The sequence below is a fragment of the Ruminococcus sp. 5_1_39BFAA genome, from assembly GCF_964240875.1.
In the GTDB taxonomy this organism is placed as follows: Bacteria; Bacillota; Clostridia; order Lachnospirales; family Lachnospiraceae; genus Blautia_A.
The window spans coordinates 230,686-288,356 of record NZ_CAXSVO010000003.1; the positions used below are offsets into that span (position 1 = coordinate 230,686).

At 47.1% G+C, this 57,671-nt stretch carries 52 protein-coding genes and 1 riboswitch (2 of these 53 only partly in view); of the genes, 5 read left to right on the top strand and 47 right to left on the bottom strand.

What is annotated here, in order from left to right:
- From ACESZH_RS06060 to ACESZH_RS06105, 10 genes are all read right to left on the bottom strand, one after another.
- Window positions 1–336, bottom strand: partial view of a LacI family DNA-binding transcriptional regulator gene (locus ACESZH_RS06060; protein ID WP_373213178.1) — the 5' end (the start) only. It extends 678 nt beyond the left edge of the window; the window shows 336 of its 1,014 coding nt (coding positions 1–336); it begins with the start codon at window positions 334–336; its stop codon lies off the left edge, out of view.
- 28 nt (window positions 337–364) lie between these two features.
- Window positions 365–1,768 carry an alanine/glycine:cation symporter family protein gene (locus ACESZH_RS06065; RefSeq protein ID WP_373213174.1) on the bottom strand — a complete coding sequence of 468 codons (1,404 nt, stop codon included), beginning with the start codon at window positions 1,766–1,768 and terminating at the stop codon, window positions 365–367.
- A gap of 76 nt (window positions 1,769–1,844) precedes the next feature.
- Complete coding sequence (gene deoC, locus ACESZH_RS06070; RefSeq protein WP_373213171.1) at window positions 1,845–2,480, bottom strand: deoxyribose-phosphate aldolase; 636 nt, start codon at window positions 2,478–2,480, stop codon at window positions 1,845–1,847.
- Window positions 2,481–2,516: 36 nt separating this feature from the next.
- The gene (locus tag ACESZH_RS06075) at window positions 2,517–2,936 is read right to left on the bottom strand and encodes a cytidine deaminase (protein ID WP_373213168.1); all 420 of its coding nucleotides are present in this window, start codon (window positions 2,934–2,936) and stop codon (window positions 2,517–2,519) included.
- A complete protein-coding gene (gene udp / locus ACESZH_RS06080) occupies window positions 2,933–3,718 on the bottom strand; it encodes a uridine phosphorylase (RefSeq protein ID WP_373213165.1) in 786 nt (261 codons plus the stop codon). The genes ACESZH_RS06075 and udp overlap by 4 nt, the downstream gene beginning before the upstream one ends.
- A gap of 201 nt (window positions 3,719–3,919) precedes the next feature.
- The gene (locus tag ACESZH_RS06085; RefSeq protein ID WP_373213162.1) at window positions 3,920–4,114 is read right to left on the bottom strand and encodes a small, acid-soluble spore protein, alpha/beta type; all 195 of its coding nucleotides are present in this window, start codon (window positions 4,112–4,114) and stop codon (window positions 3,920–3,922) included.
- Window positions 4,115–4,251: 137 nt separating this feature from the next.
- Window positions 4,252–4,437 (bottom strand): PspC domain-containing protein, encoded by a 186-nt coding sequence (locus tag ACESZH_RS06090; protein ID WP_373213160.1) that lies wholly within the window; start codon window positions 4,435–4,437, stop codon window positions 4,252–4,254.
- 67 nt (window positions 4,438–4,504) lie between these two features.
- Window positions 4,505–5,365: a GIN domain-containing protein gene (locus ACESZH_RS06095; RefSeq protein ID WP_373213157.1), complete on the bottom strand. Its 861-nt coding sequence runs from the start codon at window positions 5,363–5,365 to the stop codon at window positions 4,505–4,507.
- Window positions 5,362–6,276: a hypothetical protein gene (locus ACESZH_RS06100; RefSeq protein WP_373213155.1), complete on the bottom strand. Its 915-nt coding sequence runs from the start codon at window positions 6,274–6,276 to the stop codon at window positions 5,362–5,364. The genes ACESZH_RS06095 and ACESZH_RS06100 overlap by 4 nt, the downstream gene beginning before the upstream one ends.
- 2 nt (window positions 6,277–6,278) lie before the next feature.
- A complete protein-coding gene (locus ACESZH_RS06105; RefSeq protein WP_373213154.1) occupies window positions 6,279–6,596 on the bottom strand; it encodes a PadR family transcriptional regulator in 318 nt (105 codons plus the stop codon).
- A gap of 208 nt (window positions 6,597–6,804) precedes the next feature.
- Here ACESZH_RS06105 and ACESZH_RS06110 point away from each other — a divergent pair, with 208 nt between their 5' ends.
- The gene (locus ACESZH_RS06110) at window positions 6,805–8,211 is read left to right on the top strand and encodes an RsmF rRNA methyltransferase first C-terminal domain-containing protein (RefSeq protein WP_373213152.1); all 1,407 of its coding nucleotides are present in this window, start codon (window positions 6,805–6,807) and stop codon (window positions 8,209–8,211) included.
- A gap of 28 nt (window positions 8,212–8,239) precedes the next feature.
- Here ACESZH_RS06110 and addA read toward each other — a convergent pair whose 3' ends face one another.
- Both addA and addB read right to left on the bottom strand, forming a co-directional pair.
- Window positions 8,240–11,950: a helicase-exonuclease AddAB subunit AddA gene (gene addA / locus ACESZH_RS06115; protein WP_373213149.1), complete on the bottom strand. Its 3,711-nt coding sequence runs from the start codon at window positions 11,948–11,950 to the stop codon at window positions 8,240–8,242.
- Window positions 11,951–15,277, bottom strand: coding sequence for a helicase-exonuclease AddAB subunit AddB (gene addB, locus ACESZH_RS06120; protein ID WP_373213147.1), 3,327 nt, complete (start codon window positions 15,275–15,277; stop codon window positions 11,951–11,953). It lies immediately after the preceding gene.
- A 523-nt stretch (window positions 15,278–15,800) separates the two neighbouring features.
- On the opposite strand from addB, the gene ACESZH_RS06125 reads away from it, so the two are divergent.
- The 3 genes from ACESZH_RS06125 to ACESZH_RS06135 all read left to right on the top strand — a co-directional run bounded on the left by ACESZH_RS06125 (window position 15,801) and on the right by ACESZH_RS06135 (window position 17,301).
- On the top strand, window positions 15,801–16,238 hold the full coding sequence (locus ACESZH_RS06125) for a hypothetical protein (RefSeq protein WP_373213144.1): 438 nt from the start codon (window positions 15,801–15,803) through the stop codon (window positions 16,236–16,238).
- Between the two features lie 226 nt (window positions 16,239–16,464).
- A complete protein-coding gene (locus ACESZH_RS06130) occupies window positions 16,465–16,728 on the top strand; it encodes a hypothetical protein (protein WP_373213142.1) in 264 nt (87 codons plus the stop codon).
- 135 nt (window positions 16,729–16,863) lie between these two features.
- Window positions 16,864–17,301: a hypothetical protein gene (locus ACESZH_RS06135; protein ID WP_373213141.1), complete on the top strand. Its 438-nt coding sequence runs from the start codon at window positions 16,864–16,866 to the stop codon at window positions 17,299–17,301.
- Between the two features lie 34 nt (window positions 17,302–17,335).
- Here the strand turns inward: ACESZH_RS06135 and ACESZH_RS06140 are convergent, their stop codons facing one another.
- The 24 genes from ACESZH_RS06140 to ACESZH_RS06255 form a co-directional block, all read right to left on the bottom strand.
- Window positions 17,336–19,249, bottom strand: coding sequence for an NAD(+) synthase (locus ACESZH_RS06140; RefSeq protein WP_373213138.1), 1,914 nt, complete (start codon window positions 19,247–19,249; stop codon window positions 17,336–17,338).
- Window positions 19,250–19,260: 11 nt separating this feature from the next.
- A complete protein-coding gene (hslO, locus tag ACESZH_RS06145; RefSeq protein ID WP_373213135.1) occupies window positions 19,261–20,139 on the bottom strand; it encodes an Hsp33 family molecular chaperone HslO in 879 nt (292 codons plus the stop codon).
- 2 nt (window positions 20,140–20,141) lie between these two features.
- The gene (locus tag ACESZH_RS06150) at window positions 20,142–20,912 is read right to left on the bottom strand and encodes a class I SAM-dependent methyltransferase (protein ID WP_373213680.1); all 771 of its coding nucleotides are present in this window, start codon (window positions 20,910–20,912) and stop codon (window positions 20,142–20,144) included.
- Window positions 20,913–21,081: 169 nt separating this feature from the next.
- On the bottom strand, window positions 21,082–22,122 hold the full coding sequence (locus ACESZH_RS06155; protein WP_373213132.1) for a hypothetical protein: 1,041 nt from the start codon (window positions 22,120–22,122) through the stop codon (window positions 21,082–21,084).
- Between the two features lie 239 nt (window positions 22,123–22,361).
- A complete protein-coding gene (locus ACESZH_RS06160) occupies window positions 22,362–24,446 on the bottom strand; it encodes a UvrD-helicase domain-containing protein (RefSeq protein ID WP_373213129.1) in 2,085 nt (694 codons plus the stop codon).
- A gap of 214 nt (window positions 24,447–24,660) precedes the next feature.
- Window positions 24,661–24,834, bottom strand: a complete 174-nt coding sequence (locus ACESZH_RS06165) for a hypothetical protein (protein WP_373213127.1) — start codon at window positions 24,832–24,834, stop codon at window positions 24,661–24,663.
- Between the two features lie 20 nt (window positions 24,835–24,854).
- The gene (locus ACESZH_RS06170) at window positions 24,855–25,217 is read right to left on the bottom strand and encodes a hypothetical protein (RefSeq protein WP_373213125.1); all 363 of its coding nucleotides are present in this window, start codon (window positions 25,215–25,217) and stop codon (window positions 24,855–24,857) included.
- A 279-nt stretch (window positions 25,218–25,496) separates the two neighbouring features.
- Window positions 25,497–27,902, bottom strand: coding sequence for a transglutaminase domain-containing protein (locus ACESZH_RS06175; protein WP_373213123.1), 2,406 nt, complete (start codon window positions 27,900–27,902; stop codon window positions 25,497–25,499).
- 155 nt (window positions 27,903–28,057) lie between these two features.
- The gene (locus ACESZH_RS06180) at window positions 28,058–29,896 is read right to left on the bottom strand and encodes an ABC transporter ATP-binding protein (protein ID WP_373213122.1); all 1,839 of its coding nucleotides are present in this window, start codon (window positions 29,894–29,896) and stop codon (window positions 28,058–28,060) included.
- Window positions 29,893–32,055, bottom strand: a complete 2,163-nt coding sequence (locus ACESZH_RS06185) for an ABC transporter ATP-binding protein (protein WP_373213120.1) — start codon at window positions 32,053–32,055, stop codon at window positions 29,893–29,895. The genes ACESZH_RS06180 and ACESZH_RS06185 overlap by 4 nt, the downstream gene beginning before the upstream one ends.
- Window positions 32,056–32,141: 86 nt before the next feature.
- On the bottom strand, window positions 32,142–32,591 hold the full coding sequence (locus ACESZH_RS06190) for a MarR family winged helix-turn-helix transcriptional regulator (protein WP_373213118.1): 450 nt from the start codon (window positions 32,589–32,591) through the stop codon (window positions 32,142–32,144).
- A 259-nt stretch (window positions 32,592–32,850) separates the two neighbouring features.
- Window positions 32,851–33,024 (bottom strand): DUF4250 domain-containing protein, encoded by a 174-nt coding sequence (locus tag ACESZH_RS06195; protein ID WP_373213116.1) that lies wholly within the window; start codon window positions 33,022–33,024, stop codon window positions 32,851–32,853.
- Complete coding sequence (clpB, locus tag ACESZH_RS06200; protein WP_373213113.1) at window positions 33,021–35,612, bottom strand: ATP-dependent chaperone ClpB; 2,592 nt, start codon at window positions 35,610–35,612, stop codon at window positions 33,021–33,023. Before clpB ends, ACESZH_RS06195 begins: the two co-directional genes overlap by 4 nt.
- A gap of 159 nt (window positions 35,613–35,771) precedes the next feature.
- Window positions 35,772–36,170 carry a PH domain-containing protein gene (locus ACESZH_RS06205; RefSeq protein WP_373213111.1) on the bottom strand — a complete coding sequence of 133 codons (399 nt, stop codon included), beginning with the start codon at window positions 36,168–36,170 and terminating at the stop codon, window positions 35,772–35,774.
- A gap of 139 nt (window positions 36,171–36,309) precedes the next feature.
- Window positions 36,310–37,089, bottom strand: coding sequence for an ABC transporter ATP-binding protein (locus ACESZH_RS06210; RefSeq protein ID WP_373213108.1), 780 nt, complete (start codon window positions 37,087–37,089; stop codon window positions 36,310–36,312).
- Window positions 37,086–37,817 (bottom strand): FecCD family ABC transporter permease, encoded by a 732-nt coding sequence (locus ACESZH_RS06215; protein WP_373219867.1) that lies wholly within the window; start codon window positions 37,815–37,817, stop codon window positions 37,086–37,088. The genes ACESZH_RS06210 and ACESZH_RS06215 overlap by 4 nt, the downstream gene beginning before the upstream one ends.
- Window positions 37,703–37,942 (bottom strand): hypothetical protein, encoded by a 240-nt coding sequence (locus tag ACESZH_RS06220; RefSeq protein WP_373213105.1) that lies wholly within the window; start codon window positions 37,940–37,942, stop codon window positions 37,703–37,705. Before ACESZH_RS06220 ends, ACESZH_RS06215 begins: the two co-directional genes overlap by 115 nt.
- Before the next feature lie 13 nt (window positions 37,943–37,955).
- Complete coding sequence (locus ACESZH_RS06225; RefSeq protein WP_373213102.1) at window positions 37,956–39,098, bottom strand: ABC transporter substrate-binding protein; 1,143 nt, start codon at window positions 39,096–39,098, stop codon at window positions 37,956–37,958.
- 2 nt (window positions 39,099–39,100) lie between these two features.
- Window positions 39,101–40,267: a nitrogenase component 1 gene (locus ACESZH_RS06230; RefSeq protein ID WP_373213099.1), complete on the bottom strand. Its 1,167-nt coding sequence runs from the start codon at window positions 40,265–40,267 to the stop codon at window positions 39,101–39,103.
- A complete protein-coding gene (locus ACESZH_RS06235; protein WP_373213097.1) occupies window positions 40,264–40,746 on the bottom strand; it encodes a hypothetical protein in 483 nt (160 codons plus the stop codon). The genes ACESZH_RS06230 and ACESZH_RS06235 overlap by 4 nt, the downstream gene beginning before the upstream one ends.
- A 10-nt stretch (window positions 40,747–40,756) precedes the next feature.
- A complete protein-coding gene (locus ACESZH_RS06240) occupies window positions 40,757–41,572 on the bottom strand; it encodes a nitrogenase iron protein NifH (protein WP_373213095.1) in 816 nt (271 codons plus the stop codon).
- Between the two features lie 158 nt (window positions 41,573–41,730).
- A complete protein-coding gene (locus ACESZH_RS06245) occupies window positions 41,731–42,666 on the bottom strand; it encodes a LysR family transcriptional regulator (RefSeq protein WP_373213093.1) in 936 nt (311 codons plus the stop codon).
- 135 nt (window positions 42,667–42,801) lie between these two features.
- Window positions 42,802–42,986, bottom strand: a riboswitch (cobalamin riboswitch).
- 31 nt (window positions 42,987–43,017) lie between these two features.
- Complete coding sequence (locus ACESZH_RS06250; RefSeq protein WP_373213092.1) at window positions 43,018–43,422, bottom strand: bacteriohemerythrin; 405 nt, start codon at window positions 43,420–43,422, stop codon at window positions 43,018–43,020.
- A gap of 147 nt (window positions 43,423–43,569) precedes the next feature.
- Entirely contained in the window at window positions 43,570–44,394 is an 825-nt protein-coding gene (locus ACESZH_RS06255) for an MBL fold metallo-hydrolase (protein ID WP_373213089.1), read from the bottom strand.
- A gap of 169 nt (window positions 44,395–44,563) precedes the next feature.
- Between ACESZH_RS06255 and ACESZH_RS06260 the strand changes: the two genes are divergently transcribed.
- On the top strand, window positions 44,564–45,241 hold the full coding sequence (locus ACESZH_RS06260) for a GTP pyrophosphokinase family protein (RefSeq protein ID WP_373213088.1): 678 nt from the start codon (window positions 44,564–44,566) through the stop codon (window positions 45,239–45,241).
- Window positions 45,242–45,321: 80 nt separating this feature from the next.
- Here ACESZH_RS06260 and ACESZH_RS06265 read toward each other — a convergent pair whose 3' ends face one another.
- From ACESZH_RS06265 to ACESZH_RS06315, 11 genes are all read right to left on the bottom strand, one after another.
- Complete coding sequence (locus ACESZH_RS06265) at window positions 45,322–46,314, bottom strand: ABC transporter permease (RefSeq protein WP_373213085.1); 993 nt, start codon at window positions 46,312–46,314, stop codon at window positions 45,322–45,324.
- Window positions 46,315–47,421: an ABC transporter permease gene (locus ACESZH_RS06270; RefSeq protein ID WP_373213083.1), complete on the bottom strand. Its 1,107-nt coding sequence runs from the start codon at window positions 47,419–47,421 to the stop codon at window positions 46,315–46,317.
- Window positions 47,411–48,955, bottom strand: a complete 1,545-nt coding sequence (locus tag ACESZH_RS06275) for an ABC transporter ATP-binding protein (protein WP_373213080.1) — start codon at window positions 48,953–48,955, stop codon at window positions 47,411–47,413. Before ACESZH_RS06275 ends, ACESZH_RS06270 begins: the two co-directional genes overlap by 11 nt.
- Window positions 48,956–49,090: 135 nt before the next feature.
- Window positions 49,091–50,392 (bottom strand): BMP family ABC transporter substrate-binding protein, encoded by a 1,302-nt coding sequence (locus ACESZH_RS06280; protein WP_373213078.1) that lies wholly within the window; start codon window positions 50,390–50,392, stop codon window positions 49,091–49,093.
- A gap of 105 nt (window positions 50,393–50,497) precedes the next feature.
- Window positions 50,498–51,481: an AraC family transcriptional regulator gene (locus ACESZH_RS06285; RefSeq protein ID WP_373213076.1), complete on the bottom strand. Its 984-nt coding sequence runs from the start codon at window positions 51,479–51,481 to the stop codon at window positions 50,498–50,500.
- Window positions 51,482–51,574: 93 nt separating this feature from the next.
- Window positions 51,575–51,886, bottom strand: coding sequence for an L-rhamnose mutarotase (gene rhaM, locus ACESZH_RS06290; RefSeq protein WP_373213074.1), 312 nt, complete (start codon window positions 51,884–51,886; stop codon window positions 51,575–51,577).
- Window positions 51,887–52,025: 139 nt separating this feature from the next.
- Window positions 52,026–53,048 carry a substrate-binding domain-containing protein gene (locus ACESZH_RS06295; protein ID WP_373213072.1) on the bottom strand — a complete coding sequence of 341 codons (1,023 nt, stop codon included), beginning with the start codon at window positions 53,046–53,048 and terminating at the stop codon, window positions 52,026–52,028.
- 90 nt (window positions 53,049–53,138) lie between these two features.
- Window positions 53,139–54,140: an ABC transporter permease gene (locus tag ACESZH_RS06300; RefSeq protein WP_373213069.1), complete on the bottom strand. Its 1,002-nt coding sequence runs from the start codon at window positions 54,138–54,140 to the stop codon at window positions 53,139–53,141.
- A gap of 2 nt (window positions 54,141–54,142) precedes the next feature.
- Entirely contained in the window at window positions 54,143–55,135 is a 993-nt protein-coding gene (locus tag ACESZH_RS06305) for an ABC transporter permease (protein ID WP_373213067.1), read from the bottom strand.
- On the bottom strand, window positions 55,135–56,646 hold the full coding sequence (locus ACESZH_RS06310) for a sugar ABC transporter ATP-binding protein (RefSeq protein WP_373213065.1): 1,512 nt from the start codon (window positions 56,644–56,646) through the stop codon (window positions 55,135–55,137). Before ACESZH_RS06310 ends, ACESZH_RS06305 begins: the two co-directional genes overlap by 1 nt.
- A gap of 102 nt (window positions 56,647–56,748) precedes the next feature.
- A protein-coding gene (locus tag ACESZH_RS06315) for an ASKHA domain-containing protein (RefSeq protein WP_373213064.1) crosses the window boundary here: on the bottom strand, window positions 56,749–57,671 show its end. The gene runs 1,273 nt beyond the window's last position; only the last 923 of its 2,196 coding nucleotides appear in the window; the start codon falls outside the window, past its right edge; its stop codon occupies window positions 56,749–56,751.

A 57,671-nucleotide genomic window follows, 5' to 3' on the forward strand; every position in this document is an offset into this window, starting at 1 on the left:
CATGATCTCATTGACATATTCCTTCTCAGAACGACGGCTGCACTCTGTATTGCATACAAAGACCATATATCCCTTCTCCAGCGCCACATCCTCCACACCGCGGAACATTTCATTGTAAAAAATATTCGTATATTCCGGCACGATCATAGCGATCGTCTTGGTTTTGCCTGTGCGGATGCCCTGGGCAAGGTAGCTCGGAGTATAGCCCAATTCCCTGATTGCTTTTTCCACAGCACTTTTTGTTTCCTCCTTCACACCGCTCTCACCGTTTAAAACTCTTGAAACAGTGGACTTGGAAACCCCCGCCGCCTTTGCAACATCAAAAATCGTACTCATAGATGCTTCCTTTCAGATTATGTCAATATCAATCCCAATAATCAACTTTATGCGGCAGTTCAATATCCCTGACATGGAACACCGGGTTACGGCCGCTTTCCACCTGCCGCTCATAATCCTTTAAAGCCCTCAGTGCATATTTACTGAGAACGATAATGACCGGCATATTGATAATGGTCATGCCTCCCATGGTCACGTCTGCAATATCCCACAACAGGCCTGCATTTAAACCTGCTCCGATAAAGATTACGACAGATGCGATAATGCGGTAAATGATCATAAACTGCTTACTGGGAACATGTCCCAAAATGTAATTTAAAACATTGTCAACATAATATAAATTTCCAAGCAGCGTGGTAAATGCGAACAAGATCATGGACACCGTGATAAAAAGCGGTCCGATCGTTCCAAACGCCTGCTGAAGGGCAGCCTGAACATATGGCGCTCCTGAAAGTGCTTCCGTAGGCTCGATGCCGGAACACATACACATAAATGCAGTAGCAGTACAAAGAAGCAGTGTATCGATAAAAACGGACAGAACCTGAACCAGACCCTGTGCCACCGGATGGTTGACATCAGCAGAAGCAGACGCATTAGGGGCTGAACCCACACCCGCCTCATTACTGAACAGACCGCGTTTGATACCATACATCACACAGGAACCGCTGAAACCGGAGAATATTGCCTTAAAGTTAAATGCCTCCCTGAAAATACGCTGGAAAACCGTTGGCAAATATCCAATGTTCAATACGATGACAACCAGAGAAACCAGAACGTACAGAACTCCCATGACCGGAACCATGACACTTGTTACTTTTAAGATACGCTGACCGCCTCCCAGCAGACAGTACCCTACGATCACGGCCAGAATCAGACCGATCACCCATGGAGATTTTTCCGGTACATAAAAGCTGTAGGACGAAAAAGTTGACTGCAGGTTGTAAGAAGCCAGCATATTGAATCCAAACCCATAAGTCAGGATCAGGAATACAGAAAATACAAGTGCCAGCGGACGGCTGTGCAGAGCTGCCTCAATATAATAGGCTGGTCCGCCATAGCTGCCTGCCGAACCACGCTTCTTATAAATCTGCGCCAGGGTACTTTCGATAAACGCGGAAGCGCCTCCGATAATAGCGATAACCCACATCCAGAAAACAGAACCAAAACCGCCCAAACAGATGGCAGTAGAAACGCCAACGATATTTCCGGTTCCAACACGGGATGCCGTTGATACCATGAGAGCCTGAAAGCTTGAAACCTTCCCCTCGCCCTCCTCCGGCTTTTCCATAGTCGAAGCAACTGCTCTCCCAATCAAACGGAATTGTACAAAACGAGTACGGAAAGTGAAGTAAATACCACCCAGCAGCAATAGGATGATCAGTAATTTCCCATACATAAAATTACTGATCATCGAAATAATGTTTGAAATCATATTCCCCTCCAAATTATAATTTTAGAATTATTATACGGAAATTATGGGGAATACACAATAGAAAAACCTTCTTATTTCAAATATTTCCGGCACTGCTGCTGCCGATCCTGTCACATCCTGCCTCAAGGTACGCTTCCATGGCTTCTCTGGTGCGGATGCCTCCTGCCGCCTTTATCCTCACATCTGTTCCGATATGCTCCTTGAAAAGCCGGATATCCGCAAGTTCTGCCCCGGCAGTACCAAAGCCTGTGGATGTCTTGATATAATCTGCCCCCGCCCGGGTAACGATCTCACAAAGACGGATCTTTTCTTCCTCTGTCAGATAACAGGTTTCAATGATCACTTTCAGGATATGGCTGCCTGCCGCCTGACGGAGCACACAGATTTCTTTCTCCACTGCATCGTAATCACGGTTTTTCACATCCGTAATGTTTATCACCATATCAATCTCATCGGCTCCGTCCTCCAGAGCTTTTTCTACTTCCGCCACTTTTGCCTCTGTCACGCTGTAACCCAAAGGAAAACCTACCACCGTGCAGATGGTAAGATTATGGTAGCTTTCCCGGATCCTTTTGATATAGCAGGGCGGTACGCATACAGATGCCGTGTGAAGCTTCTCCGCCTCATCACAAAGCTTTACGATATCCTCCCAGGCTGCATACGCCTTTAGCTGTGTGTGGTCTACATGAGACAAAATATCTGATTTTTCCATACCGTTCTCCTTCTTCTTCGTTATCATTCACATGAATTACTCTTCCATACTTTCTGCCGTAAAACTCAGAGGCAGCAAATCCTTCAGTTTATATACCTTATAATCCTCCGTTGATCTCGGCAGGATTATTTCAAATGTCTCCGGGTCGCAGAACTCCGCCATCACCTGGCGGCAGATCCCACATGGCGCACAGTAAGAAAAATCAGCGGCATCTTCCGGCTTTCCTACAATGGCAATGGCTTTGAAGTCTCTTTTTTCCTCATAGACTGCCCGGAAAATGGCAGTTCTCTCCGCACAGTTACAGGCCCCGTAAGACGCATTCTCAATGTTGCAGCCTCCGAAAATTTCTCCGTCCCCGCACAAAAGCGCGGCTCCCACCTGAAAGTGAGAATATGGCGTATAAGCTCTTTTCTGCGCCTCAAAAGCCTCTTTGATCAAGTTCTCCCTGTCTGTCATTTATTGCCCTTGCCATCCTTTCTGATCAGCTCACGGATCGCCTCCACCGCTACGGTAATTGCCATCTCCGTGTCATGCACCACAGGATTTGGCAGTCCTGCCTTTGCTCTTTCCTGGTTGGCAAGCGCCACAAACACTGAGCCTACCCTGACATCCAGATAACTTCCCACTACAAACAGCGCTGCGGACTCCATCTCTGAGGCGAGACAGCCAAGGCGTTTCCATGCCTCCCATTTATTCATCAGCTCATAGCTTACCGGCTTGATCTCCGGAGAGTGCTGTCCGTAAAAGGAATCCTTACACTGCACCACTCCCACATGGTATCTCTGCCCCAGCGTCTCCGCTGCATTGCACAGCGCATTCGTCACATCAAAATCCGCTACGGCAGGAAACTCAATGGGCGCATATTCCCGGCTAGTCCCTTCCATGCGGATGGCACCGTTTGCGATCACCAAGTCACCGCTTTCCACCTTCAGGTGCATTCCTCCGCAGGTTCCCACCCGCACAAAGGTATCCGCACCGCATTTTACCAGCTCCTCCATGGCAATGGAAGCGGACGGTCCTCCGATTCCCGTGGACGTAACGCTTACCTTCACTCCATCCAGAAAGCCGGTATAAGTCACAAACTCCCTGCTGTCTGCGATCAGCTCGACCCTGTCAAAATGCCGTGCGATCTTTTCGCACCGTTTCGGGTCCCCGGGAAGTATCACATATCTTCCCACATCACCAGGACCAACCTGTATATGATACTGTAGATCAGGATTTTCAGAATAATTGATCATAACACCGCTCCCTTCTTTAAACGGATTATTTCTTACTAAAACTATATACTGCCATATTTTATTTTGCAACTGTTTTCATATATAAAAGTGTACGTCCTGGCACATGCTCATGCCGAACCACGGGTATACCAGCCATTTTCCGCAATATAAAAGCGCCCTCACAGTCCGCCATAAACAGCTTTTTGTGAGGGCGCCGCCCTGTCAGGATGTATGCTCGGTACGCTTGCGCGCCATCAGCCCGCCGATGCGCCCTGTTTCTTTTGCTGAGAGGGATTTCCAGCCCCCTTCCAGAACCTTATCCAGTAACCCAAGCTCCTGGGCGATTTCGTACTTTGACTTCTCTTCAGGCGTCAGTTCACCATTCCGGTATGCTTCCACTTCTTTGTCTTTGTTCAAAAGTCTCACACTCCTTTTTCGTTTCCTTTGGAGTATGAACCAAAACCCCGAAAACTATACCTTATCTCTGTATGAAAATACTTCTGCGCCCTTATGACCTCCATTTTTATGGAATGTCTCCGGAATGCACCGGCAGCCTATCCCCTTGGAATAATGATCGCAGCAATAATATATGCCCAGATTCCGGCCCCGCCAAAGCAGGTCAGGATTACCCATGCCAGACGCACCAGGGTAGGATCAATATCAAAATACTCGGCAATTCCGCCGCACACGCCGCAAAGCATACAGTTTACTGTTGATTTGTATAAACGTTTGTTACTCATAATTTTATCCTTCTTTCTTATAATTATTAAATTATCTGCTCCTTCATTGCCGTCTTTCAAACCGGTATCAGTTTTCAAAGCTTACATCGATCTCTCCCATACCGCACTCCAGATCCAGTTCACGGACAGCTCCCGGATTCTGAATATCCTTTTCACGTCCAAGCCCGCTGTAACTCTCGCTTCCTATCGTAATATCACCGATGCCGCATTCCAGGCTGTAATTGTAATCCCTTTCTGCCCCCTTTACTCCTAAGGTCAGAGAACCGATACCGCATTCACCGCTGATTTTTTCAGCATCGATTCCTTCCAGATCGATCTCGCCTGCGCCGACCTCCACTTCGCACTCTTTCGCAATGATTCCGCCCGTGCCTGTAAATTCACCTGCTCCCACAGTCACGCTGACTGTCTCAGCCTGAAGCGTACCTGTGACCTCCACTGTTCCTGCATCCACTTCCAATTCCAGTTCCCGGAAAGAACTGCCCTTTGGATAGGAAACCTTAACACTTCGGTTATTCCTTTTCCTGCTGCTGGTGATCTCCAGCTCTTCATCATCCGACTTCACAGTTACATATTTAGAGGAATCATTTTCCACTTCCACTTTAATCGTATCTCCCTCATATTCCTGAAGGATCAGCTCATCATATCTCAGCTTGATTTTCACTTCCTGTACCGGGGCGATTTCATAAACCCGGGTATCTCCGCTTTTCACAGAAACCGCCTCGGTTTTGTCATCATCATCGTCATCCCAATCCCAATCATTATCGAACACATCCACAAAATGGAACCAGGATCTGTGCTCTCTGATGTTTTTCAGAACCTCTACGCTGTCCATAGTGGCTCCCATCGCCACACCTCCCACAGTAAACCCAATCCCAACAGTCGCAAACACGGCCGCCAGTACCAGCATTACCTTTGTAGATCTTTTCATCCCATCTCACCTTCCTTTCCTCTTCTATGAAGCAGATTGTAGCAAAAATCTGTTATTTTTCTCAAAAACCAGGGAAGCAGCCTGCCTGCGATACCTCCAATTGCCAGACAGAACAAAATCCCCAATGCCATTAAAAGGCATCCGATTCCAATTGTTAAAATTCCGGCTCCCGCAAAGGAAAAGCAAAGGCCGATTCCTGCGCCGATACATGCGCCTGCCCCGATGATCAGTCCCAATGCTGCGGCTCCCAGTCCAAATACCAGCAGGAAGGGCAGAAGTGCAATTGTAACCACTACTCCCACAAGGCCTCCCACTGCTCCTTTAATAAACGGTGATAAAAACACCAGCAGGATCAACACCAGAATGATTCCTGCGCTATTTCTTTTTTTCTCCGCATGATATCCTCTTCCGGCACGGCTGGCAGTCCTGTCATAAGTCTCACCGCTGCCCTGTGTGTCTCCTGTGTATCTTCTCTGCGTTCCCCTGGACCTTCCATAGCGACGGCTGTTATTGAACCCCTCCGGACCGTTCTGCGAATCGCCGGTTCCCTCTGTGCCATATTCGTAGGTTTCCGCTTTATCCTCCGCTGCGCCGCCCTGACCGGTCTGCGATGCTTTTCCTCCGGTCATTGCCGTGTACTTATCCGGCACCTGGGTATGCTCCCTGTTTCTGGAATCCTCATAGCCCCGCTCCGTATATTCTGCATATCCGTCATTGCTTTCCTTCAGGTCAGCCTTGATGATCGCAGCCACTTTGCCCGGACTTCCCAACTCCCGGATCACAGCCGCCTCGTTCTCCGGTCCTGCGTCATCAAAATAGTTTTCATAGTAATCAAGCGCTTCCAGCCTCTCGGCTTCAGATATATCGGAAAGCAATTTTTTCAATTGTTCCATAAACTGCGCTCTGTCCATATTCATATTCCTCCCTCAAACATCTTCGTTATCTTCGTAGAATAATTTTTCCACTCAACCTTGTATAAATTCAACTGAGCTTCGCCTTTCTCAGTCAGCTTATAGTATCTGCGATTCCGGCCTGCATATGCCTGATCATAAACCTCAAGGCAGTCATCCTTTTGCAGACGGCGCAGCACCGGGTACAAAGTTGATTCAGAAACATCCAGTACACCTCGGACATCCTGCGTTATCCTGTATCCATAGGTACCTTCCTGCTCTTTGGAAACTACTGCAAGGACAATCGCATCCAGGAGGGCAGCTCCTGTGTTGAATACCATCGAATCACTCCCTGTCTTGTATTTTTATAATATTATATGATTTATCAATATTATTTTGTTAGCAATACTATATATCATATAATATAGTTTTGTCAATAGTATTTAGAAAAAAGTGTGAATCCACTATAATAAGGTGAAAGCCGGCACACGAAGCCACGGCTGAACCGCTACATCAGATTAAAACGCGGATAAATCTCGGAGGAATAAAATGGATAATAACAGATATAACCTTCTGCCCGAGGCATTCCTGGAACGGATGCAGGAAATGCTTGGCGCAGATTACGAAGAATTTCTGAGAAGCTATGAGAAGCCCCGGACCTTCGGTCTTCGGGTCAACACAGCAAAAATTTCCTGTGAGGAATTTGAAAAAATCGTTCCCTTCCCCGTAGAAAGGATCCCCTGGATCCAAAACGGATACTTTTATCACGAGGAAAGCCGCCCTGCAAGGTGTCCTCTTTATCAGGCAGGCTTATATTATCTCCAGGAGCCAAGTGCTATGACCCCCGCCTCCCGGCTTTCCATTGAGCCCGGAGAATATGTGCTGGATATGTGTGCCGCACCGGGTGGAAAAGCCACTGCCGCAGGCGCTGCATTAAACGGTGAGGGACTTTTGGTTGCCAATGATATCAGCACCTCACGGGCAAGAGCGCTGCTCCGCAACCTGGAGCTTTTTGGAATCCCCAACCTGTTTGTGGCAAACGAAGCACCGGAAAAGCTGGTAAAAAGCTTCCCGGAATTTTTCCATAAGATCATACTGGATGCCCCCTGCTCCGGAGAAGGCATGTTCCGAAAGGAGGAGGCTCTGGCTAAGGACTGGACTCCGGAAAAATCCCGTGAGCTGGCCGGGATCCAGCGTCAGCTCATCCTGCATGCCGCAGATATGCTCCGCCCCGGCGGACAGCTTCTTTATTCTACCTGTACCTTTTCTCCTGAGGAGGACGAGGAAACCGTTTCTTACCTGCAGGAACAGCGTCCTGAAATGGAGCTTATTGAGATGGAGCCCTATGAGGGCTTTTCCCCGGGAGTGCCCGGGTGGGGAAATGGAGCGGAATGCCTTAAAAGATGTGTACGTATCTTCCCTCACAAAATGAATGGAGAAGGTCATTTCCTCGCTCTTTTTCATAAACCCGGCGAGACGCTCCGCCAGGAAACCAGGATACAGACAAAGCCGGATAAAAACGCCCGCAAATGGCTGGAAGCCTTTTTTGCTGAGATTGGCATGAAAGCTTTAGGCGGCCAGCCCTTTGACTGGAACCGGATAGAAATAAGGGCAGATAAGGTTTATTATCTGCCCCCTGCAGCTCACAGTTTCCGCGGAATCACATTCCTGCGAAACGGCCTGTATCTGGGTGATCTAAAAAAGAACCGTTTTGAGCCAAGCCAGCCCTTTGCGCTGGCTCTCAGAAAGGATGAGGTTTCTGCGGTTATTTCCCTTCATGTTCATGATGAGCGCCTCGTCCGCTATCTGAAAGGCGAGACGCTTACCATTGCTTCCGAAGAAGCCGCAAACCCGAAAGGCTGGCACCTCCTCTGTGTAGAAGGATATCCACTGGGCTTCGGCAAACTGGTAAACCAGACTTTCAAAAACAAGTATCCTGCCGGATGGAGAGTATGAAACAGGCGCCTCCAAAGGCGCCCGAATACTATAGCATAATTACTTTGTTTAAGGTAAAGGAGTAGATATATTTCTCCTTTACCTTTTTTCCTGTCATCCGCTCCAATGCCTGTGCATAATCCTCAAGCTGGGTGTGGTAAAGCTCCACCAGCTTTCTCTCCTCTCCCGGATAAACCCGATCTGTCTTATAATCCACAAGCACGATCTGGTCCTCCTCCCAGAAATATGCGTCGATGATCCCCTGTATCAGCACCCGTTCCTCTTCCGGCCATGCTTCATCCAGCTCAGACGCTTTTCTGGAAATCACAAAGGGCTGCTCCCGGTACAGCTTATCCGCAAGCGCTGCCTTTTTCATCCTTTTTCCGATAGATGACTCCAAAAATGCTCTTATATCCCCGACCCGGATACACTCCGCTTCTGCCTTCCCAAGCTTTTCCTGCTCCTGGAGCAGCTCGATCTGCTTTTGAAGCTCCTGATCCGTATCCGTTTTTTCGTAAACAAGGCATTCCATTACCCGATGATACGCCGTACCTCTGGCAGCTCCTGTGTACTCTTCTTCCTCTTCTGCCATAAACCTGGGAATCAGCGGCATCACATCCGGCTCAAAATACACGCTTTCTTCCTTGTCATACTCTCCCTGCCAGCTTCTTTTTTTCAGTTCTGACACACTGACCTTTACCGGAATCTCCCGCAAATATCCATGTGGGTAGACAAATCCAAAGCGTTCCCCAAGCTCTGACCGGATCTTTTCATCAAATACTCTTGTGGTGTCCCAGTTTTTCAGGATCTCCTCCTGCACCTGCTCTCCGGCCTGGTATAAAACTTCCTCCTCTGCAAGCTCTGCCGCTGTGATCTTTTTCACCTGAAAATCCGCCTCCGAACCATATAAGCAATTTTTCACAGCAGGTGCAATGCCATACTCCTCATACAGTCCGTCCATACATCTATGCCTGGAAAGGGCTGGAAGGACATAGGACCAGTAATTTTTTCCTTTCAGTCTGGTTCCAACTGACAGCAATTCCTCCTCGCTGTCCCGAAAACGGGACAAAGAAACCATCAGCTTTTCCAGCTTTCCAACGGTGCCCGCCATGATCAGCTTCTCTTTTGCCCTTGTCAGAGCCACGTACAGTACACGAAGCTCCTCTCCCAGGCTTTCCTTCAAAAGCTCTCTCCGGATCACCTGTTTATGCAGGGTGGACGCGATCACTCTTTTGTCCGGGAGGATGGCGTCCGCGCCAAGCCCCAACTCAGGATGGATGAGAAGCCTTGCATTCAGATCCTGAAAATTAAACTGTTTTCCCATGCCTGCCACAAATACGATGGGGAACTCCAGACCCTTACTTTTGTGGATTGTCATGACCTGTACTGCTCCTGTTCCTGCGCCGGACAGATTCACCTCCCCGTAATCCACCTCGTATTTCTGCAAATGCTCAATATAACGCACAAAATTAAACAGTCCCCGGTAGCTGGTCTTTTCATAATCCATGGCTTTTTCCACCAACATGGTCAGGTTTGCGCTTCTCTGTGCACCGTCCGGCAAAGCTCTGGCGTAGTTTCCATACCCGGTGCGCTCCAGGATTCGCAGGATCAACTGATGGACCGGCGTGTAAACCGCCATATCCCGGAACTCCTCCAGCAAAGCCTGAAAGCGCTCAAGCTTCTCCTTTAGCCGCTCCTTTTCCACATCCGCAAAAAGGCTGAGCTGCCCTTCCCCCATATAGGCCAGAACACTTTCGTACAGCATTCCTTCCGGATATTCACTGCGGATTTTTGCCAGTTCCTCCGCCGTACAGCCCACAATGGGCGATCGGAGCACTCCTGCCATGGGAATATCCTGCAGCGGATTGTCGCAGATCCGGAGATAATTCAGTACCGTCACCACCTCCATTGCAGAAAAATACCCGGTTTTGGATGCAGTGTAGGAAGGAATTCCCTGGGAGGACAACACCTCCCCAAAAGTTTCAGACCATCCTGCCGCCGTTCTCAGAAGGATTACAATGTCCCCGTATTCCGCCGGGCGGTACGCCCCTGTTTCCTTATCCACTACATTTTCATTTCCCACAATTTCCCGGATACGGTGGGCAACTGCCAGTGCCTCCAGTTCCCTGGCGTTTTGTCCCGCCTGCTCCTCGTCAAGCTCCTCCCCGTCCTTTTCCACAAGAAGGATTTCTGTCTTTAAAAATTCCTCCTCCCCTCCTTCCGGGAAAACAGCGCCGGGATAAAGTGCTGCTGCTTCGTCGTAATCAATTCCTCCCAGATCACTGCCCATGATCTGTCGGAAAATATAGTTCACGCTCTCCAAAACCTGGGGCCTGCTGCGGAAATTTTTATGAAGGTCAATGCGCTGCTCTCCGCTGTCCTCCAGTGTATAGCGCTTATATTTTTCCATGAAAAGCTCCGGCCTTGCAAGGCGGAACCGGTAGATACTCTGCTTCACATCACCTACCATAAAAATATTCTGCCGATGGTTTATCCACCCGGAGACGCAATTGGTGATCATCTCCTGCACCAGGTTGCTGTCCTGGTATTCATCCACCAGCACCTCTTCATATTTCCGCGAAAGCTCCTCTGCCGCCTGGCTCATGTGATAAGTTTCTCCGTCCTTTCTCACAAGGATCTCCAGGGCAAAATGCTCCATATCTGTAAAATCCAGAACATTCTTTTCCTTCTTTTTCTCTCCGAAACGCCGGATAAACTCCCTGGTAAGCTCCACCAGGACTTCCATAGGCTCCCTGCAGTATTTCACCCCTTCCAGGATTTCCACCTCACTGCACTGAAAATACCTGGCGCCAAGCTCCTTCAAAATAGCCTTTTCCTCTTCCCGGATACTTTTTACCTGTTCCTTTTTCTGCTCGTCCACTGCCTCCTTCGGTTTTTTGGCAGAGAGCCTTGCAAAAGAAGGACTGGATAAAAGCGTTTCCACCTTGCTGTAATCCTGCTCTGCTGCTCCCCTAAGGGTCTCCCCGATCAAAAGAAGGTCTGCCTCCACAGCCTCCTCATAAAGATATGGTCCTTCCGGCTCCAGACAGATTTTCCTGGCTTCCTCTGCAAGAGCTTTTGCCTCCTGAAGCTCCTGCACCACGCCCTCCCATAACAATTTCATCCATTCAGAGCTTTTTATCTCCTCCAGACTGTCCATCTTATAATTATCCAGACATCCTTCCAGCCACTCCAGGGGATAAGGATTGCTCATGGCTGTCTGGTAAAGATCCAGGATCAGCTCTTTGATTCCTTCGTCAGACTTTCCCGGTGCATAGCATTCCACAAAATCATGATACGCCTCTTTCTGCTCTGCGTAATAGTCCTCCATGAGACCCTTCAGAACCTCTTCCCGCAGCAGCTTCAGTTCCCCCTCATCCGCGGTCCGCCAGCCCGGATCTAACCCGATCAGGTGAAAATAGTTACGGATTATATAAGAGCAGAATCCGTCGATGGTGGTGATCTGGGCCGTATGGATCAAGGCTGCCTGTCTCTGCAAATGCTCATTGTCAGGATCGTTATAAAGCGCATTCTCCAGTGCTCTGGAAATACGCTCCCGCATTTCTCCTGCCGCAGCTCTGGTAAAGGTCATAATCAAAAGCCGGTCAATATCCACCGGTTTTTCATGGTCTGTCACCTTGCTTAAGATTCGTTCTACCAAAACCGCCGTTTTTCCGGATCCGGCGGCAGCGCTGACAAGAATATTCCTGTCACGCAGGGAAATAACCTTTTGCTGTTCCTCTGTCCACTTTACGCCCATTTATTCCACCTCCTCTGTAAATGCCTTCCATAGCTCTTCATCGGAAAAGCTTTTCAGACGCCGGAATTCGTATCCCGGAACCTTCCTGTCAAAACCGCACACTCCACCGTATGGACAATAAGTACATGCGTTTTTCCTTTCCAGCTCATAAGGGGAAACCTGAGCGTCTCCGTCCAGGATTGCTGAACGGATATCTTCGATCTTCTTTTTAACATATTTTCCCAGAATGTCAAACTGTTCCCTGGTGGCTACAGAGGAATTTTTCCGGAAGCTTCCGTCTTTATTGAAAGCTACCGGAAGAGCCAGCAGATGTTTGTCCATTTTTTCCACCAGTTCTCTGTCTGCCTGAACCAGACCGTTCATTTTCAGCTCCTTCAGAAGCTTTTCACTGACACTGCCTATATCGGCATTCATTTTTTCCCCGATCATGGGATCCTTGACATTGTAGTAGAATATCCCGGCAGGAACCACCTCCCTGTCCGGGTATTTCTTTTTCTCCACCTCCAGCGCGCCGTCCAGATAGATCATAAGCTGAAGCTGCAGGCCATGGTAAAGGGATACCAGGTCAAAGGAGGTACTTCCGGTCTTATAATCAATGACCCGTACAAAGACCCTGCCTTCCTCCTCAAGAACATCCACGCGGTCAATGCGGCCGCCCCCGAAGGAAACCTCAAATCCCTCCGGTTCAAACTGTCCCTCTTTCAACTGCTCCTGCAGTGCCCATACGGTTCTTTTCAGAATACGCCTTGTCCGCTGGATCATATATTCGTTCCGGGCGCTGCTTTTCAAAATGGTATTGCCGTAATCAGCCGTCACCTCATCCACGCACCGGTCTACAATCCTGTCCCGGAGTTCTTCCGTCAGGTCCCTCCATCGCAGGCCTTCTTTTCGGACTTCATTTGCGAATTTTTCCAGAGACTGGTGCATAACATTTCCCATATCCATAGCCCGGAACTCATACTCCGCCCTTTCCGTCAGGTGCAGGCCGTATTGCAGGAAATGTGCAAAAGCACATGCCGAATAGCGTTCCAGCCGTGTGGCGCTGTAAGGCGAGACTTCTCCGTAAAGCACCTTTGCCACACTTTTGCTGATCAGATCCTTTGGTTTTCTGGTCAGCGAGGCGTCCACCAGCCCTCTGATCAGAGAGCTGTATTCGGGACTGTTCAGATACCAGCTATACAATTCTCCGAACAGGGGCGCATCCTCCGGCGAAGCCTTTCCGGAAAGCCCTTCCAGAAAGCAGTCCAGACTTGTTCCGGGAAGCTCCAGGCTGTCCAGAGTGTTTTCCTGCTCCTCGGCGCGCAGAATTTCCAGTCCCGGATATAGTACCTTGATCTTACCGATCAGATACGCCGGGCTTATCGCCTCTCCCTTGCTGTTTGACAGACTGTAGGACAGGTTCAGAAGGCTGGAAGGCTTTGTCAGATTCAGGTAGAGATAAAATCTCTGCATATTCATAAGTTCCTTCGGTCCCGGCGCCAGCTCCATTCCCTGGTCGGAAAAAAACTCCCTGTCCATTTCCGTCAGGATGCCGCCCGAATCCGTATTCTTCGGAATGTTTCCTTCGTTTACTCCCACAAAAAACAGGGCTTTGATATCCTTCAGCCTGGTTCTTTCCATATCCCCCACAAGAATCTGATCCATGCTGGGCGGGATCAGCGCCACCTTTGCCTGGGAAAGTCCGGTCTCCAAAAGCTGCCGGAACTCCTGACGGCTCACGGTCTCTTCCCCCAGGATTTCTACCATTTTATCAAAAAGGTCCATAATGATCCCATAGATCTGGGCATACTCCTTTTCCATGGCCTTTTCTCCCATGGCTTTGAAATACAGCTCCTGCTTTTTCAGCTTTGCCTGTACCTGGCTTTTTACAATAAAATCATATAAAATGCGGCAATACTCTCCGACCGTTTTTTTTCCTCCGGAAAAGCCCTCTGCCAGGGGCTTCACCTCTGCGGCAAATTTTTCGCGGCTTTCATTTAAGCTCTGGATCTCCTCCGGACGCATTCCGCGATAGATCCTCACCCATTTTTCAGAGTACCGTTTATAGCCCCGTATACCCATAGCTATGACGTAGTTTTCCAGCCTGTCCGTCTCCTCCCTGGATATATCTGACATGCCGCAGCGGAGATACCGGAACACGCTTTCATAGGAAAAGCCCTCCGCCGCCATTTCCAGCGCTGCCCGCAGATATTCCACAAAGGGATTCATGAGCACCGTATGCTTCTCATCCAGGAAATACGGGATCTCGGCTTCCTCAAACACCTGTGCGGCAAGACTCCCGTATTCCTCCAGGTTTCCCGTGATCACCGCGATTTCTCCGTATTTCATCCCCTCTGTCCGCACGAGACGCCGGATGCGCCTGGCTGTCTCCTCCATCTCCTTCAGGGGATTTCCGGCGCAGAAGATGCGGATTTCCTCCTGCTCCTTCTCATAGGCCTCTCTTCCGTAACGGAAAAGGTGGCTCTCCAAAAAGGCAAGGGCCGGAGCCTTAGCAAACCGGGACTTTTCTCCCGGAAGGATGTTCACCGGATCCTCGATCTCCTTTGTCAGCCCTGCAAGAGTGTGGATCATCTTGCGGCTCATATAAAAAAGCTGGTGCGGCTTTCCCATTTGCCAGGGATTTTCCCTTGCATCCAGGGTCACTGTGACCAGCACACTGCTGCACACTGCCAAAAGCTCCCGGATCACATTTACCTGAATGGGCGTAAAGCCGGTAAAACCGTCCAGAAGCAGCACGCTGCCCTTCATTCTCTCGGAGAATTGAAGTACCTTTAACAGGACGTCCATCACCTCTTCCCCGGTCATGTAATGCCCTTCCAGATATTCCCGGAAAGCCCGGTAAAGCACCCCCACATCCTGAAGCTTCATGTGGAGCAAAGTCTGATCCCGGGATTTTTCCAGCATTTCTTCCATATCCTCTTTTCGGATATCATACTGCATAAATTCTGAAAGAAGGGATTTTACCTCATCCAGATACCCTGGCTTTTTCATCTGGCTTCCCAGATACGGCAGCTCTTTTTCGTGTCTCTGTACAAGCTTTTGCAGAACCATACTCTTTCCCATGTCCTCCAAAAGCTTCCGGTTATCCCCGCCCACCTCCCCGAAAACCCGGTATGCCAGCCTCTCAAAGCTGAGAACGTCGATATTCAGGATTCCTTTTCCCGGATGAAGCTCCACCAGCGTCTTCTGTGTCTGCATGGTAAACTGCTCCGGTACAATGACATAATAAAGCTTTTCCGGATGCTCCATGGATTCCCGGATGATGCGTTGATATGCGTAGTGTGATTTTCCTGCGCCGGAATTTCCTATGATAAACTGTAATGACATAAATACACTCCTCTGGCTCATGCCCATTCTGTTTTTTACGTCCTGTTATTCCATCATTGTACCATAAACCTGTGAGGAGTTGTTCTATTTTATCAAAGAAAAAAGCCTGATTTTATACGGGCTATGGTATTTCGCAAACACCCATTATCTTATAATTTGCAGGAGTTTGCTGTGCTTGGGGTATATCAGGATTCCGGATGATGAGAGGATTATTTGTTACGGAAAAATTCCGAATAATGTTTGCAATATGGCTTTCAATCATGCGGATAGCAATTTATTTTTCAAAAATTTCATTTTAAAAAATATTCTGAATTATTAAATTTGCACATTTTTTTTATAGAAAATTCTATTTGTGTGTTCTTGTTTTTTTGGTATAATAACATTATTAAATATAGTTAATGTGATGAAAAAAGCAGACAAAAGCGAATGAAATAAGTAGAAGGGAAGGTGGTGAGTACGAAAAAAATGTAAATAAAGCAAATGACTGATTTCTACCCTACTTGCAGTGGAATTAATATTTAGTATGTGCTATGTTCCAATACAGGCAAACGAAAATTCATCAGATATTGTTATTCTTGATGATGGATACGAAATCGGAGATGGGGAAGTAAGCGATTGGGTTAAGTTTATTGACTATGATGGGCAAACTGCCGTTTTAAAAACAATAGTAACCAGCGATAACCATTCCTATATTATTTCAGAAAAATCTGGGCAGACCAAATGCAGCAGCGGAGGTGAGATTAACTACAAGAAATATATTTTTGATTTACTCCATCCGCAAAACACGGTTCCTCATGCCAGCAACCAGCCCGTTATCACACCTTATGGCTCAGAAATCACTGGCTCACAATATAAGCATGTACGAATAGCCGATGCCATAGTTGAACTCAATACCGAAGATATGGCTGCTTTAGGTTTCATGGGAGTGGAAGCTGTAATTGAACTGTTCGAAAAAAAATGAATGTACCGACGAAAGTAATGCTCAAAATCATTAATGGTGCTGCGCAACTGCTGTCAGATGTTCCGGATAGAATGGTAATAACTACCGTAACATATGAAGTAATGATCAAAGACCATACAGGAAAATATTCCTACTATACACACTGTTATCACGTTCAATATCTCTGTTACTATTCAGATGGAATAGTAGCCGAAAATGATTATTATCAATCTGTAGGAGGGTGAAAATGGAAAAAAAATTTATAAACCGCGCCATTTCCTTGCTGTTCACTATTTCAGAGCTTACTAAATTTTGGTGCACAAAATCTTCTAACGTACATGATGCTGGCATTTTTCTGATAATAGTGACAGCCATAGAGATAGCAATTTATTGCTGCCTTATTGCTATCTCTTATAAATCAGGATATAAGAAACTGGTTCAGGAAGGTTTCTTACTGGCAACGGGAGGTATAATGCTTTCTATTCTTCACTATTATAAATATTACAACTGACAATTACCAATCGTATTCTGCGGACAGATAAAAGCGAAATGTTTGAAGCCCTTTCCCTAATGAATTTTAGCATAAATCTTCTCATTTGATAATAGGATATACAAAGTAACAGTTCAGCTAGGGGAGGCGCATACCATGAGTTCCAAAACCAAAATCATTGTGTTACATATGAAGGAAGTGGTGTACACCATCATTTTTCTGATCCTTGCCATTCTTCTGGGCGTGCTCATCTTTTTTATGTTCGGACCGGGCAAAAGCATGGCAACGTCCGGCAGCGTTTCCGGCAAATATATGCCAGGGATCTACCGATCGTCTATCACCTTAAACAGCAACACCTTTGATGTGGAGGTGGCTGTGGAAGCGGACCGGATCAAGTCCATTGATCTTGTAAACCTGAGCGAAAGCACTCAGGCCATGTTTCCCCTCATGGAGCCTGCCCTGGAATCTCTTGCAAGCCAGATCTACACCAGCCAGTCCCTGGAAAATATCGAATATTCCAGCGACCGGAAATACACCTCCATGGTTCTTTTGAGCGCCATAGAAGACGCGCTGAAAAAGGCGGAGAACCCCTGAAGTTCCCCGCCTTTTCCTGTATACCGTTATCTGTTCAACGTATTTCTTCCAATTCCTCCATCCATATGGCAGCGCTGGCGTCGCTTGGCATCCGCAGATCGCCTCTCGGAGAGAGCGCCACGCTTCCCACCTTCGGTCCGTCCGGCAGACAGGAGCGCTTAAACTGCTGGGCGAAAAACCTGCGGTAAAAGGTTTTCAGCCAGTTCAAAATCGTCGCTTTATCATAGCGCCCTTCAAATGTCCGGCAGGCAATGCGATAAATCTTTTTCGGTTCAAACCCTGCGCGGAGCATATAGTACAGATAAAAGTCGTGAAGCTCATATGGTCCCACAAGATCCTCTGTTTTCTGGGCGATCTGACCGTTTTCCGGCGGCAGAAGCTCCGGGCTTACCGGTGTGTCCAGAATGTCCAGAAGCACCTCCTGGAGCCTGGCATCCCCGCAGGTATCGGCATAGTAACGGACAAGATGGCGCACCAGTGTTTTCGGCACCGACGCATTTACGCCATACATGGACATATGATCGCCATTGTAGGTAGCCCATCCAAGAGCCAGCTCAGACAAATCGCCTGTTCCCACTAAAATAGCCCCTTCCTGGTTTGCCATATCCATCAGGATCTGGGTTCTCTCACGCGCCTGGCTGTTTTCGTAGGTCACGTCGTGTACCTCCGGGTCATGTCCGATGTCGCGGAAATGGATGCTGACCGCCTCTTTGATGTTTACCTCGGAAAGCTTTGCGCCAAGGCATTGGCTTAATTTGCAGGCATTCTGATAGGTTCTGTCCGTAGTTCCGAAGCATGGCATGGTAATGCAGTGGATCTGGTTTCTGGGAGCGCCCATGATATCAAAGGTGCGGGCAATAACCAGCAGCGCCAGCGTAGAATCAAGACCGCCTGACAGTCCCACAGTGGCTTTGCTGCTGTGAACGTGCTCCAGACGTTTTTTGAGTCCCATTGCCTGGATATTCAGGATTTCTTCACACCGCATGTCCCGTTCTTCCTTCACGGAAGGTACGAAGGGATTGGGATCAAAAATCCTTGTCAGCTTTGTCTCTTCTATTTCTGTTTCAAAAGGGATCACTTCGTAGCCGCTGCTGTCAGCCGGGGGATAGGTGGAAATCCTCCGCCTTTCATCCGCCAGCCTCTGTACGTCGATTTCCCCGTAAATCACACTGTTGCGGAAGCGCTTTCCCTCAGCAAGCGTAACGCCATTTTCCGCAATCATGTTCTGTCCGCCGAAAACAAGGTCCTGGGAGGACTCTCCCTCTCCTGCTGTGGCGTAAACATAGCCGCCGATCAGTCTTGCCGACTGTCCGGATACAAGGCTTCTTCTGTAGGAATCCTTTCCTACCATCTCATCGCTGGCAGAGAGATTTACGATAATGTGTGCTCCCGCCTGGGCATGAGATACGCTTGGCGGATCCGGTACCCACAGATCCTCACAGATTTCCGCTGCTACCGTAAATTCCGGAATATCCTCACACGCAAACATAAGGCATGTTCCGAAAGGAATCTCTTCCTCTCCCACTTTGTGATAGTCAAAATCGTCTGTCCCTGCTGTAAAATGACGCTGCTCATAAAATTCATTATAATTCGGCAGATGCGTCTTAGGCACAAAGCCAAGGATACTGCCTCGATTCAGCACGGCTGCCACATTATACAGCCTGCCGTTATGGCGCATGGGCAGACCTACAAACACCAGCGCATCCACTTCCTCTGTATATGCTGTGAGTTCCAGCAGGCTTTCCCATGCACTGTCAAGAAGCCTTCTCTGCAGAAACAAATCCTGACAGGTATATCCGGTGATACACAGCTCCGGGAACACCATCACTTTCACGTGCTCCTTTTTCATTTCATTCATGAGACGCTTAATCTCCTGTGTGTTTGCACGGCAGTCTGCCACGGTAATCTTCGGTGTGGCGGCTCCCACTTTGATAAATCCCTGTTTCATGCTCCTACTCCTTATTTACATTTTCTGAGAATCTCTTTTAGCTCTTCCACAGTAAAGGTATAATTTGTGTTGCAGAAATGGCAGTTCAGTTCCACCGGCTTGCCTTCCTGGATCATCTCATTTAATTCCTTGCGTCCAATGCTGATCAGGGCTTTTTCCACGCGGCTCTTGCTGCAGTTGCAGTAAAACTGTGTTGGAACCCGGTCGTTGATCTCTACGTCAAAACCATCCAGGACCGTCTCCAGCAGGCTTTCCGGCGTATGCCCCTCTTCCAGAAGGCTGGTGACAGAGCTGATCTTTGCAACGTTCTGTTCAAGCCGTGAAATCACGGATTCCTCCGCAAAAGGCATGAGCTGTACAATAAATCCCCCTGCCTGACGCACCGTGTTATTTTTATTCATCAGGACTCCCAGGCCAACGGCAGAAGGCACCTGCTCACTGGTTGCAAAATAGTAGGTCAGGTCCTCCGCAATCTCGCTTGTCTGAAGGGCAACCTGTCCCAGATAAGGCTCTTTCATTCCCATGTCTTTGATAACGTTCATAAAGCCCACGCCCACAGCGCCGGCCACATCCAGCTTTCCTTTGCTGTTAGCGGGAATGCACACGTCCGGATTGCCTACATAGCCTTTTACATTTCCCTGGGAATCTGCGGTCACCGTAATGCCCTGTAAGGGACCGCCCGCCTTAATCTGCAGGGTCAGCACGTCCTTTTCCCCTTTCATCATGGTGCCCATCATGGCTCCTCCGGTGAGAAGCCGTCCCAATGCGGCAGTGGCCACCGGGCTTGTATTATGATCTTTTCTTGCAGTCTCCACCAGATCTGTGGTAACTGCGGCAAAAGCACGGATCTGTCTGTTTGCCGCAACTGCACGTATAATATAATCGCTCATTTTTATTCTCCTCCATCCTGTTTTTTGCCATGTTCTCTCGCGATAAAGGTCAGTCTTCCGCTGTCTGACGCCGGTGGCTCCAAAGTGTAGGCATCATATAGTTCCAGCAGCTCCAGTCCTGCTTTTGTAAGCAGCTCCTTTATTTTCTCTGCCGGGTACGCTCTCTGGCAGTGAACCTCCTCACATTTCTCGTACAGACCGTCCTCTCTTGGCAAAAACAGCGCCAGCTCATATACATTTATCCCTGTTTCCGGATCATAACTGTTTTCCCAGATAAAGCTGCCTTCCTCGCGATTCTCCGCAATGGTGGTATCCCCCAGCATTTCCTGATATTTATATATTGTGTTCATATCAAAGATAAAAATACCGCCCGGGTCAAGATAGTTGTTTACCAGGGTAAAAACCTGCAAAAGCTCCTGCTCTTCCGTTATATAGTTCAGGCTGTCGCAGACGCTTACCACTGCACGTACTGTACCGTACAGCTCAAACTCCTGCATATCCTGCAGCAGATACAAAATATCATGACCGGACTCTGTCTTCTTTTCCATTGCCTCTGCCAGCATTTCCTCAGAGTTGTCCACGCCGATCATATCGTAGCCTTTCTCAGCCAAAAGCTCTGTGACGATTCCTGTGCCGCAGCCAAGCTCCAGCACCAGGCCATCCTCAATGCCGTATTCCCGAAGACGCTCTTCCAAATAATCCGTCCATTCCCCGTAATCAATATTGTCCTGGAAAATATCGTAAACAGAAGCAAAAGCTCCGTATGCCTCCATATTATCCATCTAATCCCTCCAGATATGCCGCATATTTTGCACAGCTATCATACCATATTATGGTAGATTTTCCAACAAAAACGTGATACTTTCCGCGGGAATGAACCAGGCGGCTGCGATTTACGCAGCCGCCTTATCATTGTAGCTTATCCGTTTCTGTTAAGTCCTGTTATTCTACGGGCATGTAGTATACATCAGCGCCCTCACCGTGCCAGTAATAGTCTACGTCATTCTGGTCGTAAACGTCCTCATTGTTGGCAAAGCGGTATGTGTTTCCATCGAAGTCCTTCCAGTTTCCGCTTCCGTCTGGGGTGATAACAAGAGGATGTCCATCAGAGTTACGGTAAATGGTTCTGGTCTGGCTGGTGTCGGTAAGCTGTGCTGCCGTAAAGCCAGCAGAATTTCCATAGGTGCCGTCATCTGCGGAGCCGTTGGAGGAACTACTGTCAGCAGGTGTTGTTCCTTCTGTTGTACCTTCAGTGCCGGTTCCTGCGGTATTGTCTCCTGCCGCAGCACCGTCTGCAGTATTACCATCTGCAGTTCCATCCGTAACAGGAGCTGCTGCCTTCAGAGTGGACTCACCTGCCATCTGGAAGGAATCCACAGCAGTCTGAATGCCTGCCAGAGAAGCATCATCCACTACAGATCCGCAGATATTGTAATACTCGCTGTCATTTGCAAAAATCTTATTCACTGCGTATGCATAACCGCCGCTCTTTTCGGTATCCATATATTTCACTGTGTAGGAATAAACGCCTACGCCATTCACATCGTTAGCCGTATAGTTCTGGATCTCAAAGTCAGTTCCCTGGGTCATATCATTTGCCTGCTCCAAGGATACAGCCAGATCCTGGGTATTTGGGATCACTGCGGAAGACATGTCCTCCTCTCCCTGACCGTGAAGAATGAGGATTTTTCCCTGCTCCGGAGATTCAAAGCTTACCATATCAGCTTCATCGGTCTTGTTTGACCAGGTGGCATCCGGAAGCTTGATCGCAATTGCTCCTGTGCTGGATGTATATGTGGTGTCCTGTACATCAGGCGCGATGGTTGGTTCCGGGGTCGGTGTTGCAGTGGGCTCCGGACTCGGAGTGGTTTCATCTACTACTACCTGCTCCTCCGGTTCATCTCCGTCAAAAATGCAGCCTGTGGCAGCACAGGAAAGAGTTACTGTTATGGCTAAGATCGCTAAAATCCGTTTGTTCTTCATAGTATCCTCCTTATTTCGCAACTGCTCGGTCACCTTCACAATTGCCTTCGTTAGTTTCATATCCATCAGACTATATTTTACAATTTTATTACAAACCTGTCAATGTTTTTCCCAGTATGCTTTCTAAATTTCTTGTGAACTTATTATAAACTTTATGGGCAAAAATTATTCAAATTTAATATTTTCGTGACAAACCTTTCCTGTTTATTATAGCATAGGATGTCATACTTTTGTAAAATTTATTTTCCTCTTTTTTCCAACTGCAGGTCTGTATAATCATACATATGGAGTCTGTGCAGGGCACGGGTGGCTGCAATATATCTTCCCTGTCTTGCCAATGCTGTGGTATCCCACGCCGGAAACAGGGAAAATACCTGGTCAAATTCCAGACCCTTTGCCAGATAAAATGTAGTAACGGTCAGACCTTTGCGGAAGCTTGTGCTGTCCCTGTGTAGGTATGAAAAACGGTTTTCCGTATCAAAACCGGCTGCCGCAAGCATTTCCTTTAAAAGTGCCGCTGCAAGGTCTGCCTCCTGCCTGGTGCGCAGAATCACTGCCGCTGTCTCATACTCGTCCTCTCCCAGAGAAAGCTTTTTCACAATTTCCTTCAACGCACCTTCCATGGCTGCAAAATTCTGTTCCTCCACAGGCTCGCCGTGACGTTCAAACAAGTCCATGTCTGTAATCCCTGCAAGGCTGTTTGCATAGGAAGCAATCTCCACCGTATTCCGATAGCTTTTATTCATCACGATTTTTCGGATATCCCTGCCGAAAATCCCGGGCAGGAAGGTAAGCACATCCTGATGCTCTTCTTCCATCGTCTGTGCCTTATCGCCCAGGATAGTCATACGGCATGAAAACATCCTGCGCAGGATAAGATACTGCAGACGTGAATAGTCCTGCATTTCATCCACCACCAGATGCTTGATTCCGGTGTGACCGCTTTGGCTCAGCAATCTGTATTTCAGATAAAGCACCGGGTAGACATCCTCATAGCGAAGTTTTCTCTTTTCCAGAGGTTCATCGGGCAGTACAGGGTAGCCTTCCTCCTGAAGAAACCAATTGTACAGAATGTAAAGATCTCTTGTCTCGTACATGCTCATGAATTTTCCCATCACAAGCTCCCGTTCCTCCTCTGCCAGGTCTGCTCCCCGCAGTGTTTCCACTTCATCAATAAAATATTCTGCAACAGCTTCCATGCGTGAAAGAAGCGGGATATCTGTAAATTTAAAATAAAACATCTCTATAATATCCTCCTCTTTTTTGCAATAGCCTTTGTATTCCACATCGCGGAAGTTCATAAGCTCGTCCTCAAGCCTGGTAAGGAAGCCTTCCAGTCTGTTCAAAAATTCCCCGGACTGTTTTTCCCGGTAAAGATCAGGAAGCTCAGGAAGATTCAGTGTTCGCTCAATCTGATCGTAGCGATCCTCGCAGTCGGAAACTGTGTCCTTTAGCTGGCGATAGGCAAACAGGTCAAAGCTCATTTCCCGGATGTTTTCCTCTCCCAATTCAGGAAGAATATGGGAGATATAATCTGCAAAAATACTGTTCGGCGACAGGATCAGTATATTGGAGGATTTCAGATTTTTCCTGTCATGGTATAAAAGGTAGGCGATGCGGTGCAGGGCAATGGAGGTTTTTCCGCTTCCTGCTGCCCCCTGAATGACCATAATTCTGTCCTTTGTGTTGCGGATGATGGCATTTTGCTCCTTCTGGATGGTACGGATGATGTTTTTCAGCGCAACAGTGCCATTGCTGCCAAGCTCTGCCATAAGGATCTCATCGTCAATTTTTACATCACTTTCGAACTGATAGATCATACGGCCCCGGCGGATCTTATACTGCCATTTGGAAGTGATTTCCCCTGTCAACTCACCAAGGGGCGCCTCGTAGGAAGCCGGGCCTTTGTCGTAATCGTAAAAGAGTCCGCTTACCGGCGCACGCCAGTCATAGACAAGCGGGACTTTTCCGGCGCTTTCTGCAAAATTTCCGATTCCAATATAAAATGTTTCCGGCTCTTCATCGCCGTCATACAGAAAGTCCACTCTGCCGAAGAATGGGGAGTCCTGCATTTTTTTGAATCTTCGTTTCAGGTGAAGCTGCTGTTCGTTTGCATTTATCTGATGGAGCAGGGCCTGCTGGTTATCAAAATTTTCATAACCGTACTGGTCCATCTCCGTGTAATTTTCCCAGTAGTATTCGTTCATTTCCTCAATCTCTTTCTGTCCGTCTGCAATAGACAGACTGATCTCTGAGATTCGGGCCTGAAGCTTTTCCAGGACATATGCCAGGTATTCTTTTCCGTCTTTGTTATTTATCATCATGATAAAAACTCTCCAATCCTGCTGCTGTTTTGAAAATTTGCTCTAATATTATAACCTACTTTTTGAAAAAAGTATAGCATGACGTTGCCAATGCAAAGAACCTGCTGGTTACTGTACCACTACGGAAGGTACGCCTTCGGCATAGAAGCTCCTTATTCATACTTAAACATCAAAAACGAGGATACGCACATAGTTCGCATCCCCGCTTAAGCTATTATTCATCCTGATTCGTATGATGTTTCAATTTTTCCAGTTCTTTTTTCAGCCGTTCCAATTCCTGTTCCGCTCTGTCAGCGCGTTGGCGTTCCCGTTCTGTGTTCACCCGCTCTTCCTTCATTCCCTGGCGGATGAGCATCTCTTCACGCTCGGCTATCTTCATATATTCCAATGACACCTCCCTGTCATGCTTTACTGTTTCCACCATTTTGTGGATGCCACGCAAGCTCTCGTTCTGGGCATTTTCTTTTTTCGTGTCTTCCATATAGTGAAGCAACTGGCGTAATTCTTCCGGCGGGTTTCCCCTTTTTCCTTTTGTGTAAAGGAACAGGGTTCTGGCTCCTCCAGATAAACATCAAGCCGTGCGCCGTGCTTATCTGTATTGCTTCCGTAATAAACCTTCTGCGGTATTACTTTTAGCTTCCCGAAGTCTCTTTGGAAAATCACCTTCAATAGCTCCCTCATGAATTTTTCTCCGATTTCAGGATATGTCACCATGGAACCAAATAAAAAATCATCCAATAGATTCAGTTCTTCCAGTTTTCTTCTTGGCATGTCAGTTCCTCCTCTCTTTTTGGTCGGAAAGAAGAGATGACTATGCTTTGGAATTATTTGCCATTTCACTGCTTTCCGCCATATTTTTCTATTCTCATATGGGGAATTAGCAGCCGAACGGCTTAGAATTTTCCCAGATATGTAATTATATTCTAACAGGGCTGTTAGCTTATGTCAACAAATACGCAAAAAGAAAAGGCCGCCAATATTGTCTTATCCTGGCTGCCTTTTCTCTTTATTCAATCACGGTTGATATCTGATTACTCCGCTACGGCTCAGCTATTTTTTAATCTTAATTCCCTTGGGTGCGCTTGCTGTACCGGCAATCTTTTTACCTTTTACTTTTCCGTAGGGAACCACCTTATAATAATAAGTTTTCTTTTTTACCAGCTTTGTATTTGTAAAGCTGGTGGTTTTTGCTGATGTGATGGTTTTGATTTTTTTGTATTTTCCATTTTTCTTTGTAGCGCGATAAATATAATAGCCGGATGCGCCTTTTGTTTTCTTCCAGGTTATCGTGGCTGTTTTACTCTTTTTGTTTTTTACGGTAACCGATGTTGTCAGGCTTGCTGTCTTGCCATTGGCATCAGAACTGCTGTAAATGGTAGTACCGTTTACTTTGCGGTAAGCTTTTACCGTATAGGTATATTTATACCCGGCCTTTACATTTGTATCTTTATATGCTAAAGATGTTGTTGTTTTTACCAGCTTCCATACACCAGAATCTATTTTTCGATATACCTGATAGCCGGAGGCTTCATTCACCTTGTTCCATTTCACTGTAATTGAGCTGTAGGAAGGAGTTGCGCTTGCAAGCTTCGGAGTCTCTACTGTGTTTGGAGCCGGCGTAGATGTTGCGGTCGGCATTGGGGTTGCCGTTGGCATCGGCGTTGCAGTCGGCGTCGGCGTTACCGTTGGGGTCGGCGTTTCAGTCGGCATCGGCGTTGCAGTTGGGGTTGGAGTCACTGTTGCAGTTGGGGTTGGCGTCACTGTTGCCGTCGGCACTGGTGTTGGCGTTGACGTTGGCACTGCCGTCGGTGTCGCAGTCGGCTTTGGCGTTGGCGTTAACGTCGGCCTTGGGGTTGGCGTTGCGGTCGGCTTTGGCGTTGGCGTTGACGTCGGCCTTGGGGTTGGCGTTGCGGTCGGCTTTGGCGTTGGCGTTGGCATATCCGGCTCATTCAGAGTAATAGGCACCAGACTGTCAGCATCAGTTGGAGATGCTTTCGCAGACATCACATAGCCGCCGTTTTGATAGGCAAATCCATAAATACGTACATCCGTCAATGTCGGAGCTGCCACTTCCCGCTTGTTTGCGCCATCCAAATCCATTCTGTAAATCTTGGTAGGCGTATTGTAATACAGCTTTCCATTCCTCATCACCAGCTTACTGAAGCATCCTCTCCAGTAATAACCCGCCTCTTCCAAATCAGGCCATTTTTCTGCACATGTGTCAATGGTAACAGCCGTATTGTCGGATATTTTCCGGTGCTGGATCTCCCCTGTATCCTTCACAATATAATACCATTCACCATTCAGGTACCATATACCGGTTCTAATCCCAGTCCAAAAAGCATTAGCGTATGTCTCAGAAACAGCCGTATTGCTTGCGGTCCATCCATGATGTGTCTGACCGCCCTCATAAAGGCTGGCTGTTTCCATGGCACTGTCACTCAGCATAAAAAATACATGATAGCACTGTCCCAGCGTATCTTTAACCGGATCATCCCAGGTGGTATCTACGTGATACCACTGTCCGTCGATTTTCACAAGGTTCCAGCCGTGATTCATTTCATCACTGGCAATATACTCGCTCTCAATACCGCATTCATTCAAAAGAAGCTTATAAGCAAGCGCATACCCCTGACACACAGCAGTTTTATTCACCAAAGTTCCCTCTGCCGTATAATCTGCCATGGGAATGGTGCCATTCAAATAATTGTCATAATCATACGCTGTATTCAGTACCAAATAATCATGAAGTGCCAGAGCCTTTTCCAGGTCGCTCATACTGCTGCTCACGCAGGCAAGAGCCTCCTCTACTGCCTGATCAAAGGCCGCTGTGTCTTCCGCTTGTGCCTGAGGCTCATTGTCCAGCGAATAAGCCATGATCTGACCGCCCTGATAAAGCAGGACCGCCATTCCATTTTCCGTGACACACGCATCAAAGGTTGCCCAATAATACTCCGGATGCTGGTTCAAAAACAGCATCACCACATCGGAAATCTGATCTGCCGGAATAGAAAGTCCAGAAATATCATATGGTGAAGCTTCTGATTCCAGACAGGCGATCAGCCCATTTTCCCATTCCTCAGTCAAAACAACATCTGTCTCCTTCGGGCAAATAGCACCCTCCTGGATAATACCCTCATGAGAAAGGATCACCACATCATCCTCTTCTTCCTCATCGGCGCCATCGCTGAAGTAGACATTGTCCTCTGTTTCCATCTCCTCTTCTGCCAGAAATTCCGCATCCACCGTATCTTCTCCGCTTTCAGTGAAGGCTTCTTCTGTCAGAATTTCCTCTTCCAAAACAGAGCTTTCCTCTGCCCCGTCTGTAAAATCCGCCTCAGAGAACACATCCGCAGAATCCTCCTGCACATCCATTCCCATGGCGCTGGCCTGCATTCCCGTAAAAACAAGAGCTGTACTAAGAAGTAATGCCAGAATTCTCTTTCGCTTTCCCATAACTTTTCCTCCTGGATGGATTTTTGATTCCCACGGCAAAGCCGCTGTTTTATATTAAGTTTATTATAAATTCCGGCTGTTTTCAATTATAACTTTTATTCACTAAAGGAAAAAAGCTTTCAGATTCATAACAAACCCGAAAGCTTTTTTCATATTTATGCTGTCTCAGCCTTTTCAAACTGACTGTTGTAGAGTTCCGCATAGAACCCTTTCCTTGCAAGCAGTTCCTTGTGGCTCCCCTGCTCGATAATGTCGCCGTCCTTCATGACAAGGATCAGATCCGCATCCTTGATGGTGGAGAGACGGTGGGCGATCACAAAGCTGGTTCTTCCCTTCATCAGATTATCCATTGCCTTCTGAATCCTCATCTCTGTTCTGGTATCCACCGATGAAGTTGCCTCATCCAGGATCAGGATCTTATTATCTGCAAGAATGGCTCTGGCAATAGTCAGAAGCTGTTTCTGTCCCTGAGAAATATTGCTGGTTTCCTCGTCCAGAACCATGTCATACCCGCCTGGCTGCTGCATGATAAAGTTATGGATGTGCGCGGCCTTCGCTGCAGCGATGACCTCCTCGTCCGTAGCGTCCAGCCTTCCGTACCGGATGTTTTCCATGATCGTACCGGAAAACAGCCAGGTGTCCTGCAGCACCATGCCGAACATCTCCCGAAGCTTGCTCCTGTCAAAATCCTTTACATTATGCCCATCCACCTTGATGGCACCGCTGTTTACATCATAGAATCTCATCAGGAGCTTCACCATGGTAGTCTTTCCGGCTCCGGTTGGACCTACAATGGCAATTTTCTGACCATCCTGCACATTAGCAGAAAAATCGTGAATGATGATCTTATTGGGATTATATCCAAAGCTTACATGCTCAAACTGCACATCTCCGGACAGTTCTTCGATATTAACCGGATTCTCTGCTTTGACATCCTCTTCCTCCTCATCCAGGAACTCAAACACACGCTCTGACGCTGCTGCGGAAGACTGCAGAAGGTTTGTCACCTGCGCGATCTGCTGGATTGGCTGCGTAAAGTTTCGGATATACTGGAAAAAGGACTGGATCTCACCAATTTCAATGACTCCCTTGACAGCAAATACACCGCCCAGTAAAGCCACCATCACATATCCAAGATTTCCCACAAACTGCATGACTGGCATCATAATGCCTGAGAAAAACTGTGACTTCCAGGCCGACTCGTAAAGCTTCTGATTATCTCTTTCAAACTCTTTGATTGCATCCTGCTCTTTATTAAACACTTTGACCACATCATGACCGCCAAAGTTTTCCTCAATCTGTCCGTTGACCTCACCCAGATATTTCTGCTGGTCCCGGAAGTATTTCTGCGAATGCTTCATCACCGTACTGATGATGGCCATGGACAGCGGCAAAATCAGCAGTGCCGCCAAAGTCATCCACACGTTAATAGAAAGCATCATCACAAATACACCGATCAGCGTTGTCACAGACGTGATAAGCTGGGTGATACTCTGGTTCAGGCTCATCTGCAGAGTGTCCACATCGTTTGTTACTCTGGAAAGGATTTCGCCGTTTGTCCTGCTCTCAAAGTAATTCAGCGGAAGGCGGCTGATTTTTTTGGAAATATCTTTTCTCAGATTATAGGTGACATCATTGGATATCCCTGACATCACATATCCCTGGATAAATGTAAAACATGCGCTTGCCAGATACAGTGCCATGGTCCATATCAGAATCTGACCGATTTTTCCGAAATCAATACTACCTGTTCCGTTTACCTTTGCCACAAGACCGTTAAACAGCTCCGTGGTCGCTTTCCCCAGGATCTTAGGCCCTACAATATTAAAAATCGTACCTGCGATAGCAAACACAAACATCAGTCCAAAGCGGAATTTGTACCGTCCCATATACTGAAACAGTCTGCCCATGGCCCCCTTGAAGTCCTTGGCTTTTTCACCCGGCTGCATTCCCCGGCCATGTCCCATGGGGCCTCTTCTTTTTGTCTCACTCATGCCAATTCCTCCTCTGATAACTGTGACATTGCGATCTGGCGGTAAACCTCACAGTTCTTCATCAAATCCTTATGAGTTCCGATTCCTGCCATATGACCGTCATCCAGCACAATGATCTGGTCTGCATTTAAAATCGTACTGATACGCTGCGCCACAATAATGGTGGTTGCATCCTTTGTATGCTGCTTCAGGGCTTTTCTCAGGCTGCTGTCTGTCTTAAAGTCAAGTGCGGAAAAGCTGTCGTCAAAAATAAAGATTTCAGGTTTCTTTGCAATGGCTCTCGCAATAGACAAACGCTGCTTTTGTCCGCCAGATACGTTGGTTCCGCCCTGTGCGATGGGAGCATGATATCCCTGGTGTTTCGCCTCAATAAAATCTGTAGACTGTGCGACCATTGCAGCCTCTTTCACCTCTTCTTCCGAGATATCTGTCTTTCCATACCGGATATTAGAATCAATGGTTCCCGAGAAAAGTACGCCTTTCTGCGGAACATAACCAAGCTTATCACGAAGCTCATTCTGTGACATGTTTCTGACATCCACACCGTCCACCTTCACACTGCCCTTTGTAACATCATAAAATCTTGGGATCAGATTTACCAGGGTACTCTTACCGCTTCCCGTACTTCCGATAACGGCAACCGTCTGTCCCTTTTCGGCCTTAAAGCTGATGTCCGTGAGAACGTTTTCCCCGGCATCCGGATAGGCAAACGTAACATGGTCAAATTCCACGGTACCCTTTGCAGCTTCCAAAGGATGCTCGGGATTTTCCGGGTCATTGATAGTGCCAGTGGTCTCCAGAATCTCATTGATACGCAAGGCTGCCACGTTTGCTCTTGGAAGCATGATGGACATGGCTGTAATCAGCAGGAAGGACATTATGATCTGCATTGCATACTGGATAAATGCCATCATATTTCCTACCTGCATGGTTCCGTTGTCAACACCATGGGCGCCGAAATACACAATCGTAATGGAAACGCCGTTCATGATCAGCATCATCACCGGCATCATGAATGTCATACAGCGGTTTACAAACAGGTTCGTCTTTGTCAGGTCTGTATTTGCCTTTTCAAACCGCTCCTCCTCATGCTTTTCACGGCTGAAAGCACGGATAACAGGAATCCCGGTGAGGATTTCCCTTGTCACAAGGTTCAGACGATCTATCAGGGTCTGCAGCTTTGTAAATTTCGGCATGGCAATCCGGAAAAGAAGCAGGATCACCAGCAGGATCAGAGCTACAGCCACAGCCAGGATCCAGGTCATGGAGGAATCTGTCTGCAAAACCTTTATGACACCTCCGATTCCCAGAATCGGCGCATACAGCACGATTCGGAACATCATGGTCATAACCTGCTGTACCTGCTGCACGTCATTGGTACACCGCGTGATCAGGGATGCGGTGGAAAATTTATGATATTCATTGCTGGAGAAGCTGATGACCTTGCAGTACACGCTGTTTCGCAGGTCATGCCCCAGGGCAGCCGCCACTCTGGCGGAAAGAAAAGTCACGCTGACCGATGCCAGCATGATCACAAATGCCATGAGGATCATCTGCAGACCGGAATTCATAATATATTTCATCTGCAGGCTGTCTACATCCACTCCCATCTCCTCATACTCAGCCCGCACCACATTTACGGCGGACTGTGTTAGGATAGATTCCGGCATACTGTCAAGCTTTTCGCTCACTCCCTGCATCATCATATCTCTGGCTGCCTGCGGCATAATCGCCAGAGCTTCCATAGTATCTGTCCCTTCAGGAAGCTTCATCCGGGAAAGCATTGCCTGGCTTTCTTCGGTTTCAGCAGTCATTCCGTAATACATCATCATTGGTTTGCTGAGAGCCGTGTTCAGCGTCTCTCTTTGCTCCCGGGAAATATCGTTTTTCAAAACGTACTGATCTCCGTCCAGCGTATAGGCGCCAGACACCAGTTCTTTTGCATCCTCGTCCATAAAAAGCTCCAGACTTTCCAAAGATGACTGGCGGATTTTCTCAGGCACTCCATCCTCAATACCCTTCTGCTGGATACCGACATTGATAATCTTGGACGTATAATCCGGCAGGGAAAGGTCACAATAAGCCTGTAAAAACAAAAGACCTATGATCAGGATTATATAGCCTGCTGATTTTTTCAGATACTTCATCAGTTTAATCATTGCTGTGTCCTTCTTTCTTGATTTTTTGTTTCTGCTTTGCAAATCGCACCGCGTTCGCAAAACGCACCGCGTCAAATAGCTTCGCTCTACGGCTCAGCTTTTTCAATGTTTGCAAGGATCTGCATAAAGAAACGCCTCATCAGGCAGAGCTCTGTTTCTGAAAAATTGCCGAATACCGACTGTTCAAGCTGTTCCATATAGCTCATTCCCTTCTGTATGGTGTCACGCCCCTTTTCAGTCAGGTAGATTCGAATGATTCGCTGGTCATTTTCATCCTGCGTCCTGTAAAGCAGTCCTGATTTTTCCAGCCGCTGGATACTCACCGTGACTGTAGGCGGCTTTACCCCCAGAAGCTTTACGATCTCTTTCTGGCTGTACCCATCTCTTTTCCGCAAAATAGCCAGGATGGGAATCTGCCCCGGATACAGCCCAAGCTCCTTGATCATAGAAAAGCATTTTGCCGCATACCGGTGACTAATTTGCACAAGAAGCTCCTGCATACTTTTTTCGCTCATTTCCTCTTTATCTGAAAACAACCTTCTCACCTCCATTGGTCCTCAATCTTTTAGTTAGTCAGCTAACTTTATATAATATACATATGCACAAAATAATCAAGTGAAATTTGGTTATTTCACAAAATTTTTAGATTTCATTTTTATAAATTTTATTGGAATACCTTCGAATTTTAATTTGTCCGGCTAAATTAATTCTATAAATAAAAAAACTGCATCCGGGGAACATATCATTCCTCAGATGCAGGTTCTTATAAATCTTTTCCGGCAACGCCATCATTTCCTATATAAACTGGTTTGTCTGCTCATCATAATGGTAGTCTATGGAATCCAGTTTTTCCACAAGCTCGCTTTTCTTCATGCCTCTGCAGGTGCAAAGCGCCTCCAGGGATTCGTAGTAATCGCGAAGCTGTGTATTCACATAGCTTAACAGGATGACCGGGTCCTTTGGTATCATAGATTCTCCTTTACTCTGACAATGTATTCTCTGTTCTCTACATCAAGCACCAGAGTGCTGCCCGTGTGAACATCTCCGGAAAGGATTTTCTTAGCTGCCAGAGTCTCCACATATTTCTGCAGATAACGCTTCAGCGGCCTTGCGCCGTATACCGGATCATATCCGTTCTCGATTACATCCGCCCTGGCAGCCTCGGTAAGCTCCAGAGAAAGCTCCTGATCAGAGAGACGGCGGTTCAAATCCTTCACCATCAGGTCTATTATGCTTCCGATGTTGCTCTTTGTCAACGGTTTAAACATAATTGTCTCATCAAGACGGTTCAAAAACTCCGGACGGAAGTGAGCCTGAAGTTCATTCATAACCTCCTTTTCCGCCTCCGGTTTGATCTCTCCGTTTTCATCGATCCCTTCCAGAAGATAGGTGGAGCCGATATTGGAGGTCATAATGAGAATCGTATTTTTAAAGTCCACGGTACGTCCCTGGGAATCCGTGATCCGTCCGTCGTCCAGCACCTGCAGCAATACATTAAACACATCCGGATGGGCTTTTTCAATCTCATCGAAAAGCACAACACTGTACGGTTTTCTCCGCACTGCCTCCGTAAGCTGTCCACCCTCCTCATATCCCACATATCCCGGAGGCGCTCCGATCAGTCTTGATACGGAGTATTTCTCCATGTACTCACTCATATCAATACGGACCATATTCTGCTCATCGTCAAACAGTGTTTCCGCAAGGGTTTTCGCCAGCTCTGTCTTGCCGACACCGGTTGGTCCAAGGAACAGGAATGAACCGATGGGCTTTGTGGGGTCCTTGATTCCGGCTTTTGAACGGAGAATGGCGTCTGTCACACGGCGCACGCCCTCGTCCTGCCCGACCACGCGTTTATGAAGCTGATCCTCCAGACCAAGAAGCTTCGCTCTCTCGCCTTCCGTCAGCTTTGTTACCGGGATTCCGGTCCAGCGGGAAATGATCCTGGCAATCTCCTCGTCCGTCACTGCCTCATGTACAAGGCGGCGGTCATTTTCCTTTGCATTCCGCTCCTCGATCTCCAGAGTCTGCATCAGCTTCGGAAGCTCTCCGTACTGAAGCTCTGCCGCCTTTTCCAGATCATAGTTCTGCTGGGCTTTCTGTATCTGCTTATTTACATCCTCGATCTGCTCACGCAGCTTCTGAAGCTTTTCCACAGAATGCTTTTCGTTATCCCACTGTGCTTTGCTGGTGTTAAATTCATCCCGAAGATCCGCAAGCTCTTTTTGGATGTCTGCCAGACGCTCCCGGCTTAAATTATCCGTTTCTTTCTTCAGCGCGGATTCCTCAATTTCCAACTGCATGATCTTTCGCCGCTGCTCATCAAGCTCTGTAGGCATGGAATCCAGCTCTGTCTTGATCAGTGCACAGGCTTCATCCACCAGGTCAATGGCTTTGTCCGGCAGGAAACGGTCTGTGATATAGCGATGGGAAAGCGTTGCCGCTGCCACAAGTGCGCTGTCTGTGATCTTTACGCCATGGAAAACCTCGTATCTCTCCTTCAGTCCTCTGAGGATGGAAATGGTGTCCTCCACAGTCGGCTCATCTACCATAACGGGCTGGAAACGCCGCTCCAGTGCAGCATCCTTTTCGATATACTGGCGGTATTCGTCCAGGGTAGTGGCACCGATACAGTGCAGCTCTCCTCTGGCAAGCATTGGTTTTAGCATATTTCCCGCATCCATAGCGCCGTCTGTCTTTCCGGCCCCCACGATCAGGTGCAGCTCATCGATAAAGAGAATGATCTTTCCTTCACTCTTTTTTACCTCTTCCAGAACTGCTTTCAAACGTTCCTCAAACTCGCCTCTGTACTTGGCGCCAGCCACAAGCGCGCCCATGTCCAGGGCAAAAATCTTCTTTTCCTTCAGTGCCTCCGGCACATCTCCTGCCACGATCCGCTGTGCAAGCCCTTCCACCACTGCGGTTTTTCCTACGCCTGGCTCACCGATCAGGACGGGATTATTCTTTGTCTTTCGGGAAAGGATGCGTACCACATTTCGGATCTCGCTGTCACGTCCAATAACCGGGTCAAGCTTCTGGTTACGGGCTTTTTCCACCAGATCCTCTCCATATTTATTCAGGGTATCGTAGGTCGCCTCGGGATTATCGCTCACCACCCGCTGGTTGCCTCTCACTGTAGAAAGCGCCTGCAGGAAGCGTTCACGGGTAATACCGAATTCCTTCCAGATTTTATCCATACTGGGGCTTGCGTATTTCAGCAGGGCAAGAAACAGATGCTCCACGGATACGTATTCGTCTCCCATGGCTTTTGCCTCATCCTCTGCATTTACCAGGGCTTTATTTAAATACTGCCCGAAACGCAGCTCCCCTCCGGATACCTTTACTTTGGCATCCAGTGCCTTTTTTACTGTGTCAATAAAATATTCTTTATTAATCTCCATCTTCTCAATAAGCTTGAGGATCAGGCTGTCCTCCTGTGTCAGAAGGGAATAAAGCAGATGCTCCTGCTCGATCTCCTGGTTGCCGTATTCATATGCAACCTTTTCCAGATTTTGGACCGCCTGAATTGATTTCTGCGTAAATTTGCTGATATTCATAGGCTTTCCTCCTTTATAAAAAGCATTCCACATAACTGCTGCGGGAATACCAAAGCTTTGTTATCTTGTTCATTCTGAATGATAATACTTTTTGTTAGCACTGTCAAGAGTCGAGTGCTAATTTTCTGAAATTTTTCTTCTCAGCATTCTTATTCACAGTCACCGAAAAAGAATTTCCGCATTTCTCTTTTTTAATTCCTCAAACAATTTTTCCTTCTCCCTGACAGAACACATCAGCTCATTTCTTCTGCCTTTTATCACGATCCGGTCAAGGGAAGCCGCACTTGAGGCTATGGGGTTATGTGTGGCATAGACCTCCACAATGTCCCTGATCTGTACAGAATCCTTCAAAATGCCAAAATATACTTTGACAACATCTTCACTCACAAAGACATAGTTTCTTATCACCATAGGCAGGAAAACAACGTTGAATATGACGCCACCCACCAGCCCTGCTGCCAGATTGTCACCTGAAAAAATGATATCATATATCAGCATGCCATTCGCCACAATGATGATCGCCCAAAACCAAACTGCTATTTTCCCCTGGAACTTCATATGCTTCTCCTCATGCAATATCGCCGTTTTTCCATTCTATTATACTTCAAAAAGCGGAATAAAGAAAGCACCGCTGCTTCCAGACATTGACATACTGTCAACTCCCTGTTTTGCAGCGATGCTGTACTTCTTTATACCGTCAGTTTTCCGGGCAGCCTGTAATCACAAATGCCTTGCTGCGGCAAGGGCCGTCCTCCAGATCAATAATCCTGGAGTCAATTCCGAAAAACTCTCGCATATGTTCCTGTGTGATAATTTCCTCTGTGTTTCCAAATAGATATTTCTGCGTTCCCATCAGCAGCGTCTTGTCTGAAATGCGCAGGGCATGTTCCGGGTAATGGGTATTTAAGATGCAGGAAATCCCTTTCTCCTTTACAAGTTTTTCGATCAAATTTAAGATCAAAAACTGATTCTTAAAATCAAGATGGGACTCCGGTTCATCCATGATCAGAACCTCCGGCTCTGCCGCAAGCGCCCTGGCAATAAAAGCAAGCTGCAGTTGTCCACCGCTTAACTGGTTGCAGGATTTTAGCGCAATATCCGCAATTCCCACCTCTTTCATGGCGATCATTGCCTGATTTTTATCTTCCCTGGATGGCACACCAAACATCCGTACATACTTTGCCCTTCCCATGGTCACCAGCTCCTGTACGGAGTAAGAAAAGGCGACAGGATGTGCCTGGGGAACATAGCCGATCTTTTTGCTGTCCAGCGTGGAATTCAGCACTTTTCCATCCAGAATTGTCCTTCCTGAATCCCATTTAAAAATTCCCATCAGACATTTTAACAACGTAGTTTTTCCGATTCCGTTAGGCCCCAGAATGGACATCACCCTTCCTGATTCCAGAGAAAAAGTAATATCCTGTAAAATCGGCTCATTTTTCTTATATCCAAAGCATCCCTTCTCTACTGTGATCATCGGGTGTTTCCTCCTATTCTCCGAAACAGTACGGCAAAGAACGGCGCTCCGATTAATGCTGTCAAAATTCCAATGGGGATTTCCGCTGCCATTACGGACCTGGCTATTATATCCACTGCTACCATGAATACTCCGCCTATGATCGCCGAAGCAGGAATCAGGTTTTTGTGATCAGCACCCATAAGAATCCTGCTGATATGAGGAATTACCAGACCTACCCAGCCGATGATTCCGGTAGCCATTACACTGCAGGCTGTCAAAACGGTACATGCCATGATAATGATCAGGCGTACCCGTACCGGATTCACGCCCATAGTCATTGCCTCCTCATCTCCCATGGAAAGGATATTCAATTTCCACCGGAGAAGCATGATCACGATGATCGACACGATCATTGGCAACGCTACAAGACGCAGAGTTCCGTAGGTGGAATTGGCAAAACTCCCCAGCAGCCAATACGTGATGGCAGGAAGCTTTGAGTAGGGATCTGCCGTATATTTTGCCAGAGAGATCAGGGCATTCATCATGGATGACATGATCATTCCTGCCAGGATCAGCGAAATGGTAGTGCTCTGACCGCTGATCTTTGCCAGCATATATGTGAGAAATACAGTCAAAAGGCCTCCCGCCATAGACAGCGCCATAGCTTTAAGACTCTGGGCAAACGGATTTCCAACACCACGGAGACTTCGATCCCCTCCTGTGCCACACCGCGCAGCCCATTCCATAAAATGTGCAGCACTTCCTTCGGGCTGACCATATATCGCCCGAAGAAAAGCGCTCCCCACACCACAGCAAGCAGCAGAAAACAAAGAATCCACCATTTCAGGCCGGCCTTGATCCGCTTTTGCATAACGCACTCCTTCCTAGCAGTTCAGGCCCACATTGGACTTGGAATACAAAATCTGATCCATCTCTTCTTCTGTCAGGTCGTGGTCAAAATAGGTTTTATAGAAGTCTTTCAGATCACCACGGATATCAAATTCACTGAAAATCTCCGGATTGCAAAGCTGTGCCATCCACTCAAGCATGATATGGGACTCTGCACACGGCGGATCCCAGCGGTAAATCCCCATGGGAACCTTATAAACCCTGCCATTCTTGATCGCCTCAATGCTGCTCCAGTCATTGCCGCCAAAATTGCCTTCCGCAAAATCCTCAGGCATAAAATCATCAAAATTGCTTAACAGGATCACATCCGGATTCCATTCCAGTATCTGCTCCATATTGACAGTTGTCTGTGTTATTTCCAGTTCTTCCGCAACGTTCACGCCGCCTACCATATTCAGATAATCCTGTCCCAGAGATGTTCCTGCGTAAATCCGGTATGTTCCGTCGCCTTCTACTCCATACAGATAGAGAACTCTTGTCTGGTCCTCCTTTGCCGGAAACTCCTCCTGCTTGCTTTCTACAGCAGCGATGGCATCCTTATGGAGTTTGATCATGGATTCTGCGCGCTCCTCTGTGTGGTAAATCTCACCAAGCACGCGCATACTGTCCTGTACATCCTGTAATTTCCCGTAATTTACAAGTACCGGGGTTACCCCAACCTTTTCGAGCTGCTCACCCATCTTCTCAATCTCAGATTCATACATCAGCATGATATCCGGCTGTATTTTTGCCAACTCTTCGTAATTGAGCGTCTTATCGCTGCCAAGATAATCGGTATTTACATTCTCAAGACCAGGTGCCAGTGTTTTAAAAATACAGTTGTTGTAGGATTCCAGCGCACCGGCAGGCATACTCTTAATAGAGCTTGCATCACCGGATACGGCAAAGACCATAGCAGGCCACGGCCAGGAGATCGCTGCTACGGAATTAATGGTTTCCGGAATCTCCACCGGATTTCCATTGGCATCGGTAATGGTATGTGTACCACTGCCGGATTCCTCTCCTGCAGTCTCCGCGCTGCTGTCCCCGGCCCACACGAAGGTACTTCCGCCTGTCACCAGCATAGCAGAAGCCATAAGCATTGCCATACATTTTTTCCACTGATTCATCTTTCTCATGTTTACTTCTCCTTTAGTTGTTTTTTTATATTCAAAATACCAAATTCCCCTACCCAGGGAAGAGAAGCAAACAGGTTTCCGCTTAAGCCGTGGTTCGGTATCTCCACAAACTTTACCTGTTCACTGGCAAAACGTCTGAAAAACACATCCCCCGCAACAACGCTTTGCTCTGGTAAATGGAATAACATTTTTTTCAGTTCCTCAAAATCCGCAAACCGCACTTGCGGAAATCGCTCCCGCAGTTTTCCTGCTGAAAAGAACGTTTCACAGCACACTGCCGCAGCGCGCTCATAGCCCAGATCATTTCGAAACATCCTGCTCACCGCCTGTGCAAACAATGCCTCTCCGATCACGATCACATCCGTATGCTCATCCTTTTTCCCTGTAAGGACAGTCTCAGGACAGGGCACAGATACCTGGAACCTTTTCTGTAATATATTTTCAAGCTGATGCAGACCGTAATTTCCTGCAGGGCAGATCATTTCGTAAGGAATTCCGTACTCTGCTTTCATATACTCCGCAAGGGCAGTCCCGCTCTCAGACAGTACCAGATTAAGGGCTGCCCTGGTGCTGTCTGCCAATCTATATGCATCTTCCTCCTTTGACCAGTCACACATGATCCTGACACTGCTGTCCGCGATCAGCTTTCTCACAGGCTCCAGCTCTTTTTGAGATCCATGGCAAAAGGGACTGTAGCCGATCAGATTTACGGATTTTTGAACGGATTCCTGCTTTTTCAGAAATTTCCTTCCAAGTGCATCCAATGCGGAAGCTACTCCTTCCGTATAGCAGTGAAATCCGTCACAGTTTATCCATAAAGTAGGAATCTTTAATTTTTCTTCAATTCTTTTTGCCTCTCTTCCAAGGTCCATCCCGATCATGGAAGGGACCGGACTTCCAAGCAATGCTACAAAGGACGGCGTTTCCGGAAATGATGCACGGATGACAGTTTCGCAAACATCGTTGTCCCCCATGATCACATGAAGCATTTTCATTTTTGTGGTATATAATTTATCGCCCGGCAGCCTGCGGAATTCATCCACACAGGCATAGCTTCTGCCGCAGCTTCCTGCGGAGCATATCACACTTACTCCCCCAAGAGAGTATAAAACCGATAATGCTCCTGAATAATCCACCGCAGGAACCGGTATTCCATGAAGCAATGTCATAGATCCTCCTCACCGGATGTCCCGGCAGCCGAAAGCTTTTCCAGCCATTTCTTCCGGATTTCCAGAAATCGCTCTTTTTGTGTTATCTTACCCACGGACAAAGGACCGCGGTCCAATATATCTATGAAAACTCCTGTCTCTTTTTCCAGCCTTCTGCCCATGGCTCTGTAGCCTGTGGACGCCAAAACATCCACACAGGAGGTACAAACAAGCACAGCCCGCACGGAATACTCACGGATGATCTCCCTGATGCTTTCTTCCGCCAGTGAAACCTGTAAGCCTGCTGCAAATTCCTCTGTTTTTAAGGGAAGCAGAAACAGATATTCTTCTGCCTTCTGCTGATAAAAGGAAAAATACAGGCACCTCATACAGGAGGGAGGCCCCACTGCCAGAACGACCGCCCCGGGAATCTCTGCAACTGCCGCCAAAAAGCTGTTTCCAACCGCATCCTGAGAAACAGCCGCCAAATCCTTTTCCATTTTCTCTCCTTTATCCCATGAAGCTTTTGCAGAATTGATCCATTTGGCTATCTGACATTGCTCTGGGGATGCCGGCTGTCTCTTTTCTCAATATTTTTTCTGCCAAATGGGCAAACTGCCCTGCAGCCAGACTGTCAGGAGCATACTCCACAACCGTTTTTCCCTGATATTCTGCAATTTCTATCTCTTTGCTGTAAGAAACAGAGGACGTAAGTATGGAATTGGTCACTGCTGCCAGCTCCTCCACACGTTCTTTTCCTGTTCCGGCATTTCTCTGATTATAAATGATTCCTCCAAACCGGATATCTGATTCCTGTTGGATTTCTGCAATACTGCGGATAATATTATTTGCGGCATATAAGGACATAAATTCTGCGGATGTTATGATATATACAAGATCCGCCAGACGCTCCCGCATGGGTACGGCAAATCCGCCGCAGACAACATCTCCCAGTACATCATAGACGATCACATCCCAGTTTTCTTCAAACACATGAAGTGATTCCAGTTGTTCCGCCATAACCGTAATAGCTCTTCCGGCACAGCCCTTTCCTGCCCGGGGACCGCCTGTTTCCCCGCAGGTTACGCCTGCATAGCCTTGAAAGAGGATATCTTCCGCACAAATCTGCCCTTTTTCACAAAGCATATCCAGCACAGTAGGTATCCGCCTTCCCATCAGAGTCCTGGTTGAATCTGATTTTGGGTCACAGCCGATATGAAGAACCTTTTTCCCCATATTTGCCAGGGATGCGGAAACATTTGCCGCTACCGTTGATTTTCCGATTCCGCCTTTTCCGTAAAATGCAATTCTTATACAGTTCTTCACGCCGCAATCCCTCTTTTTCTATGTATACAAAAAACACCGTCAATAGCGGTGTTTTTTAACAGGTGAAACCAGATATTGTACATCACTACTCTTCATTCACCTTTATTATATGCAATTCGCCAAAATAAGTAAAATTATAAATTGGAATACTAAAATTCCTAAATTTCCCGCAGCAGCGTATTGCATATTAAATCCTTAATATCTTCTTTTGCGTCCCTGTTCCACATTGCCACGATTCCGACTGCTGCATCCCCGATTTCAATCAGCCTTACCCGCTCGTTTTCTTCATTGAATACGCCGCGTATTCCCAGGCCGATTCCACGGTTGTATTCTGCATTGACAAAGACGGTAAGGTCATTGTTCATAAACTCCATATCACGGATGTCCAAAGGACCTTCTCTGCAGATTTTCTGTATTTTTTCCATTCTGGAAAGGCTTCCGGGCGGATTGCTGATCAGAAGCCTCTGCCCTGCCAGATCCTCTATTTTCAACATCCGTTTTTCCGATAAGGGATTCATCCTGTTGACCACCGCAACTGAAGGCACCCTGGCCACTTCCTGCCACTCATAATACCCCGCATTGTCTGGGATGTCCGTTTCCAGCGTAAACACGATATCCATCTGCCCTGAATTCAAATGCTCCAGCAGACGGTTATAATTCATCCTGAAAATTTCCACAAAAGTCTCCGGGTAGTTTACGTAGATATGCTTTAAATACGGCTCCATAAATCCTACGGAATCTTTCAGAGGAAAACACCCGACTCTTAGCCGCTCCACCTTTATAGATGATATAAGCTTTGCATGCTCTATATCCCTTTGATATAAAATAATAATATCCTTCCATTTCTGATACAGATATCTGCCGCTTCTTGTCAGCTTCAGATTTCTGCTGTCCCGGTCAAACAACGGTATTCCAACCCTCTCTTCCAGTGCCATGATGTTCTTGCTGAGCATAGACTGGGTAACATAGAGTCTTTTCGCCGCTTTGGTGATATTTTCAGTCTCAGCAACTATGATAAAATAATAAAGGGTTTTCAGGTTCATATCAATCAGACTGATATCAAGGCCGTTAAAATCAAGATCAATTTCCTTCATGCTGTCTCCATTCCCATTTGTTCGGGCAGACTTGAAAAAAAGCCTGCTGACCGCAGGCTTTAAAAGCATATCTGTTTGACAGGAAAATCCTTTTACAAATATCTCCACGGAGGCGCGCTTTACTCGGAAGCCTGCTTTCCAACATTACTATCAAGCAGGTTTCCTGACTTACAGATCGCTGAGTCATTTTGCCTTCTCACACGCTTCATGCAATGGCTTTCCAAAATGACACTCCCTGCTTACAGTGGCCGGACCGCTCAGGATTTACACCTGATTCCCTCTCATTCTTTATAGAATTCACTTGATATTTTATTTCAGGGCGCCGCAGACGCAGCGCCCTTACATTCAAAATTATTTACCGGTTACATACTGTGCAACCTGTTTGTCCCAAACCATAATGTGGTTTAAGAGCCACTCTACCACGTTTTTCTTAACGGCTGCAACGAAAGCCTCGCTTGGGCCTTCCTCCTCAACCAGCATGTCCTCAAGCTCCTCTACTGCTTTTACGAAGGAAGCGTGCTGCTCCTTGTGTGCGTCAAGAAGAGGATAGCCATGCTCTGCCTGAAGCTTCTCCTCGTCTGCAAAATGCTCGTTGGTATAGTCCATCAGGAAGCCCAGTGTATGAGCAGCAACTGTCTTCTCTGTGCCAGGCTTACATTCCTCTGTCAGCTTGTTCACTCTGGCGATCAGCTCCTGGTGCTGAGAGTCGATCAGTTCGTTACCTGTTTTTAAAGAATCATCAAATTGAATTGCCATAATTTTACCTCCCGTTATTTCCGGAAAATACAATGCTGCTTTCCGGCTTTCTCCGCTATTTTTCTATATGAACTTTCTTTCCGCGGTTTTTCTCTGCTTATTATATCAAAAGAAAGATTATAATTCAATCTGCAATACAGATTTTTCCTATATCTCCAGCACGCTTCCCGCTGAAAGATACTGTATCTGTTTTCCAAGCTCCTGGTGAAGCATTTCATACCCTTCCACGCTGGTACAGTGGCAGGTGTAATACTGGGTTGTCTGCTTTTTCAGGCGTTCTGCCAGATCTTTACAGAATATGCGCTGCCTCTGCTCCTCCGGGTAGGCATGTTTCAGGTGCATCCCTCCGATCACAAAGTCGATCCCGCCTGGTGCGTACTCTTTTGATTTCCTCATAATATTCAGGATTCCGTTGTGGGCACACCCGGCAATCAGAACCATCTTGTTACCCTCACGAATGAGAAGATTCTGCTCGTGCATGAACAGATCCTGGATATCTCTGCCGTTAATGGACATATAGAGACGGTCGTTGGCCGGAGAATGGCATTCCCGTCCTGTCACTCCTGCCAAAACCTGAAGTCCGGCATCCAGCCTGTAATCTCCTGTATGGTATACGATCCGCGGATCATCCTTCATCTCCTGCGGTAAACCAATATATCGTCTCGTCCCATCCGGGTCATGAGCATAATATTCCCCAAACGCCTTCCGCTGTATATGTACCGGTGCGGTGGAATTGGCTTCCAGGAAGGCTTTCAGTCCACCGCCGTGGTCGTAATGTCCATGGGAAAGAATCGCAATGTCTACCCTGGCGATATCCACGCCCAGTTTTTCCGCATTTTCCAGAAACGCCCCGTCCGGTCCCATATCGAACAGTATTCTGTGACTTTTTGTCTCAATGTAAAAGCTGAGTCCATGACTGCTTTTCATCTCAGGTGAAACAGCAGTATTTTCCATTAAGGTAACAATCCTCATTTGGCTTTCTCCCCTTTCACAACAGCGCCAGTGTACCCTGGCACAGATCCCCTTTCTTTGTATCTTAAACCCTTGTGAATTTTTTTACAATAGAAATTTGCTAATTTTAATTACTTGGATTATAATGAAGCAAAGAATCACAAATCCTGTATACAGAAAGGGTATCAATATGAGTGAAACGAAAGGGCCTTCATGGCTGGAGACTTCAGATCCTCAACATTTCATAAATAATGCGGCGAAATTCGGCGACTTAATGATGATGTACCGATGTGCCATACGGGAAATTCGGACAAAGCTTGAGGTACTGGATGATGAATTTTCCGTGGAATATAAAAGAAATCCCATCTCCTTTATCAAGACCAGAATCAAAAAACCGGAAAGTATCTACCGGAAGCTGCAAAAGCTTGGCTGCGAATTCACGGCTGAAAACATCCGGACAAAGCTGAATGATGTGGCCGGGATCCGGGTTGTATGCGCTTTTATCGATGATATCTATACCGTTGCCGACCTTTTGGCAAACCAGGATGATATCAAGGTCATTAAGGTAAAGGATTATATTAAAAATCCCAAGCCTAATGGTTACCGGAGCTATCACATGATCGTAGAGATTCCCGTGTTTTTCTCCAAGGGAAAAACTCCTGTGCGGGCAGAGATCCAGATCCGCACAAACGGAATGGATTTCTGGGCCACTTTAGAGCATCAGCTTCGGTACAAACAGGGTATTGAGGAGATGGAGGGCTATGACAGTATCAGCAAGGAGCTGCTAAAGTCCGCCCAGGCTGTCATTGAAATGGACAACGAAATGCAGAGTATCAAAAATATGATTGGAAAATTTCATGATATCTGATCTTAAAAAGGGCGGCTCAACTGAAAGAGCCGCCCTTTTTGATCGCCGTTATATTTTATTTCCGGCATTCGCCGAAACCACTATCTCTCCTCGCGGAAGTAAGACAGTCCCAGACTTTCCGGAGGCTGGTTCTCCTTTTTCTTTCGGAAGCTTACCACCACCAGTACCACAATGGTAACCACATAAGGCACCATCTGTACCAGGTCGGTCACGTAGCTTGCCACCTTGATGCCCAGGATGCTTGGAAGGAACTGGTACAGCCAGTAAAGCATTCCGAAAAGATAAGCTCCCCAGATTGCATTTAACGGCTTCCAGGTGGTAAAGATAACAAGTGCCACAGCAAGCCAGCCAAGCGCCTCGATCTGCCCTGTAGTCGCCCAGATGCCCTGGTTGTAATCCAGTACATAGTACAGGCCGCCGATTCCGGAAAGACCTGCTCCGATACAGGTTGCAAGGTATTTATATTTTGTAACATTGATTCCCGCTGCATCTGCAGTACCGGGATTTTCCCCGACAGCTCGGAGATTCAATCCCACCTTTGTCTTATTCAGCACATAATGCAGAACAATGGCAATGATGATCGCTCCGTATGCAAGGAAACCGTAGGAGAATACAGTTTTGCTTATCACCCCAAACTTTGAAGAAAGGAAAGGGATTTTTTTTGAAAAGGAGGCATATGCCAGAGGCGCAGCCGTGTAGCTGGCCCCGTTCAGGATAAATACGCCGAAAAAGTTTGCCACACCCATGCCAAAGGTAGTCAGCGCCAGACCGGTTACGTTCTGGTTTGCACGCAGGGTAATAGTCAAAAAGCTGTAGATCAGACCTCCCAGCATGGATGCCACGATTGCGGCAAACAGTGCGATCAGAATACAGACCCATCCTTTTGGATCTTCTGACATTTTTTCATAATAGTAGGAGCTTGCGAATCCTGCAAAGCCGCCCAGATACATAATTCCCGGAACACCAAGGTTTAAGTTTCCCGATTTCTCCGTGATGATCTCACCCATGGAACCAAACATAATGATCGTTCCGAAAGGAATTGCCCGGATGATCCATGCAATCAAATTACTCATTTAGCGTACCTCCTTATGCTTTGAACCACGGAATATCATCCTGTAGTTGATGAAAAACTCGCTGCCCAGAATAAAGAACAGGATGATGCCTTCAATAATACTTGCCGCAAAATCATTCAGGCTGTATGCAGATGCGATCTCTGCCGCACCTCTTGACAGGAAGATCAAAAGGAAGGAGATCAGAGCCATATAGAAGGTATTAAATTTCGCCAGCCACGCCACAATAATTGCCGTAAAGCCCTGGCCTCCTGCGGAGGCTGTGGAGATAGTCTGGTCCTTTCCTGCAACGATCAGAAAGCCTGCAAGTCCGCAGATCGCACCGGAAATGATCATGGTACGGATAGTTACACGTTTTACATTGATACCTGCGTAACGCGCAGTATTCTCTGATTCACCTACTACGGAAATCTCGTAGCCCTGCTTGGAGTATTTCAGGTAAAAATACATCACAAACATCAGGATCAGCACGATCAGAATGTTGATATTATATCTCTGTCCCAGAAACTGCGGAAACCAGCCTGCCTGGGTGGACATATTCAGCTTGCCAAGGCTTGATGCCTTACCGCGCATAATGTTTGTCATACATGCCACGATGCTGGTAGCCACATAATTCATCATTAGGGTGAACAGTGTCTCATTTGTATTCCAGTATGCCTTGAAAACAGCTGGAATAAGGCCCCACACACCTCCAGCGATGATGCTGGTCAGAAACATCACCAGGAAAAGAACCGGGGTGGGAAGGCTCTGTCCGCATTTGACCATCACAAGCGCCGTAGCAAGGCCGCCCATCAAAACCTGTCCCTCTGCTCCTATGTTCCAGAAACGCATTTTAAAAGCAGGCGCAAGAGCGATACCGATACACAGAAGCGTTACCAGGTCACGCATTGCCCAGGAAAAACGGATCGAGGTCATAAAGGTTCCGTTAAACATAACGCCATATACGGCCAGCGGATTCAACCCTGTTACAGAAAAGATAAACACCGCATCCACCACCAGTGCCAGAAGAATGGCAACCGCGCGGATCACGATCTTATTTCCAATAGTGGCGCCGTCACGCTTTATGATACGCACAAACGGCTCCTTTAATTTTCTATTCTCACTGCTCATCTGCGGCACCGCCCTTCCTTAGATTTGTCATAAGAAGTCCCACTTCTTCCTTGGTAGTCGTCCGGGCATCCACGATGCCGTTTGCCTTTCCATCGCAAAGTACCAGGATCCGGTCGCACAGATCAATCAGCACATCCAGATCCTCTCCTACATAAACGACCGCAACACCGCTGCCTTTTTCTTCGTTCAGAAGGTTGTAGATCGTATAGGAGGTATTGATATCCAGACCTCTTACCGCATAAGCAGTCATCAGAACAGTCGGCTCCTCCGCAATCTCACGGCCTACCAGGACCTTCTGCACATTTCCGCCGGAAAGACGGGATACCGGCGTATTGATGCTCGGGGTAACAACCTCCAGCTCATCCTTTACCTTCTCCGCCATTTTCTTCGGAGCCTTCATATCTGTCAGGAAGGAACGTCCGCTGCCATAACTTTTCAGAAGCATGTTTCCGGTCATGCCCATGGAGCCTACCAGTCCCATACCGAGACGGTCCTCCGGAACAAAGGCAAGATGAACCCCTGCGTCCCTGATCTTTTTCGGTGTTTTTCCAACAAGCTGGAGCGGTTCGTTTTCCTTTCCTTTTTCAAAGAATTCAATACTGCTGCCCTGCGCCGTGATCTGAAGCCCTGCAATGGCTTCCAGAAGCTCCTTCTGTCCGTTTCCGGAAATACCTGCAATGCCCAGGATTTCTCCGCCGTAAGCATCAAAGCTTACATCGTCCAGCACCTTTACATTCTCCCGGTTGTACACCGTAAGATGGGAAACAGAAAGCCGTTTTACCGGGTTTACTGGCTGGGAACGCTGGATATTCAGCGCTACCTTTTTGCCCACCATCATTTCTGTCAGAGAACCTTCTGTAGCTTCTTTTGTTTCCACAGTTCCTATGTACTCTCCCTTGCGCAAAATGGCTACACGGTCAGAAATCTCCAAAACCTCGTGAAGCTTGTGGGTGATGATAATAACAGATTTATTATCTGCCTTCATATTGCGGATCACCTCGAAAAGGCGCTCTGTCTCCTGCGGTGTCAGTACAGCCGTAGGCTCATCCAGAATCAGGATGTCAGCGCCTCTGTACAGCACCTTGACAATTTCCAGAGTCTGTTTTTGGGAAACGCTCATCTCGTAAACCTTCTGATCCAGATTCAGTTCAAAATGATATTTGTCACAGATTCCCCGTGCTTTTTCCTTAACTGCCTTTAAGTCGAATTTTTCTTTTTTATCAAGACCCAACGCAATGTTTTCCGCAGCGGTGAACACATCGATCAGCTTAAAATGCTGATGGATCATACCGATTCCCAAGTCATAGGCATCCTTTGGGGAACGGATCTCAACCTGCCGCCCGTTTATCAGGATCTCTCCCTCGTCAGGAAAATAAATGCCGGAGATCATGTTCATAAGAGTCGTCTTGCCGCTTCCGTTTTCTCCCAGAAGTGCTAGGATTTCTCCCTTTCTTACATCTAAATTAACATTTTTGTTGGCAACAACTTTTCCGAATGTTTTCGTTACGCTTTTTAACTGAATCGCATACTCCAAATCGTTGTGCCTCCCTTCCCAGTATTAGTCGCTTTCATTATATATTTTTTTGCAAAAAAAGGGAAGCCTTTTTTAAGCTTCCCCTTTGAAAATCCGTTGACCAATAGTTACTGTTCTCAGTAACGATCAATACTATTATTCAACAGCCTCTGCATCCTCTGTGATGCCGTCGATACGCAGTGAGAAGTATGGAGCGCTTCTGTATACGGACTCTGCAAAATGTCCATCCTCAATAGCCTCAACTGTTTCTCCCTCATATACAACAGTTGCAGGATCTGTAGTGAAATCCAGGAAGGAAAGGTCGCATTCTGCTGTGGTAACTTCCTCGCCGCCAACTGTAAAGGTAGAGGTATCAAATACCTGCTGGGAACCATCCTGCAATTTAGCTTCCACATCTGCCACATAATCAGCAGTGCCTTCTGCGCAGGATTCGCCGAGCGCGGTGATACCAACAGCACCATCGCTGTAACCCTTGGACCAGTCTGCCTCAAGCTCTCCGCCGCCCATAACGGTTTCGATCGCATGCTTATAATATACAGCCCAGTTATTTGTGGCAGATGTAAGTGCTGCAGTCGGAGCTGTCTCCAACATGTCGATGTTGTATCCTACAGAGTAGCAGATTTTGCCGGAATCCAGAAGCTTCTGGGTAGCAGCCGGTGCTCCTGTGGAGTCTGCATGCTGTCCAACCATTACGGCTCCATTTGCAACCAGAGCCTCTGCTGCTGCGCCCTCTTTGTCAATATCAAACCAGGAGTTTGTATATTTTACTTCCATAACAACTTCCGGAACCACGCTCTTAACGCCAAGGTAGAATGCTGTATATCCGGAAACAACCTCTGCATAGCTGAATGCGCCTACATAACCGATTTTTACATTGCCGTCCGCATCAAAGCTGTCCGGCTGGGTCTCTGCGGTAAGAGTTCCGTCTTCCATCAGCTCTTTCAGCTTAAGTCCGGCTACAACACCGGATACGTAACGTGCTTCATAAACATTTGTGAATGCGTTTTTGAAATTATCTAATCCGCTGATTGCGGCAAAGTCACCTGTCATAGCAACAAATGTTGTGTCCGGATATTCCATTGCAGCCTGTACCATGTATGTCTGATGTCCATAGCTGTTGGAGATAACCAGTGAGCATCCCTGTCCCACAAGGTCTACTGCGGAATCATAGCAGGTAGAATCCTCAGGAACTTTGTACTTCCAGATGATCTGGCTGTCATCAAGGCCGATTTCTGCGGCTGCCTCTTTGATTCCCTGGATATGAGCCATAGAGTATCCTTCTGTCTCATCGCCTACGAGAATAACGCCCATTTTGAAATCCGGGTCAACCTCTACGCTGTCATCAGCGGCATAAACAACAGAAGTGAATGCGATCATGGAAATGACCATCACTGCTGCAAGAAGAAGGCTGACAACTTTTTTCATGCTTTTTTTCATAAAACTTCCTCCTTTTTTATTGCAATTTTTAACATTGCTATCGAATTCATTGTATTTTCTTTCAAAATAAATGTCAACTGTTTTTCTAAAAAACGGAGAAAAATATTAAATTCGGATATTGTTATTTTTCCGATTCTCTATGCGGAAGCTTCTGGGTGTCATGTGGTAGCGTTCCTTGAACACCCGGTGGAAATAGCTGTTGTTTTCATAGCCGACTGCTGCTATGATATCGCTGATGGGCAGATCCGTATCGCACATAAGTTCCATAGCTTTGCTTAAGCGCTTCCGCTGAAGAAGCTCCTTGAAATTGAATCCTGTGGTTTTCTTGATCATTTTGCTTAAGATGTGCATGGGCAGGTGGAGCTGGCTGCAGAGCTCCGTGAGTGTAGCGGTGCGGTACTTTTCTTCAATATACTTTAATGTTGACATGGAGATCATATTTTCGTACTGGTTCGGTACTCTCATTTCCACATACTGGACAGAATTTAACAGATATAGAAAAATAAGTCCCATAGTAGTCTGATTGATCCTGTTGTCTTCGCCCTTTCCTGTCACAAGAGAATAGATCATATTTTCCAGAAGATTTTGGATCTGCAAAACCTCAGACACCTTAAAATGCAGATATTCTCCCCTCTCCTCGTCTCTTCTCAGGACATTTACCACAAAATCAGCCAGAACATTGTTGCTGCCAGCCATGGAGTATGCTACATCGAAAAATTCCGGAAGGATCATGAAATTAATGGCAATATCATTCTCTCCTGCCGGCAGGATCTCGTGGCGGGTAAACTGATTCAGAAACAGAAGCTCTCCCTTGCGGATCGTGACCTGTTTGCCGTCTATCACATTGATGAGCTCACCTTCGCACGCATAAAGCACTTCTACATAATTGTGGCGGTGAGAGGGAAAATACACGAACCGGGTGTGGGTGCGCACCGCGATCAGCTTACCCTCCTCCAGCATCTTTCCACTGTCTACAGTGAATTCCTTTCCTGAAGTGTACAGATCCTGATCCACCTGCCCCTCCCCGTCCAGAATTCTCTGCTCCTCCTCTGTGATCTCCCTCAGCTTTTCCAATAACTCTCTCTGCATACGCCTCTGACTCCGTAACTTCAAATCAAATCCAACACTACTTATCTACTGAAAAAAGAGTGTTACTCTTTCCGTAACACTCTCTCCCTGTTTTTAGTCAAGGTGGAATACATTCTGCAGGTCAATGCTTACCGGGCTGTTATCCGGATTTGTTTCCATAATATCAGCCATGAAGTCCCACCATTTGCGGTTGATCGCCGTATCGGCACCCTTTGCCCACAGTTCTTCATCCTCAATCTCAATATATCCGAACAGAGTCAGGGTTTCCTTGTCCAGGAAAATAGTATAATTCTTTCCGCCGTGCTCGTGAATCATGTCTTTCATTTCCGGCCAGAGAAGATTATGTCTTCTCTCGTACTCTGCTTCCTGTCCCGGGAATAATTTCATTTTAAAACCTTTGATCATTACAAGCTTCCTCCTTGTTTTGCCTGAAATACTCTAAATGGGCTGAATTGTAACAGGACGGGACTTATCAAAGCCCCGTCCCATTTTTAAAAGGATTTTATCATATTTGAAAAAGCTCAGCGCCTTTTCTGTGCACTTCTTAGTACAGTTTAGCCATCTCTTCGATGTTGTCGCTGTTGAACTGCAGAGGCTCGCCAAGAACGATTTCTGTGCCGCCGTCATCAGCTTCAGTAATGGTGTAGTCGCCAAGGTCACCAGCGGTGAAGGTCTCATCCAGAGCACCTGTGATGTCTTCGCTGATCAGTGCGCTTGTTGCATATGCGCTCAGTTTACCAAGGCCCTGCATATCCCACAGATAGAAGTATGGGCAGGAATGCTCATCATCAGCACCTGTGTACTCGATCATCTCAGACGGAAGTCCAAGACCTGTCAGTTTGCAAGCGGAACCATTGTCCTGAAGATATTTAGCTGCTGCTGCGATACCAACGGTTGTAGGAGCGCAGATAACTTTCAGATCCGGATATTTCTCAAGAAGAGCTGCTGTCTGGTCTGTAGATTTCTGAGGCTCGTCATCGCCGTATGCAACTTCTACAAGCTCAAGTTTGCTGTATTTCTCATCGCCTTCCATGATGATCTTCATAGCATCGATCCATGCATTCTGGTTAGCTGCCTGAGATGTAGCGGAAAGAACTGCCCACTGGCCTTCGCCGCCTGTGATATCAAGAACTGCATCCATAAGAGCCTGTCCTACAGCAACAGTACCAGCCTGGTTTACGAATACCTGACGGCTGTCAGCGTTCGGAGCAGAGTCGAAGGAAGATACTTTGATTCCAGCGTCCATAGCTTCTTCCAGTTTTGCCTGAAGAGCGTTTACGTCGTTTGCGGAGATACAGATTGCATCGAAATCCTGAGAAATCAGGTTGTCAAGAACCTTGATCTGAGCGTCTGCTGTAGCAGTTTCAGGATAAACAACCTCTACTGTGCCGCCTTCTGCTTCAACTGTCTCTACGAAAGAAGATGCAGCGATTTCGAAGAATGCGTTACCAGCGGATTTTCCAACCAGTGCGATTTTCTGTCCGTCTGCAGCACCAGCGAATGCCGGAGTAGCTGTTGCCAGAACCATTGCTCCACAAAGAAGCGCGCTTACTAATTTTTTGTTCATGTGATGATTCCTCCCTTGGAATAATATAGTTTTTTATTTGTAACTGCTCTGTCTCATCGCAGAGCAGTTAGCAACGTGATAAGATGTGGCTTATTTTTTCTTTGCTGCCTTTTTGATCTCTCCGATGATATTCGGCAGTGCAACCGCACAGATCAGAAGGAGACCAAGGATCAACAGGATAACCTGTGCATGTACGTTTTTCTGTCCCAGACCAACACGGAGACACACGATGATGAATGCGGAAATGATACCGCCTGCCAGATTACCTTTACCACCTGTGGAGGAGATACCTCCGAATACTGCCATAGCGATGGCATCCATCTCAAAACCGTTACCGGTTGTGGTATTTGCTCCGTAAGAGGAGGATACCAGGAACAGTGCACACAGTCCGGAAACAGTTCCCATAACTGTGTAGATGATCATACGGATCTTCTGTACATGGATTCCGGAATAATATGCTGTGGTACGGTTGGTACCGATTGCATATACACGGCGTCCAAATGTGCTCTTTCCTAAAATAATTGCTGCGATCACGCCCAGGATCAGTACCAGGAACAGAATGTACGGTACACTTCCGACTTTTCCGCCGATAGCGCGGAAGCCGTCTGTGTTCGTAGCGGAAATACTTCCGCCGCTTCCCAGTACGATCTCAGCGATACCACGGAAGATGATCTGTGTAGCCAGTGTCACGATCATTGGCGGCAGCTCCTGAAACTTTGTCAGGATCAGGCCGTTTACAGCACCGCAGATGGTACCTACAACCAGTGAAGCCAGAACTACTACGATAAACGGAGCACCTGTGTTGCATACGATACAACTCATGGTTGCGGAAAGGCAAACGATAGAACCAACGGAAATATCAATCTCGCCCAGAACCAGAATGTATGCCATCGGAAGCATAAGGAATACCTCAGCCAGGTAAACCGGCATCTGACGGAGCAGGTTCTTTACGTTATAAAACTCTGAATAAAATGCACAGAAAACATTAATTAAGACAAACAGGATGACCAGAACGCCTTCCCAGCTAAATATCATCCGTTTCACCGGACTTTCCGGCACGTTGTTAATACTTCTTCCAGATTTTCCGGCCATGATTACATCTCCCTTCCTTTTAATGCATTTCTGTCGGTAATACGCTGCAGAACAACATTGACTACAACAACTACCAGGATCATGATACCCTTGATGGTGTTCTGCCACAAAGCATCGAATCCTACCAACGGAAGGGCTTTGGCGATAGTCGCCAGGATCAGAGAACCAAGGAGCGCGCCGATTACAGTACCGCGTCCACCGCTCATGCTTACACCGCCGATTACACATGCTGCAATGACATCCATCTCACCGCCCTGCTGCATATCAGGCATTGCGGATGCGTAGATAGAAACCTGAAGAGCACCGCCTAAACCGGCAAGGAAGCCCATGATCATGTAAACCATCAGTTTAATATTTTTTACATTGATACCGGAAACCTCTGCTGCGCTAGGGTTACTTCCTACAGCGTAGATCTTACGTCCTGTTCTTGTCCACTTCATAAAGATGAAGAAGATCACATAGCAAACAATGATAACCCAGATAACAGCGTTAATTCCCAGAATACTTGTTGTTGCAAAATTCTTGAAGCTTCCAAGAGCTGCTGCTCCTGCCCACTCACCACCGTTTGAAATCAGGTAGCCCATAGCACGGAACACATACATAAAGCCCATGGTCGCAATGATCGGAGGAACGTCTGCCCTGGAAATAACAAGCCCAACCAGAAGTCCGCATCCAATACCGATCAGGATGGCAATGACAAATGCCAGGAAGGTATTGGAAATATGCTCATATTTCAGAAGCATACCAATAGCCATACCGGACAGCGCCAATGTTGACATGATTGAAATATCAATACCGCCGATCAGCATAACGCACAGCATACCAAGTGCCATAACCATGGTAACTGCATTGTTTTTTACCAAATCCATCAGAGACTTTGGAGTCAGGAAGGATGGACTTTTTATCGTGATCGCTACGAAAAGCAGGATCAAAATAATCGCAAGCAGGGCCTCACGGGAACCTGTTATCTTTTTGATGAAAGATTTCTTTTCCATTATTTAGCCGCCCCCTTTACTGTTGTGCCTTTTTCCATAGCAAGTTCAAGGATTCTCTCCTGAGTTGCCTCTTCTCTGCTGAGTTCTCCGGTCTTACGGCCGTTGCACATAACGATAATACGATCCGCCATACCCAGGATCTCAGGCATTTCAGAAGAAATCAGGACAATGGCATAGCCTTTCTTTGCAAGCTCGCCCATGATAGCATAGATCTCGGCTTTCGCACCAACGTCAACACCCTTGGTCGGCTCGTCCATGATAACAACCTTCATTTCCTGGCTTAAAGCCTTGGCAACAACAACCTTCTGCTGGTTACCACCGGACAAAGAGCTTGCCGGCTGGAAAATATCAACGGCTTTTGTATCAACTTCCTCAAGAAGGTCTCTGGAAAGTTCACGTTCCTTCTTCTCGTCATTCAGGCCGCGCTTTGCATATTTGCTGATGGTCGGGAGTGTTACGTTCCGGCCCAGTCCCCAGCTCATGATAAGGCCCTGCTTCTGACGGTCCTCCGGAAGAAGGATGATACCCTTATCCATAGCCTCGGACGGTTTCTTTATATGAATCTCCTGTCCCTCCAGGTAAACCTTACCTTCATCAGGATTGGTAATTCCACATACGCTCTCCATAACCTCTGTACGTCCTGCGCCTACCAGACCGGTAAGACCCACGATCTCTCCGGCATGAACGTTAAAGGAAACATTTTTAAAGAAACCAACACGGGAGAGATTCTCGATACGCAGCATCTCTTCGCCCAGTTTTACCTTTGGTTTCGGGAACAGATCATTGATCTCACGACCAACCATGGCTTTGATCAGATCTGCATTTGTAATTCCATCTACATCATAGGTTCCGATGTACTGGGAATCACGGAATACGGTAACTCTGCTTGCCAGACGGTACATATCCTCAAAACGATGGGAAATGAAGATAATGGAAACGCCCTCTTCTTTCAGTTTATCAACAATTCTGTAAAGCTCTTCGGACTCTCTCTTTGTCAGACATGCAGTAGGCTCATCCAGGATGATGATCCTTGCATTGGTAGACAATGCTTTTGCGATCTCAACCATCTGCTGCTGGGCAACACTTAAGGTTCCCATCTCAGCAGTTGCCTTAAAGTCTGCATTCAACTGCTGCAAAAGCTTGTTTGCCTCATCGTTCATGGCTTTCCACTGGATCATATGATTTTTAATGATCTCGTGGCCCATGAAAATATTTTCTGCTACAGTTAAATCCGGATAGGACGTGGCATGCTGATAAACGGCTGCAATACCTGCTGCCTGCGCATCCCTCGGTCCCTTGAAGTCTACCTTCTGGCCATTCAGGAACATTTCGCCTTCTTCGGCTTTATGTACACCGGTAATTACTTTGATAAAGGTAGATTTACCAGCACCATTCTCGCCCATCAGTGCATGGACTTCACCGGGTTTCAACTGAAACTGTACGTTATTTAATGCCTTTACGCCCGGGAAAATCTTGGTAATGCCTTTTAATTCAAGAACATATTCAGACACAGCTCTTTCTCCTCCCTTTTCTAATCTGGTACTATTTTAACATCCGGTACCTTTTTTCGAAACGGGAAAATATTTGGAATCGGGGTAAAATTTTTTTCAATTTTACTCGTCTCCGAAAAGCATGGAATTCATATAACACTCATTAAAAAACTTGTCAGAAGACAGATTGATCTCCTCAGATACTGCTGTCAGCCTGCCGATACGCTCCTCCGAACACGCATCTCCCAGATATTCCATTGCCCCTGCCAGAGAGCTGTTTCCCACAGTTTCGATCCTGTCTCTGAATTCCTCCGGAAACATACCGATCTCCACAGCCTTGTTTTTGTCCAGCTTATAGCCGAATCCTCCTGCCAGATAAACCTTCTTCACCTGGCTCTTGTCAATTCCGTAGCATACCACCAGCGTTTCCATACCAGCCCGCACAGCTGCTTTTGCAAGCTGGATCTCTCTTACATCATCCTGGGTGAAAACGATCTCTCTGCCATCCTCTGTCTCTGCCAGCGGGTATCCGTCATCGAAATAATCATCGTCCATCAGACCGGTTACCTCAACAAGCTCTTCCTTAACCAGCTCCGCAACCGTCTCCACAACGCCTGTTCCGCAGATTCCCACCGGAGCCTTATCCTGGATCGTCATGATCTCAGGCTTATCTCCCTCTATTTTCACAGAGCAGATGGCACCTGGCACGCTTCCCATTCCCCAGGTAATGTTTCCTCCCTCAAAAGCCGGACCTGCGGCAGTGGAGGTTACCAGAATCTTATCCTTATTTCCAAGAGCCATTTCCCCGTTTGTTCCCAGGTCTACAAGAAGGCAGATCTCATCTGTCTTGTCAAATCCGCAGGCGTAAAGTCCTGACACAATATCCCCGCCTACATAAGTGGAAATGCCTGGCAAGAGGATCACCTCCGCGGACAGCTCACTGCTTCCGATTATTTCTTCATAGCTTCCTTTAATAAAGTCAATATTTACAGGTGTGAATGGAAATACGCCAAGTGTATCACAATCGTAGCCCATCAGCAGATGAC

What these genes read in the sequence shown, in the direction of transcription:
- ACESZH_RS06065 (WP_373213174.1), bottom strand. Translation starts at nt 1,768, where the DNA reads ATGATTTCAAACATTATTTCGATGATCAGTAATTTTATGTATGGGAAA.
- deoC (WP_373213171.1), bottom strand. Translation starts at nt 2,480, where the DNA reads ATGGAAAAATCAGATATTTTGTCTCATGTAGACCACACACAGCTAAAG.
- ACESZH_RS06075 (WP_373213168.1), bottom strand. Translation starts at nt 2,936, where the DNA reads ATGACAGACAGGGAGAACTTGATCAAAGAGGCTTTTGAGGCGCAGAAA.
- udp (WP_373213165.1), bottom strand. Translation starts at nt 3,718, where the DNA reads ATGATCAATTATTCTGAAAATCCTGATCTACAGTATCATATACAGGTT.
- ACESZH_RS06090 (WP_373213160.1), bottom strand. Translation starts at nt 4,437, where the DNA reads ATGAGTAACAAACGTTTATACAAATCAACAGTAAACTGTATGCTTTGC.
- ACESZH_RS06095 (WP_373213157.1), bottom strand. Translation starts at nt 5,365, where the DNA reads ATGAAAAGATCTACAAAGGTAATGCTGGTACTGGCGGCCGTGTTTGCG.
- ACESZH_RS06100 (WP_373213155.1), bottom strand. Translation starts at nt 6,276, where the DNA reads ATGGACAGAGCGCAGTTTATGGAACAATTGAAAAAATTGCTTTCCGAT.
- ACESZH_RS06105 (WP_373213154.1), bottom strand. Translation starts at nt 6,596, where the DNA reads ATGGTATTCAACACAGGAGCTGCCCTCCTGGATGCGATTGTCCTTGCA.
- ACESZH_RS06110 (WP_373213152.1), top strand. Translation starts at nt 6,805, where the DNA reads ATGGATAATAACAGATATAACCTTCTGCCCGAGGCATTCCTGGAACGG.
- addA (WP_373213149.1), bottom strand. Translation starts at nt 11,950, where the DNA reads ATGGGCGTAAAGTGGACAGAGGAACAGCAAAAGGTTATTTCCCTGCGT.
- addB (WP_373213147.1), bottom strand. Translation starts at nt 15,277, where the DNA reads ATGTCATTACAGTTTATCATAGGAAATTCCGGCGCAGGAAAATCACAC.
- ACESZH_RS06125 (WP_373213144.1), top strand. Translation starts at nt 15,801, where the DNA reads ATGTGCTATGTTCCAATACAGGCAAACGAAAATTCATCAGATATTGTT.
- ACESZH_RS06130 (WP_373213142.1), top strand. Translation starts at nt 16,465, where the DNA reads ATGGAAAAAAAATTTATAAACCGCGCCATTTCCTTGCTGTTCACTATT.
- ACESZH_RS06135 (WP_373213141.1), top strand. Translation starts at nt 16,864, where the DNA reads ATGAGTTCCAAAACCAAAATCATTGTGTTACATATGAAGGAAGTGGTG.
- ACESZH_RS06140 (WP_373213138.1), bottom strand. Translation starts at nt 19,249, where the DNA reads ATGAAACAGGGATTTATCAAAGTGGGAGCCGCCACACCGAAGATTACC.
- hslO (WP_373213135.1), bottom strand. Translation starts at nt 20,139, where the DNA reads ATGAGCGATTATATTATACGTGCAGTTGCGGCAAACAGACAGATCCGT.
- ACESZH_RS06150 (WP_373213680.1), bottom strand. Translation starts at nt 20,912, where the DNA reads ATGGAGGCATACGGAGCTTTTGCTTCTGTTTACGATATTTTCCAGGAC.
- ACESZH_RS06155 (WP_373213132.1), bottom strand. Translation starts at nt 22,122, where the DNA reads ATGAAGAACAAACGGATTTTAGCGATCTTAGCCATAACAGTAACTCTT.
- ACESZH_RS06160 (WP_373213129.1), bottom strand. Translation starts at nt 24,446, where the DNA reads ATGATGATAAATAACAAAGACGGAAAAGAATACCTGGCATATGTCCTG.
- ACESZH_RS06170 (WP_373213125.1), bottom strand. Translation starts at nt 25,217, where the DNA reads ATGCCAAGAAGAAAACTGGAAGAACTGAATCTATTGGATGATTTTTTA.
- ACESZH_RS06175 (WP_373213123.1), bottom strand. Translation starts at nt 27,902, where the DNA reads ATGGGAAAGCGAAAGAGAATTCTGGCATTACTTCTTAGTACAGCTCTT.
- ACESZH_RS06180 (WP_373213122.1), bottom strand. Translation starts at nt 29,896, where the DNA reads ATGAGTGAGACAAAAAGAAGAGGCCCCATGGGACATGGCCGGGGAATG.
- ACESZH_RS06185 (WP_373213120.1), bottom strand. Translation starts at nt 32,055, where the DNA reads ATGATTAAACTGATGAAGTATCTGAAAAAATCAGCAGGCTATATAATC.
- ACESZH_RS06195 (WP_373213116.1), bottom strand. Translation starts at nt 33,024, where the DNA reads ATGATACCAAAGGACCCGGTCATCCTGTTAAGCTATGTGAATACACAG.
- clpB (WP_373213113.1), bottom strand. Translation starts at nt 35,612, where the DNA reads ATGAATATCAGCAAATTTACGCAGAAATCAATTCAGGCGGTCCAAAAT.
- ACESZH_RS06205 (WP_373213111.1), bottom strand. Translation starts at nt 36,170, where the DNA reads ATGAAGTTCCAGGGGAAAATAGCAGTTTGGTTTTGGGCGATCATCATT.
- ACESZH_RS06210 (WP_373213108.1), bottom strand. Translation starts at nt 37,089, where the DNA reads ATGATCACAGTAGAGAAGGGATGCTTTGGATATAAGAAAAATGAGCCG.
- ACESZH_RS06215 (WP_373219867.1), bottom strand. Translation starts at nt 37,817, where the DNA reads ATGGAATGGGCTGCGCGGTGTGGCACAGGAGGGGATCGAAGTCTCCGT.
- ACESZH_RS06220 (WP_373213105.1), bottom strand. Translation starts at nt 37,942, where the DNA reads ATGCAAAAGCGGATCAAGGCCGGCCTGAAATGGTGGATTCTTTGTTTT.
- ACESZH_RS06225 (WP_373213102.1), bottom strand. Translation starts at nt 39,098, where the DNA reads ATGAGAAAGATGAATCAGTGGAAAAAATGTATGGCAATGCTTATGGCT.
- ACESZH_RS06230 (WP_373213099.1), bottom strand. Translation starts at nt 40,267, where the DNA reads ATGACATTGCTTCATGGAATACCGGTTCCTGCGGTGGATTATTCAGGA.
- ACESZH_RS06235 (WP_373213097.1), bottom strand. Translation starts at nt 40,746, where the DNA reads ATGGAAAAGGATTTGGCGGCTGTTTCTCAGGATGCGGTTGGAAACAGC.
- ACESZH_RS06245 (WP_373213093.1), bottom strand. Translation starts at nt 42,666, where the DNA reads ATGAAGGAAATTGATCTTGATTTTAACGGCCTTGATATCAGTCTGATT.
- ACESZH_RS06250 (WP_373213092.1), bottom strand. Translation starts at nt 43,422, where the DNA reads ATGGCAATTCAATTTGATGATTCTTTAAAAACAGGTAACGAACTGATC.
- ACESZH_RS06255 (WP_373213089.1), bottom strand. Translation starts at nt 44,394, where the DNA reads ATGAGGATTGTTACCTTAATGGAAAATACTGCTGTTTCACCTGAGATG.
- ACESZH_RS06260 (WP_373213088.1), top strand. Translation starts at nt 44,564, where the DNA reads ATGAGTGAAACGAAAGGGCCTTCATGGCTGGAGACTTCAGATCCTCAA.
- ACESZH_RS06265 (WP_373213085.1), bottom strand. Translation starts at nt 46,314, where the DNA reads ATGAGTAATTTGATTGCATGGATCATCCGGGCAATTCCTTTCGGAACG.
- ACESZH_RS06270 (WP_373213083.1), bottom strand. Translation starts at nt 47,421, where the DNA reads ATGAGCAGTGAGAATAGAAAATTAAAGGAGCCGTTTGTGCGTATCATA.
- ACESZH_RS06280 (WP_373213078.1), bottom strand. Translation starts at nt 50,392, where the DNA reads ATGAAAAAAAGCATGAAAAAAGTTGTCAGCCTTCTTCTTGCAGCAGTG.
- ACESZH_RS06285 (WP_373213076.1), bottom strand. Translation starts at nt 51,481, where the DNA reads ATGCAGAGAGAGTTATTGGAAAAGCTGAGGGAGATCACAGAGGAGGAG.
- rhaM (WP_373213074.1), bottom strand. Translation starts at nt 51,886, where the DNA reads ATGATCAAAGGTTTTAAAATGAAATTATTCCCGGGACAGGAAGCAGAG.
- ACESZH_RS06295 (WP_373213072.1), bottom strand. Translation starts at nt 53,048, where the DNA reads ATGAACAAAAAATTAGTAAGCGCGCTTCTTTGTGGAGCAATGGTTCTG.
- ACESZH_RS06300 (WP_373213069.1), bottom strand. Translation starts at nt 54,140, where the DNA reads ATGGCCGGAAAATCTGGAAGAAGTATTAACAACGTGCCGGAAAGTCCG.
- ACESZH_RS06305 (WP_373213067.1), bottom strand. Translation starts at nt 55,135, where the DNA reads ATGGAAAAGAAATCTTTCATCAAAAAGATAACAGGTTCCCGTGAGGCC.